Annotated in this window: 50 protein-coding genes and 1 tRNA gene (2 of these 51 running past the window's edge); 30 read left to right on the forward strand and 21 right to left on the reverse strand. The window is 71.8% G+C overall.

Going from position 1 to position 56893, the window contains the following annotated elements; all coding sequences use genetic code 11:
* Positions 1–487, forward strand: partial view of an aldo/keto reductase gene (locus I2501_RS20945; protein WP_196195738.1) — the 3' portion only. 485 nt of this gene lie to the left of the window's left edge; 487 of the gene's 972 nt are visible here — the last part of the coding sequence; its start codon lies off the left edge, out of view; it ends in the stop codon at positions 485–487.
* Positions 488–553: 66 nt separating this feature from the next.
* Positions 554–808: a hypothetical protein gene (locus tag I2501_RS20950; protein ID WP_196195664.1), complete on the forward strand. Its 255-nt coding sequence runs from the start codon at positions 554–556 to the stop codon at positions 806–808.
* Between the two features lie 45 nt (positions 809–853).
* On the opposite strand, the gene I2501_RS20955 is transcribed toward I2501_RS20950, so the two are convergent.
* A complete protein-coding gene (locus tag I2501_RS20955) occupies positions 854–1384 on the reverse strand; it encodes a hypothetical protein (RefSeq protein WP_196195665.1) in 531 nt (176 codons plus the stop codon).
* 907 nt (positions 1385–2291) lie between these two features.
* On the opposite strand from I2501_RS20955, the gene I2501_RS20960 reads away from it, so the two are divergent.
* The gene (locus I2501_RS20960) at positions 2292–3944 is read left to right on the forward strand and encodes an alkaline phosphatase family protein (protein ID WP_328806508.1); all 1653 of its coding nucleotides are present in this window, start codon (positions 2292–2294) and stop codon (positions 3942–3944) included.
* Here I2501_RS20960 and I2501_RS40295 read toward each other — a convergent pair.
* The gene (locus I2501_RS40295) at positions 3937–5160 is read right to left on the reverse strand and encodes a PP2C family protein-serine/threonine phosphatase (protein ID WP_196195666.1); all 1224 of its coding nucleotides are present in this window, start codon (positions 5158–5160) and stop codon (positions 3937–3939) included. The two genes, I2501_RS20960 and I2501_RS40295, sit on opposite strands and share 8 nt — an antisense overlap.
* 173 nt (positions 5161–5333) lie before the next feature.
* On the opposite strand from I2501_RS40295, the gene I2501_RS20970 reads away from it, so the two are divergent.
* The 3 genes from I2501_RS20970 (at position 5334) to I2501_RS20980 (ending at position 8911) form a co-directional block, all read left to right on the forward strand.
* Complete coding sequence (locus tag I2501_RS20970) at positions 5334–6137, forward strand: SGNH/GDSL hydrolase family protein (RefSeq protein ID WP_196195667.1); 804 nt, start codon at positions 5334–5336, stop codon at positions 6135–6137.
* A 192-nt stretch (positions 6138–6329) separates the two neighbouring features.
* Positions 6330–6584 carry a heavy-metal-associated domain-containing protein gene (locus I2501_RS20975; protein WP_236046772.1) on the forward strand — a complete coding sequence of 85 codons (255 nt, stop codon included), beginning with the start codon at positions 6330–6332 and terminating at the stop codon, positions 6582–6584.
* 35 nt (positions 6585–6619) lie between these two features.
* A complete protein-coding gene (locus I2501_RS20980) occupies positions 6620–8911 on the forward strand; it encodes a heavy metal translocating P-type ATPase (RefSeq protein WP_196195669.1) in 2292 nt (763 codons plus the stop codon).
* Between the two features lie 85 nt (positions 8912–8996).
* Here I2501_RS20980 and I2501_RS20985 read toward each other — a convergent pair whose 3' ends face one another.
* The 3 genes from I2501_RS20985 to recD2 form a co-directional block, all read right to left on the reverse strand.
* Positions 8997–9716 carry an SDR family NAD(P)-dependent oxidoreductase gene (locus tag I2501_RS20985; protein WP_196195670.1) on the reverse strand — a complete coding sequence of 240 codons (720 nt, stop codon included), beginning with the start codon at positions 9714–9716 and terminating at the stop codon, positions 8997–8999.
* A gap of 601 nt (positions 9717–10317) precedes the next feature.
* On the reverse strand, positions 10318–11619 hold the full coding sequence (locus tag I2501_RS20990) for a citrate synthase (protein WP_196195671.1): 1302 nt from the start codon (positions 11617–11619) through the stop codon (positions 10318–10320).
* Positions 11620–11774: 155 nt separating this feature from the next.
* Complete coding sequence (gene recD2, locus I2501_RS20995) at positions 11775–13994, reverse strand: SF1B family DNA helicase RecD2 (RefSeq protein ID WP_196195672.1); 2220 nt, start codon at positions 13992–13994, stop codon at positions 11775–11777.
* Positions 13995–14212: 218 nt separating this feature from the next.
* Between recD2 and I2501_RS21000 the strand changes: the two genes are divergently transcribed.
* The 3 genes from I2501_RS21000 (at position 14213) to I2501_RS21010 (ending at position 16106) form a co-directional block, all read left to right on the forward strand.
* On the forward strand, positions 14213–14983 hold the full coding sequence (locus I2501_RS21000; RefSeq protein ID WP_196195673.1) for a VOC family protein: 771 nt from the start codon (positions 14213–14215) through the stop codon (positions 14981–14983).
* Between the two features lie 113 nt (positions 14984–15096).
* Positions 15097–15585 (forward strand): glutathione peroxidase, encoded by a 489-nt coding sequence (locus I2501_RS21005; RefSeq protein WP_196195674.1) that lies wholly within the window; start codon positions 15097–15099, stop codon positions 15583–15585.
* A gap of 56 nt (positions 15586–15641) precedes the next feature.
* Positions 15642–16106 (forward strand): GNAT family N-acetyltransferase, encoded by a 465-nt coding sequence (locus I2501_RS21010; RefSeq protein ID WP_196195675.1) that lies wholly within the window; start codon positions 15642–15644, stop codon positions 16104–16106.
* Positions 16107–16150: 44 nt separating this feature from the next.
* Here the strand turns inward: I2501_RS21010 and I2501_RS21015 are convergent, their stop codons facing one another.
* Positions 16151–16495 carry a DUF2218 domain-containing protein gene (locus tag I2501_RS21015; protein WP_196195676.1) on the reverse strand — a complete coding sequence of 115 codons (345 nt, stop codon included), beginning with the start codon at positions 16493–16495 and terminating at the stop codon, positions 16151–16153.
* Between the two features lie 144 nt (positions 16496–16639).
* On the opposite strand from I2501_RS21015, the gene I2501_RS21020 reads away from it, so the two are divergent.
* Positions 16640–17149 carry a MarR family winged helix-turn-helix transcriptional regulator gene (locus tag I2501_RS21020; protein WP_215909808.1) on the forward strand — a complete coding sequence of 170 codons (510 nt, stop codon included), beginning with the start codon at positions 16640–16642 and terminating at the stop codon, positions 17147–17149.
* Here the strand turns inward: I2501_RS21020 and I2501_RS21025 are convergent.
* Positions 17040–18053, reverse strand: coding sequence for an EamA family transporter (locus I2501_RS21025; RefSeq protein ID WP_408022762.1), 1014 nt, complete (start codon positions 18051–18053; stop codon positions 17040–17042). The genes I2501_RS21020 and I2501_RS21025 overlap by 110 nt on opposite strands.
* A 172-nt stretch (positions 18054–18225) precedes the next feature.
* Here I2501_RS21025 and I2501_RS21030 point away from each other — a divergent pair, with 172 nt between their 5' ends.
* The 3 genes from I2501_RS21030 (at position 18226) to I2501_RS21040 (ending at position 21663) form a co-directional block, all read left to right on the forward strand.
* Positions 18226–18987 (forward strand): trypsin-like serine peptidase, encoded by a 762-nt coding sequence (locus tag I2501_RS21030; RefSeq protein WP_196195678.1) that lies wholly within the window; start codon positions 18226–18228, stop codon positions 18985–18987.
* Between the two features lie 133 nt (positions 18988–19120).
* Positions 19121–20113 (forward strand): LysR family transcriptional regulator, encoded by a 993-nt coding sequence (locus I2501_RS21035; protein ID WP_196195679.1) that lies wholly within the window; start codon positions 19121–19123, stop codon positions 20111–20113.
* A 680-nt stretch (positions 20114–20793) separates the two neighbouring features.
* Entirely contained in the window at positions 20794–21663 is an 870-nt protein-coding gene (locus tag I2501_RS21040) for a hypothetical protein (protein WP_196195680.1), read from the forward strand.
* 103 nt (positions 21664–21766) lie between these two features.
* On the opposite strand, the gene I2501_RS21045 is transcribed toward I2501_RS21040, so the two are convergent.
* The 3 genes from I2501_RS21045 to I2501_RS21055 all read right to left on the reverse strand — a co-directional run bounded on the left by I2501_RS21045 (position 21767) and on the right by I2501_RS21055 (position 24500).
* On the reverse strand, positions 21767–22216 hold the full coding sequence (locus tag I2501_RS21045) for a DUF6278 family protein (RefSeq protein WP_196195681.1): 450 nt from the start codon (positions 22214–22216) through the stop codon (positions 21767–21769).
* 160 nt (positions 22217–22376) lie between these two features.
* Entirely contained in the window at positions 22377–23747 is a 1371-nt protein-coding gene (locus I2501_RS40665) for a restriction endonuclease (RefSeq protein ID WP_196195682.1), read from the reverse strand.
* A 132-nt stretch (positions 23748–23879) separates the two neighbouring features.
* Positions 23880–24500, reverse strand: a complete 621-nt coding sequence (locus I2501_RS21055) for a winged helix-turn-helix domain-containing protein (RefSeq protein WP_196195683.1) — start codon at positions 24498–24500, stop codon at positions 23880–23882.
* Positions 24501–24597: 97 nt separating this feature from the next.
* On the opposite strand from I2501_RS21055, the gene I2501_RS21060 reads away from it, so the two are divergent.
* Both I2501_RS21060 and I2501_RS21065 read left to right on the forward strand, forming a co-directional pair.
* On the forward strand, positions 24598–25869 hold the full coding sequence (locus tag I2501_RS21060; protein ID WP_196195684.1) for an MFS transporter: 1272 nt from the start codon (positions 24598–24600) through the stop codon (positions 25867–25869).
* A gap of 88 nt (positions 25870–25957) precedes the next feature.
* The gene (locus I2501_RS21065; protein WP_196195685.1) at positions 25958–27049 is read left to right on the forward strand and encodes a hypothetical protein; all 1092 of its coding nucleotides are present in this window, start codon (positions 25958–25960) and stop codon (positions 27047–27049) included.
* 81 nt (positions 27050–27130) lie between these two features.
* On the opposite strand, the gene I2501_RS21070 is transcribed toward I2501_RS21065, so the two are convergent.
* The 3 genes from I2501_RS21070 to I2501_RS21080 form a co-directional block, all read right to left on the reverse strand.
* On the reverse strand, positions 27131–31312 hold the full coding sequence (locus I2501_RS21070; protein ID WP_196195686.1) for an ABC transporter ATP-binding protein: 4182 nt from the start codon (positions 31310–31312) through the stop codon (positions 27131–27133).
* A gap of 102 nt (positions 31313–31414) precedes the next feature.
* Positions 31415–31849, reverse strand: coding sequence for a PPOX class F420-dependent oxidoreductase (locus I2501_RS21075; RefSeq protein WP_196195687.1), 435 nt, complete (start codon positions 31847–31849; stop codon positions 31415–31417).
* A gap of 244 nt (positions 31850–32093) precedes the next feature.
* A complete protein-coding gene (locus I2501_RS21080) occupies positions 32094–32702 on the reverse strand; it encodes an SACE_7040 family transcriptional regulator (RefSeq protein ID WP_196195688.1) in 609 nt (202 codons plus the stop codon).
* 88 nt (positions 32703–32790) lie between these two features.
* Between I2501_RS21080 and I2501_RS21085 the strand changes: the two genes are divergently transcribed.
* From I2501_RS21085 to I2501_RS21100, 4 genes are all read left to right on the forward strand, one after another.
* Positions 32791–34458, forward strand: a complete 1668-nt coding sequence (locus tag I2501_RS21085; protein WP_196195689.1) for a carboxyl transferase domain-containing protein — start codon at positions 32791–32793, stop codon at positions 34456–34458.
* A gap of 27 nt (positions 34459–34485) precedes the next feature.
* Positions 34486–36759 carry an acetyl/propionyl/methylcrotonyl-CoA carboxylase subunit alpha gene (locus tag I2501_RS21090; protein ID WP_196195690.1) on the forward strand — a complete coding sequence of 758 codons (2274 nt, stop codon included), beginning with the start codon at positions 34486–34488 and terminating at the stop codon, positions 36757–36759.
* Between the two features lie 9 nt (positions 36760–36768).
* On the forward strand, positions 36769–37740 hold the full coding sequence (locus I2501_RS21095; protein ID WP_196195691.1) for a hydroxymethylglutaryl-CoA lyase: 972 nt from the start codon (positions 36769–36771) through the stop codon (positions 37738–37740).
* 245 nt (positions 37741–37985) lie between these two features.
* A complete protein-coding gene (locus I2501_RS21100) occupies positions 37986–39164 on the forward strand; it encodes an acyl-CoA dehydrogenase family protein (RefSeq protein WP_196195692.1) in 1179 nt (392 codons plus the stop codon).
* Positions 39165–39241: 77 nt separating this feature from the next.
* Here the strand turns inward: I2501_RS21100 and I2501_RS21105 are convergent, their stop codons facing one another.
* Positions 39242–39772 (reverse strand): universal stress protein, encoded by a 531-nt coding sequence (locus I2501_RS21105; protein ID WP_196195693.1) that lies wholly within the window; start codon positions 39770–39772, stop codon positions 39242–39244.
* 344 nt (positions 39773–40116) lie between these two features.
* Between I2501_RS21105 and I2501_RS21110 the strand changes: the two genes are divergently transcribed.
* Positions 40117–40812 carry an HAD family hydrolase gene (locus I2501_RS21110; RefSeq protein ID WP_196195694.1) on the forward strand — a complete coding sequence of 232 codons (696 nt, stop codon included), beginning with the start codon at positions 40117–40119 and terminating at the stop codon, positions 40810–40812.
* A 58-nt stretch (positions 40813–40870) separates the two neighbouring features.
* On the opposite strand, the gene I2501_RS21115 is transcribed toward I2501_RS21110, so the two are convergent.
* Positions 40871–41650, reverse strand: coding sequence for a GNAT family N-acetyltransferase (locus I2501_RS21115; RefSeq protein ID WP_196195695.1), 780 nt, complete (start codon positions 41648–41650; stop codon positions 40871–40873).
* Between the two features lie 491 nt (positions 41651–42141).
* Here I2501_RS21115 and I2501_RS21120 point away from each other — a divergent pair, with 491 nt between their 5' ends.
* The 3 genes from I2501_RS21120 to I2501_RS21130 all read left to right on the forward strand — a co-directional run bounded on the left by I2501_RS21120 (position 42142) and on the right by I2501_RS21130 (position 44571).
* Positions 42142–43515: a GlxA family transcriptional regulator gene (locus I2501_RS21120; protein WP_196195696.1), complete on the forward strand. Its 1374-nt coding sequence runs from the start codon at positions 42142–42144 to the stop codon at positions 43513–43515.
* 294 nt (positions 43516–43809) lie between these two features.
* Complete coding sequence (gene orn, locus I2501_RS21125; protein ID WP_196195697.1) at positions 43810–44412, forward strand: oligoribonuclease; 603 nt, start codon at positions 43810–43812, stop codon at positions 44410–44412.
* A gap of 83 nt (positions 44413–44495) precedes the next feature.
* A tRNA-His gene (locus I2501_RS21130) sits at positions 44496–44571 on the forward strand.
* A 119-nt stretch (positions 44572–44690) separates the two neighbouring features.
* On the opposite strand, the gene I2501_RS21135 is transcribed toward I2501_RS21130, so the two are convergent.
* Positions 44691–45665, reverse strand: a complete 975-nt coding sequence (locus tag I2501_RS21135; RefSeq protein ID WP_408022763.1) for a slipin family protein — start codon at positions 45663–45665, stop codon at positions 44691–44693.
* Positions 45666–45853: 188 nt separating this feature from the next.
* Between I2501_RS21135 and I2501_RS21140 the strand changes: the two genes are divergently transcribed.
* A complete protein-coding gene (locus I2501_RS21140; protein ID WP_196195698.1) occupies positions 45854–46042 on the forward strand; it encodes a hypothetical protein in 189 nt (62 codons plus the stop codon).
* Between the two features lie 58 nt (positions 46043–46100).
* On the opposite strand, the gene I2501_RS21145 is transcribed toward I2501_RS21140, so the two are convergent.
* Both I2501_RS21145 and I2501_RS21150 read right to left on the reverse strand, forming a co-directional pair.
* A complete protein-coding gene (locus I2501_RS21145) occupies positions 46101–46925 on the reverse strand; it encodes a spermidine synthase (RefSeq protein ID WP_196195742.1) in 825 nt (274 codons plus the stop codon).
* A gap of 196 nt (positions 46926–47121) precedes the next feature.
* Entirely contained in the window at positions 47122–47535 is a 414-nt protein-coding gene (locus I2501_RS21150) for a hypothetical protein (protein WP_196195743.1), read from the reverse strand.
* Positions 47536–48023: 488 nt separating this feature from the next.
* On the opposite strand from I2501_RS21150, the gene I2501_RS21155 reads away from it, so the two are divergent.
* The gene (locus tag I2501_RS21155) at positions 48024–49337 is read left to right on the forward strand and encodes a tetratricopeptide repeat protein (RefSeq protein WP_196195699.1); all 1314 of its coding nucleotides are present in this window, start codon (positions 48024–48026) and stop codon (positions 49335–49337) included.
* Between the two features lie 55 nt (positions 49338–49392).
* Here I2501_RS21155 and I2501_RS21160 read toward each other — a convergent pair whose 3' ends face one another.
* On the reverse strand, positions 49393–50532 hold the full coding sequence (locus tag I2501_RS21160) for an ROK family transcriptional regulator (protein ID WP_196195700.1): 1140 nt from the start codon (positions 50530–50532) through the stop codon (positions 49393–49395).
* Positions 50533–50589: 57 nt separating this feature from the next.
* Here I2501_RS21160 and I2501_RS21165 point away from each other — a divergent pair, with 57 nt between their 5' ends.
* Both I2501_RS21165 and I2501_RS21170 read left to right on the forward strand, forming a co-directional pair.
* Entirely contained in the window at positions 50590–51675 is a 1086-nt protein-coding gene (locus tag I2501_RS21165; RefSeq protein WP_196195701.1) for a Gfo/Idh/MocA family oxidoreductase, read from the forward strand.
* On the forward strand, positions 51672–52130 hold the full coding sequence (locus I2501_RS21170) for a heme-degrading domain-containing protein (protein ID WP_196195702.1): 459 nt from the start codon (positions 51672–51674) through the stop codon (positions 52128–52130). Before I2501_RS21165 ends, I2501_RS21170 begins: the two co-directional genes overlap by 4 nt.
* A gap of 42 nt (positions 52131–52172) precedes the next feature.
* Here the strand turns inward: I2501_RS21170 and I2501_RS21175 are convergent, their stop codons facing one another.
* Positions 52173–52811, reverse strand: a complete 639-nt coding sequence (locus I2501_RS21175; protein ID WP_196195703.1) for a histidine phosphatase family protein — start codon at positions 52809–52811, stop codon at positions 52173–52175.
* Between the two features lie 101 nt (positions 52812–52912).
* On the reverse strand, positions 52913–53644 hold the full coding sequence (locus I2501_RS21180; protein ID WP_196195704.1) for a TetR/AcrR family transcriptional regulator: 732 nt from the start codon (positions 53642–53644) through the stop codon (positions 52913–52915).
* Positions 53645–53889: 245 nt separating this feature from the next.
* Here I2501_RS21180 and I2501_RS21185 point away from each other — a divergent pair, with 245 nt between their 5' ends.
* The 3 genes from I2501_RS21185 to I2501_RS21195 all read left to right on the forward strand — a co-directional run.
* Positions 53890–54546 (forward strand): phosphatase PAP2 family protein, encoded by a 657-nt coding sequence (locus I2501_RS21185; protein ID WP_196195705.1) that lies wholly within the window; start codon positions 53890–53892, stop codon positions 54544–54546.
* 105 nt (positions 54547–54651) lie between these two features.
* Positions 54652–55842, forward strand: a complete 1191-nt coding sequence (locus I2501_RS21190; RefSeq protein ID WP_236046776.1) for a hypothetical protein — start codon at positions 54652–54654, stop codon at positions 55840–55842.
* Positions 55839–56893 carry the 5' portion of a hypothetical protein gene (locus tag I2501_RS21195; protein WP_196195706.1) on the forward strand. It continues 559 nt past the right edge of the window, so the window shows 1055 of its 1614 coding nt (coding positions 1–1055); its start codon is at positions 55839–55841; its stop codon lies beyond the right edge, outside the window. The genes I2501_RS21190 and I2501_RS21195 overlap by 4 nt, the downstream gene beginning before the upstream one ends.

Below are 56893 nucleotides of genomic sequence, written 5' to 3' on the forward strand. Positions count from 1 at the left end.
CGAGGTCGACGTCGAGGAGATCAAGCGCGCCCAGGCGGTGCACCCGGTGGCCTCGGTCCAGTCCGAGCTCTCGCTCTGGACCCGCGACCCGCTGGACGCGGTGCTGCCGTACTGCACGAGCCAGGGCATCGCCTTCCTTCCGTTCTCGCCGCTCGGGCGCGGGTTCCTCGCGGGCCGCTTCGCCAGCACGCAGGACCTCCCGGCCGACGACTGGCGCGCGACGCTGCCGCGCTTCCAGGCCGAGGCGCTGGCCGCCAACCAGGCGCTGGTGGACGCGGTCCGCGCCGTCGCCGCGCGCCACGGCGCCACTCCGGCGCAGATCGCCCTCGCCTGGGTGCTCGCCCAGGGCCGGTACGTGGTGCCGATCCCCGGCACCAAGACGCCCAAGTACCTTGCCGACAACGCGGGTGCGGCGGCCGTGACCCTCACCGAGGCCGACCTCTCCGAACTCGACGCCCTGCCGGCGCCGGAGGGCACCCGGTACTGACCAGCTCTCCGGCCGATCCGGCGGATCCGGCCGGAACCGTTCCACCAAGGGCCGCGTCACACGGGCATGACGACAGACACCAACTGGAGTGACTGGCCCGCACAGGCTGCGGCTCCGGCGCTGTCCGCAGCCCTCCGACCCGGACAGCCCCAAGGGGCCCCACTGGCCGAACTGTCCGCCCCTGCTGGGCAGTCCGGCCGACGCAACCGGCTCGCCGTCGTCGTGCTGGCGTCCCTCGTCGTGCTCGCCACCGTCGCCGTCGGCCTGGTCGTCCTGCTGGGAGCCACGGCGAGCGCGGCGGGCGGCTGCGGCGGCGGGTGACGTACCGGCCGCAGCCGGATGAAACGGCGACCGGACGACGCGGCGTCAGCGCAGCAGGTAGGGCAGGCGCTCCCGCAGGAACGCGCGCGGGAACTCGTCCCGTAGCCGCCACAGCCCGGCGTCGACGACGAAGTGGGCCATCACCGCACCGAGGTAGGCCCCGTAGAGCGCACGCTCGGCGGGGCCTCCGCCGTGCAGGTGGGAGGCGAGGTTGAGCACCACCCCGAGCAGCAGGGCGATGTTGAGCAGCAGCGCCAGCGCCGTCCACCGGGGTATTCGCCCGGCGGCACCGCCGCCCGCGACCAGGGACATCATCACCAGGTACTGGAAGCCGTGGGCGACGGTCAGCCCGGCCACCGCCGCATAGGGCGAGTCGAAGAGGAAGACCGGCAGGAAGAAGAGCAGCGCCGTGACCTGCAACACCGCAGCCTGCCACGGCCGTTCGGCGACAGGGCGACGCAGCAACTGCACCGCCCCGTAGCCGACGGCCGCCGCGAACAGGCCCGCCGCGACCGGGAAGAGCGCGTCGAGCCGAGGCAACGGACCGGCGATCTGCAGCAGTTCCGGACGGCACAACGCCCGGCGATCCCGGCCAGCCCGGCGACGGTGATCGCGGCCCGCTCGCCGCGCCGCAGCGAACCCGCGCCGTAGGCGACGGACGCGAGCGCGGCCAGACCCAGGTCCTGCTTCTGGAAATGGAAGAACTGCCAGGCGAAGAAGGCGAGCAGGAGCAGCGCGAACGGCCCCTGCGGCACCAGCGCAGCCAGCACCGCCGCGCCCACGACCAACCCCGCCGGCGCGATCACGTACCGCACCCGCCGGGCGAGCATGAACCGCCGCACCGCGGGAACCGTCCAGAACCAGGCGCTGCTGGCCACATGGACCGACGACCCGAGAAAGAGCAGCCCGCCCAGCGTCGCCCCCTCGGGCGCACCCGAGGCGGGAGCGGCGACCACCGCACCCACCAGCGAACCGACCGTCAGCAGCAGAACGCCCCACAGCCACGCGTCGCGTGGCGCGGCGTCAGCGGAGGGTTGGACGACTGCTGCCATGGCGCGAGCATAGGTCCCCGCACCGACAAGCGACGCAGCGGGAACACCTGGTGGACGCGCGGGGAACCAATACCAGTACCAAGGGTGTCCTTTCTTACCGCCTCACCCTCGAACGCCCGGAAAGAGTGCAATCCATACGGGGCTCTCACGATGCGCGCCACTCCCCCTCGTATCATCATTCAGCGGGATTCTTCTCAGCCGGTCCGGCGACGCCTCATGGCGTCCGCCAAGGACCGGGACAGGCGAGACACAGGCGGGGCACCGGTGGGGGACAGAATTGCTCACTCTGCTTCGCCCGGCGTTCAGCCCCGGGTCGGACTGAGGACACCCCGACCTACTACTCATGTCGCGGGCGCTGTGCCGATCGGCCACGACCCGAGCACGCCCCAGCAACTCGCAGCAGCCTTCAGCGCGCGACGAGGAGACCTTCAGTGACCCGACGCACACTCCGCCTTGCAGCCGTCCTCGGTTCCGGCGGCATGCTCGGCGGGGCGTTCTTCGCCCAGGCCGTGGCGTCCCCGATCCACCCGACCCCCGCGCCGCCCCAGCAGCACGTGCTGCTGATATCCGTCGACGGTATGCACCAGTCGGACCTGGCCTGGTGGACCGCCCGCTACCCGCACTCCGCGCTGGCGCGGCTGGTCGACGGCGGCACCGAGTACTCCCACGCGCAGACCACCGTCCCTTCGGACAGCTTCCCCGGCATGGTGGCCCAGTTCACCGGCGGTGGGCCGGGCACGACCGGCGTCTACTACGACGACACCTGGAACGCGGACCTGCTGCCCGCCGGGACCACCGACTGCAAGGGCGTCAAGCCCGGCGCCGAGGTCGACTTCACCGAGGACCTGGACAAGAACAAGGCCGGCATCGACGCGGGCCAGGGCCTCAAGGGCCTGCCGGGCTCGATCCTGAAGATGACCGGCACCCCGCAGACGCTGATCAACCCGCGCACCCTGCCGGTCGATCCCAAGACCTGCAAGCCGGTCTACCCGCACTCCTACCTGCAGACCAACACCGTCTTCGAGGTCGCCCAGGGCGCGGGCCTGCGCACCGCCTGGTCGGACAAGCACGCGGCCTACGAGATCCTCGACGGCCCGACCGGCACCGGCATCGACGACCTGTTCACGCCGGAGATCAACTCGAATGCCAACGGCTACCCGGCGGGCAACGACTGGACCACGGACAACAAGGCCACCGAGCAGTACGACACCTACAAGGTCCAGGCCGTCCTCAACGAGATCGACGGGTACAACCACCAGCACACCACCTGGGAGGGCACGCCAGCCGTCTTCGGCATGAACTTCCAGGCCGTCTCGACCGCGCAGAAGCTGCCCTCCTCGGACGGCCTCAAGGGCGGCTACTCGTCCACCGACGAGCCGGGCCCGCTGCTGCAGAAGAACCTGGCCTTCGTGGACGCCGAGTTGGGCCGGATGACCGCCGAACTGCGCAAGCGCCACCTGGACAAGACGACCACCGTCATCCTGTCCGCCAAGCACGGCCAGTCCCCGACCGACCCCACCCAGCTCACCCGGATCGACGACAGCACGCTGCTCTCCGGTCTCGACGCGGCCTGGAAGAAGGCCCATCCGGGCGTCCGCAACCTGGTCGCCCACTCGGTGGACGACGACGGCATGCTGCTCTGGCTGACCGACCGCTCCAAGGTCGCCACCGACTTCGCCCAGAAGTACCTGCTGGCCCAGAGCGGCACCGGGACCGACATCAACGACAAGCCCAAGGCCTTCACCGCCGGCGGCCTGTCCAAGGTCTACGCCGGCGCGGCCGCCGCCAAGTACTTCGGCGTCAAGCCGGGCGACGCCCGCGTCCCGGACCTCTTCGGGATCTCGCAGTACGGCGTCGTCTACACCGGCGGTACCGGCAAGGTGGCCGAGCACGGCGGCGCCCACGCGGACGACCTGGACGTGCCGCTGGTGATCAGCGGCGCCGACGTGCCGACTGAGGTCGTCGACACCGCCGCGGTGCAGACCAAGCAGATCGCGCCGACCATCCTGTCGCTGCTCGGCCTGGACCCGAACTCGCTGGTGGCGGTGGAGAAGGAGCACACCCGGGTGCTGCCGGTCAGCTGAGCCCGCCCGGTCGCGGCGCTGCTCCGGCCTGGTTGTACGGGCCCGGCTGCTCCTGCTCGTCCCAGGCGAGCAGGAGCAGCGCCGCGTCGTCCTTGGGCGAGCCGCCGGCATAGTGCTGGAGGTCGGCGTAGAGCCGGTCGAGACCGGCCGTCAGGTCGCCGTTCACCTCCTCACCCCGCCCGCCTTCGCCGGAGCGCAGCAGGCCAGGGCCGCGCTCTGCCAGCGGGTAGAACTCGCCGCTCGCGTCGCGCGCCTCGACCACGCCGTCGGTGCAGAAGAGCAGCAGGTCGCCCGACCGGAACGGAACCGTCCAGGAGCGCGGCTCACCCTGCGCCAACTGGGCGAGCCCGAGCGGAACCCACGGGTCCGGCGGTTCGAGCAGGACCGACTCCCCGTCGGCCAGGACGCGCAGCGGCGGGACGTGTCCGCAGTGGATCAGCTCGACCGCGTCGGGCGGCAGGAACTGGGCCAGCAACGCGGTGGTGAACTCACCACTGACGGCGTGCCGGGCGACGCTGGTCTCCAGGCGACGAGCCACTCCGGCGAGGTCCGGCTCGTCGAAGACCGCCTCCCGGAACGCCCCCAGCACCAGCGAGGCCATCCGGACCGCGGGCAGCCCCTTCCCCCGCACGTCACCGATCAGTGCCCGCACGCCGAACGGGGTGTCCAGCACGGCGTAGAGGTCGCCGCCGATCTGGGCCAGGTCGGCGGCCGAGACGTAGCGTGCCGCGACCCGCACCGGTCCGACCTGCGGATCCGGCGGCGGCAGCAGGGCCAACTGCGCGGCCTCGGCCACGGTCCGGACCGCGACCAGGTCCCGGGTGCGGACGACGCGGAAGTACGAGATCAGCACCGCGGCCAGGGTCAGCGCCGCGTAGGCGATCAGCGTCCCCCCGAAGAGTCGGTGCGACTCACCGCCGTCGAGCCCGTCGTAGTGGGTCAGCAGCACCATCAGCAGCAGGCCGACACAGCTGCTGAGGACCACCTCCAGCGGATAGAGCATCAGCGCCGCCAGCGGCGGGACCACCGACATCAGCGCGGCCAGGTAGGTGTCCCGGCCGGAGAGCAGGTCCGCCGCGCAGACGGCGACGATCGCGCCGACCACCGGAAGCAGCCGCTGCCAGAGCGGTGCCTGGAGCAGCGCCGCTCCGTCGTCCAGCGGCGAGGCCGACGGCGCGGAGGCGCCCACCTCCTCCACGGGTCGGATGCTCGTCACAGTGCTGAATCTATAGGAACCCCCTGTAAGCGACACGTCTGAGGCTTTCCACCCAAAACGCTCGCCCCTCCGGTATTCCCCTCTCGGCACGCACGGCGACGTGGTTCATCTCACTCCCGTCAAGACCTACCTACGGTGGCGTAGGTCACTTCACACAGTGAAGTATCGACGGTATGCCCACATCGCGATCACCCCAGGAGCACGGTCAGATCACCTCCTACGTCGCCCTCGGCGACAGCTTCACGGAGGGACTGAACGACCCGGGGCCCGACGGCGGCTTCGCCGGATGGGCCGACCGGCTGGCCCGCATCCTCGCCGAGCAGCGACCGCGTACCGAGTCCGGGCACTACGACCTGCGCTACGCCAACCTGGCCGTGCGCGGACGCCTGCTGGACCAGATCGCCGCCGAACAGGCGCCGCAGATCGAGTCGATGCAGCCGGACCTGGTCAGCATCTGCGCGGGTGGCAACGACATCCTGCGACCGGGGAGCGACCCGGACGACGTGGCCGAGCGCTTCGAGCGGGCCGTGCTCCAGGTCCGGCCGCACGCCGGCCGCGTGCTGATCTTCACCGGCTTCGACACCCGGGACACCCCAGTGCTCAAGCACCTGCGCGGCAAGATCGCCACCTACAACGCGCACCTGCGGGCCGTCGCCGACCGGCACGACCTGGACGTGGCGGACGTGTGGGCGCTCCGTTCGGCGCGCGACCGCCGCGCCTGGAGCGAGGACCGGCTGCACCTCTCCCCGGAGGGCCACCAGCGCGTCGCCCTGCTGGCCGCGCGGTCGCTCGGGCTTCCCGTCGAGGACCCCGAGGCCCCCTGGCCGCCCATGACCACTCACAGCGCGGCGGAGCAGCGCCGGGAGAACATCCAGTGGGCGCGCGAGTACCTGCTCCCCTGGGTCGGCCGCCGCCTGCGCGGCGAGTCCTCGGGCGACCACGTCGAGCCCAAGCGCCCGGACCTCGCCCCGCTGTAACGCCTGCGTGCCCTTGCGCCGCCGCACCGCGGCACCGGCACCGAGCCCGCTCCGACGCCTGCGCGTCGGGGCGGGCTTTCTGCTACCTGGAGCAAGGGATGGCTACTCTCGGTGCTCGTGGGATTTCGAGCTTCGGCCGCCATGCCAGGGAATACCCCAGGGGGGTATGGTGTTGTACGGATCGAGGATCGAATGGTCCCCTCGTACAGTTCCGCCGACCAGGAGGCACCCATGACCACCGCCGTCTTCACCGTTTCCGGCATGACCTGCGGCCACTGCGAGAAGGCCGTCTCCGAGGAGCTCGGCGCCCTGACCGGCGTGGTGCAGGTCGCCGCTGACGCCAAGGCCGGCACGGTCACCGTCGAGTCCGAGCAGCCGCTGGACGACGCCACCGTCCGCGCCGCCGTGGACGAGGCGGGCTACGAGCTCACCGGCCGCCAGGCCTGACCCACCCAGGGAGCCCAGCAGGAGGAGGAAGCAGCATGTCCACCGCCATCCCTGGCATAGAACCGGTCGTCCAACGCGTCGAGCTCGCCATCGGCGGCATGACGTGCGCGTCCTGCGCTGCCCGCATCGAGAAGAAGCTGAACCGGATGGAGGGCGTCACCGCCACGGTCAACTTCGCCACCGAGAAGGCCAGCGTCGCGCACGCGTCCGACGTGGCCGTGGCGGATCTGATCGCCACGGTCGAGAAGACCGGCTACACGGCCGAGGTTCCCGCCCCCGTCGTCCCCGAACCGGTCACGACGGACGACGGCGCAGCGGGCGGTACGGCGGAGGGCGGCACGCCCGGGGCGAGGGACGACGAGACGGCCCGGCTCCGGCACCGGCTGCTGGTCACCGTCGCGCTCAGCATCCCCGTGATCGTCCTCGCGATGGTCCCCGCGCTGCAGTTCCGCAACTGGCAGTGGCTGTCGCTGACCCTGGCCGCGCCGGTCGTGGTCTGGGGCGGCTGGCAGTTCCACAAGGCCGCCTGGACCAACCTGCGGCACGGCGCGGCCACCATGGACACCCTCGTCTCCGTGGGCACCCTGGCCGCCTTCGGCTGGTCCGTCTGGGCACTCTTCTTCGGCGACGCCGGCATGCCGGGTATGAAGCACGGCTTCGACTTCTCGCTCTCCTCGCAGAACGCCTCGTCCACCCTCTACCTGGAGACGGCCGCCGGTGTCACGGCGTTCATCCTGCTCGGCCGCTATCTGGAGGCGCGGGCCAAGCGCCGCGCCGGCGCGGCCCTGCGCGCGCTGCTGGAGCTGGGAGCCAAGGACGTGGCCGTGCTCCGTGACGGCCGCGAGGAGCGCATCCCGATCGGACGGCTCGTGCTCGGCGACCGCTTCGTGGTCCGTCCCGGCGAGAAGGTCGCGACCGACGGACGCGTCGTCGAGGGCAGCTCGGCGGTCGACGCCTCCCTGCTGACGGGCGAGTCCGTCCCGGTCGAGGTCGGCCCGGGCGACGAGGTCACCGGAGCGACGGTCAACTCCGGCGGCCGACTGGTCGTCGAGGCGACCCGCGTCGGCGCCGACACACAACTGGCCCGGATGGCCGTCCTGGTCGAGCAGGCGCAGAGCGGAAAGGCCGCGGCGCAGCGCCTGGCCGACCGGATCTCAGCGGTCTTCGTCCCGGCGGTGCTGATCATCGCGCTGGTGACACTGGGCGTCTGGCTGGCCGTCAGCGGCAGCGCCACGGAGGCGTTCACCGCCGCCGTGGCCGTGCTGATCATCGCCTGCCCCTGCGCGCTCGGCCTGGCCACGCCCACCGCGCTGATGGTCGGCACGGGTCGGGGCGCCCAGCTGGGCATCCTGATCAGGGGCCCCGAGGTGCTGGAGTCCACCCGCCAGGTCGACACCGTCGTCCTGGACAAGACCGGCACCGTCACCACCGGCCGGATGGCCCTGGTCGCCGTCCACCCCGCGGACGGCGTCAACGAGGCGCAGGCGCTGCGCCTGGCCGCCGCGGTCGAACATGCCTCCGAGCACCCGATCGCCGCGGCGATCGCGGCAGCGGTGCCGGAGCCGGCCGCGGTGGAGAGCTTCCGCAACGTCCCGGGCCTCGGGGTCGAGGGCGTCGTGGACGGTCACGCGGTCGTCGCCGGACGCGAACGACTGCTCACCGACTGGTCGATGACGCTGCCGCCGGAGCTGCTCACCGCCAAGGCGGACGCCGAGGCCGCAGGCCGCACGGCGGTCCTGGTCGGCTGGGACGGCGCGGCCCGCGCGGTCCTGACGGTCGCGGACACCCCGAAGCCGAGCAGCGCCGAGGCGATCACGCGCCTGCGCGGCCTGGGCCTCACCCCGGTCCTGCTCACCGGGGACAACGCGGCGGTGGCACGGTCCGTCGCGGCCGAGGTCGGCATCGACGCCGACCAGGTGATCGCGGAGGTCCTCCCCGAGGACAAGGCGAGCGTGGTCGCCGGGCTCCAGGCCGAGGGCCGCACGGTCGCCATGGTCGGCGACGGCGTCAACGACGCCGCCGCCCTCGCCCAGGCCGACCTGGGCCTGGCCATGGGCACCGGCACGGACGCCGCGATCGAGGCCGCCGACCTCACCCTGGTCCGCGGTGACCTGCGGTCGGCAGCGGACGCCATCCGCCTGTCCCGACGCACGCTCGCCACGATCAAGGGCAACCTCTTCTGGGCCTTCGGCTACAACGTCGCAGCCCTGCCGCTGGCGGCCTTCGGCCTGCTCAACCCGATGATCGCGGGCGCGGCGATGGCCTTCTCCTCGGTCTTCGTCGTCACCAACAGCCTCCGCCTCCGGCGGTTCCAGGCTCAGGCCTGAGGGGGCGGGACAGGGGACGTCGCACTGCTCTCAGGGGCGCGGGGCCGCGCCCCCGGGTGGTGCAACGTCCCCGCCGCCCGGACCGTCACCGACCGAGCAGCTCGCCGCCGTTGCAGTGCAGGATCTCGCCCGTGATGTAGCCGGCCTCCGCGCTCGCCAGGAAGAAGACCGCAGCCGAGACGTCCTCCGGCTCGCCCACGCGGCCCACCAACGTACGACCCGCGCGGCGAACGAGTTCCACCTCGTTGAGGCGGTCGCCGAAGAACTCCGTGCCCGCCACCGTGCCCGGGGCGACCACGTTCGCGGTGATCCCGGACGGGCCCAACTGCGCGGCCAGGAAGTGGTTCCAGGCGTGCAGCGCGGCCTTGGACGCGCCGTAGGAGCCGGCCCCGCGGACCGCCGCGATCGAACTGATCGTCACCACCCGTCCGCCGCCCTGCGCGAGCCGGTCCCGAACCGACTCGGTGAGCAGCACCGCGGTCAGCACGTTGCGCTCGAAGTCGCCGCGCCAGCGGGCCAGCACCGCGTGCGGGCCCGCTCCGGCCCGGGACTCCCTGCTGCCCGCGCTGTTGACCAACACGTCTATCCGGCCCGGAAGTTCACCCACCAGCGCGGCGACCGCATCGGCGTCGGCGAGGTCGCAGGAGAGCGGGCGGACCGAGGGGCCGAGACGCTCGGCCGCCTCGACGAGGACGTCCCGCCGACGGCCGACGATGGTGACCTGGTCCCCCGCCTCGGCGAACCGACGGGCCACCGAGAGCCCGATCCCCGTCCCGCCACCGGTGACGACAACGTTCCTGCCCATCCGGGCGCCCCCCTGTCTTCCTGACCTCGCACGCCCCGGGCTCCCGGAGCGCGCTGCGAGGCCGCTGCATCGTTGCCGCGTGCGTGCCGCGTTGTTGCTGCGCTGTTGCCGCGTGATTCCTGCGAGTCATCAAGTGGCCGCGGAGAGCCGACCCGGCCCCCAACAGGTCAGTCAGAACGCCGTGCGGATTCACGTGATTCCTACCACGCTGCTATTCGTCCGCTTCGCACCGGGTCGCCCCGACCCGCACCCTCGGACCGAGCGCGCCTGGCATATGACGCTTCGAAGGATCACCGTGAGAGGGGCATCACATGGCCTGACCGTAACTTCGCGAGGCCAACTTTGTGTTAGAACTCGTGAGCCGGGATTCCGGCGGATCCCGGTGCCCGGCCGCCGTCGCTGGGCGGCCGAAAGCGCACGGCGCGGGCGTGATCAGGGTGGTTGAGCGGCCTCCCCCGCGCCCCGCCGTGCGCGCACGCCCCGGCTGCCTCCACGCGTGCCCTCCACGTACCTTCTCCACGCCTTCGCAGAACGCGGGAGCGGGCCCGCACGCCCCTTCCGAGGTGTGCGGACCCGCTCCGTCCGTGCTGTGCGAACGCGGTCAGCGCGCGTCGATCGGGACGTAGTCCCGGATGACCTCACCGGTGTAGATCTGGCGCGGACGGCCGATCTTGTTGGCGGGGTCGGTGATCATCTCCTGCCAGTGGGCGATCCAGCCGGGCAGGCGGCCCAGCGCGAACAGCACGGTGAACATGCTGGTCGGGAAGCCCATGGCCCGGTAGATCAGGCCGGTGTAGAAGTCCACGTTCGGGTAGAGCTTGCGCGAGACGAAGTAGTCGTCCGTCAGCGCGTGCTGCTCCAGCTTGAGCGCGATGTCCAGCAGCTCGTCGGCCTTGCCCAGCTGGGCCAGGACGTCGTGGGCCGCGGCCTTGATGATCTGCGCACGCGGGTCGAAGCTCTTGTAGACGCGGTGCCCGAAGCCCATCAGGCGGACGCCGTCCTCGCGGTTCTTCACCTTGCGGATGAAGGCGTCCACGTCGCCGCCGTCGCGCTTGATGCCCTCGAGCATCTCCAGCACGGCCTGGTTGGCGCCGCCGTGGAGGGGGCCCCACAGCGCGTTGATGCCGGCCGAGATGGAGGCGAAGAGGTTGGCGTGCGAGGAGCCGACCAGGCGAACCGTGGAGGTGGAGCAGTTCTGCTCGTGGTCCGCGTGCAGGATCAGCAGCTTCTCCAGCGCGTTGACCACGACCGGGTTGAGCTCGTAGTCCTCGGCCGGGACGGCGAACGTCATGCGCAGGAAGTTCTCGACGTAGCCGAGGTCGTTGCGCGGGTAGACGAACGGGTGGCCCTGGGCCTTCTTGAAGGCATAGGCAGCTATGGTCGGCAGCTTGGCCAGCAGGCGCACCGCGGAGACGTAGCGCTGCTCGGGGTCGAACGGGTTGTGGCTGTCCTGGTAGAACGTGGACAGCGCGCCGACCACGGAGGACAGCATCGCCATCGGGTGGGCGTCGCGGGGGAAGCCCTGGAAGAAGCGCTTGACATCCTCGTGCAGCAGCGTGTGCTGGTTGATGTCGTGCTCGAAGACCCGCAGCTGCTCGGCGTTCGGCAGCTCGCCGTTGATCAGCAGGTAGGCGGTCTCCAGGAAGGAGCCGCGCTCGGCGATCTGCTCGATCGGGTAGCCACGGTAGCGAAGGATGCCCTGGTCGCCGTCGATGTAGGTGATCGCGGACTTGCAGGCGGCGGTGTTACCGAAGCCGTTGTCCAGCGTGGTCAGGCCGGTCTGGCCGAGCAGCTTCGAGATGTCGAAGCCCGCGTTACCAACGGTGGCGTCGACCACCGGGTAGTCGTACTCGCCGCCCTGGTAGCGGAGTACTACAGAGTTGTCGCTCACGTCTTCCCTCATCACCAGCGGAATGACCCTGTTCAAGGGTTCAAGGGGTGCCCTGACTCCCTCCTACCTTCCCCCAGGCGGGTTACACCTGTGCAGGCGGGGTGGCCCAAAAGAGCCGAAGGTCACAAAGAAAAGGGCCATTCGCTTTCAAGTTCTGACAGCGGAACCTACCCCCGAGTCAGCCTATGGTCCAATGCCGTGTGTCGGCGACCTGCGGAAACCGCCCGAACGGCCTGCCCCAGCGCACGGCGGGATCCGACCAGTACCACCAGCTTCCTGGCCCTCGTGACGGCCGTGTAGAGGAGGTTGCGCTGGAGCATCATCCAGGCGCTGGTCGTGAGGGGGATCACAACGCAGGGGTACTCACTGCCCTGTGATCGGTGGATGGTCACGGCGTAGGCGTGGGCGAGTTCATCCAGCTCGTCGAAGTCGTACACGACGTCCTCGTCCTCGTCGGTGCGGACGGTGAGCTGCTGGTCCTCCACACTGAGCGCCGTGACGACGCCCACCGTTCCGTTGAAGACGCCGTTCCGGCCCTTGTCGTAGTTGTTGCGGATCTGGGTGACCTTGTCGCCGACCCGGAAGGTCCGCCCGCCGAAGCGGCGCTCAGGCCGGTCCGGGCGGGCGGGCGTGATGGCCCCCTGGAGCAGGGTGTTCAGGTTGCCCGCGCCCGCCGGGCCACGGTGCATCGGGGCGAGCACCTGGACGTCGCGGGAAGGGTCAAGCCCGAACTTGGCCGGAATCCGGCGGGCGACCACATCAACCGTCAGGTCGGCGGTGTGCTCGGTGTCCTCCTCGACGAACAGGAAGAAGTCCGCCAGACCGGTGGTGATCGGCGGGACGCCCTCGTTGATCCGGTGCGCGTTGGTGACCACGCCGGACTGCTGCGCCTGCCGGAAGATCCGGTTGAGCCGGACGGCCGGGACCGGGCTGCCGGGCGCGAGCAGGTCCCGCAGCACCTCCCCGGCGCCGACGGACGGCAACTGGTCGACGTCGCCGACCAGCAACAGGTGAGCCCCGGGCGGGACCGCCTTGGCCAGCTTGTTGGCAAGCAGCAGGTCGAGCATGGAGGCCTCGTCGACGACGACCAGGTCGGCGTCGAGCGGGCGGTCGCGGTCGTAGGCGGCGTCTCCGCCCGGCTTCAGCTCCAGCAGCCGGTGGACCGTGGCGGCATCGCAGCCGGTCAGCTCGGCAAGCCGTTTGGCGGCGCGGCCCGTGGGCGCCGCGAGGACCACCTTGGCCTTGCGGGCCAGGGCCAGCGTGACGATCGACCGGACGGTGAAGGACTTGCCGCAGCCCGGACCACCGGTGAGCACGGCGACCTTCTCGGTGAGCGCCAGCTTGACCGACTGCTCCTGCTCGGGGGCGAGATCGGCGTCGGTCCGGGTGCGCAGCCAGGCGAGGGCCCGCTCCCAGTCCACCTCGGCGAAGGCGGCCAGCCGGTCCTCGGGGGCGCGCAGCAGCCGGCCCAGCTGGGCGGCCAGGGAGACCTCGGCCCGGTGGAACGGCACCAGGTAGACGGCGCTGACCGGCACGGCGTGCCCGGCCTCGTCCTGCTCCTCGCCCGGGACCTGCTCGCGGACCACGCCCTCCTCCGCCACCAGCTCGGCCAGGCACTCGATGACCAGGCCGGTGTCGACGGCGAGCAGCTTGACCGCGTCGGAGATCAGCTGCTCCTCGGGGAGGTAGCAGTGGCCCTGGTCGGAGGACTGCGACAGGGCGTACTGGAGGCCCGCCTTGACGCGCTGCGGACTGTCCTTGGGGATGCCGACCGCCTGCGCGATCCGGTCGGCGGTCAGGAAGCCGATGCCCCAGACGTCGGCGGCCAGGCGGTAGGGCTCGTTCTTGACCACGGAGATCGCGGAGTCGCCGTAGTTCTTGTAGATCCGGACCGCGAGGGAGGTGGAGACGCCCACCCCCTGGAGGAAGACCATCACCTCCTTGATCGCCTTCTGCTCCTCCCAGGCGGCGGCGATCAGCTTGGTGCGTTTGGGCCCGAGCTTGGGCACCTCGATCAGCCGGGTCGGCTCGGTCTCGATGACGTCGAGCGTCTCGACCCCGAAGTGGTCGACGATCCGCTCCGCCAGCCGGGGGCCGATGCCCTTGATCAGCCCCGAGCCCAGGTAGCGCCGGATGCCCTGGACGGTGGCGGGCAGGACGGTCGTGTAGTTCTCCACGGTGAACTGCTTGCCGTACTGGGGATGGCTGCCCCAGCGGCCGTGCATCCGCAGGCTCTCGCCCGGCTGGGCGCCCAGCAGCGCGCCGACGACGGTGAGCAGCTCGCCCCCGCCGCGGCCGGTGTCGACGCGCGCGACCGTCCAGCCGGTCTCCTCGCTGGCGAAGGTGATGCGTTCCAGCACCCCCTCGACGACCGCCAGTTGGTTCATGGGCAGCACCGTAGCGGCTGGGTGTGACAGCGCGGGCAGCCCGCCGTTCTGTTCGATTGTGATCGAAAACGACCGAATAAATTTCTTTGTGGCACCGCGCTCCCGACGCCCCGTTTTTGTCAGTGGTGCGCGGAAGACTGTGAAGCGGCCCACAAGCCAAGGGCTCCCACACACCAGGGTCCTCTTCCCTGGAGCCCATCTCCCCTGAGGAGCACAGCATGCTGAGCACCGACTACACCCCGGGCACACCTCGCTGGATCGACCTCGGCACCCCGGACACCGCGGCCACCGCCGCCTTCTACACCTCCCTCTTCGGCTGGACGACCGAGGACGCCGGCCCGGACGCCGGTGGCTACGGGTTCTTCAGCAACGACGGCAAGCGCGTCGGCGGCTTCGGCCCGCTGATGGAGCCCGGCGCGACCTCCGCCTGGACGATCTACTTCGGCACCGACGACGCCGAGGCCACGGTCAAGGCCGTCGAGCAGGCCGGCGGCACGGTCCGTGTCCCGGCCTCGGACGTCATGTCCTTCGGCCGGATGGCCCAGTTCTCCGACGGCCAGGGCGCCAAGTTCGCCGTCTGGCAGCCGCTGCAGACCAAGGGCTTCGACGTCGTCAACGTCCCGGTCTCGGTCTCCTGGGCGGAGCTCCACACCGCCGACGCGGCGGCCGCGAAGACCTTCTACCGCGACGTCCTCGGCTGGAGCCTGGCCGACCAGGACATGGGCGGCTTCACGTACACCGTCGCCTCCATGGGCAGCGAGGAGACCTCGTTCGGCGGCGTCATGGGCCACATGCCGGGCGAGACGGTCACCTACTGGGTGCCCTACTTCGAGGTGGCCGACCCGGATGCCACCGCCGCCAAGGTCACCGAGCTCGGCGGCCGCGTGCTGCACGGCCCGGACACGCTGCCCGGCGTCGGCCGGATGGCCGCCTGCGCGGACCCGCACGGCGCGGTCTTCTCCATCATCAAGGGCGAGACCCCGAGCTGACGCCCGTTCGGGCAGGCGGACCGGACCGCCGGGGCAGACCCGGAAGAACCTGACGCGGGACGCGGTTGAGACACTGCGTAGGAGTCTCGACCGCGTCCCACCGGAGGATCTTGATGAGCCTGTACGACATCCCGCTGCACACCCTCGGCGGGGAGCCGACCAGCCTGGCCGCCTACGAGGGCAAGGCCGTGCTGCTGGTCAACGTCGCCTCCAAGTGCGGTCTGACGCCGCAGTACTCGGGCCTGGAGCGGCTGCAGCAGCAGTACGCGGAGCGGGGCTTCACGGTGCTCGGTGTGCCGTGCAACCAGTTCGGCGGCCAGGAGCCGGGCTCCGCCGAGGAGATCCAGACCTTCTGCTCGACCACCTACGGCGTCTCCTTCCCACTGCTGGAGAAGATCGACGTCAACGGCTCCGCACGCCACCCGCTCTACACCGAGCTGACCGCGACCCCGGACGCCACGGGTGAGGCCGGCGACATCACCTGGAACTTCGAGAAGTTCCTGCTCTCGCCCAAGGGCGAGGTCGTGGGCCGCTTCCGCCCGCGCACCGAGCCGGAGGCGCCGGAGCTGGTGGCCGCCATCGAGGCGCAGCTGTCGGCCTGACATTCGTCAGCCTGACCGTCGTCGGGCCGCCCGGGTCCGCCGGTAGGGTGTCGATCATGACCGACCTCACCTTCCGGCGGACCACCCGGGACGACCTTCCGGCGATCGTGGCCATGCTCGCCGCGGACTCGCTCGGCAGCGGACGGGAGAGCCCGGACGACCTGACGCCGTATCACGCCGCTTTCGAGCGCGTCGCCGCAGACCCGAACCAGCATCTGATCGTCGCGGTCCGGGACGGCGAGGTCGTCGGGACGCTGCAGCTGTCGGTGATCCCGGGGCTGTCGCGCAAGGGCGCCACTCGGACGATCATCGAGGCGGTTCGTGTCCGCGGCGACCAGCGCGGCAGCGGCCTTGGCACGGCGCTGATGGAGCACGCCATCGCCGAGTCGCGACGCCTCGGCGCCGCACTGGTCCAGCTGACCAGCGACCACACCCGCCAGGACGCCCACCGCTTCTACGAGCGGCTCGGCTTCGTGGGCTCGCACGTCGGCTTCAAGTTGCCCCTGGAACAGGTCGACTGAGCGATCGGCCCAGGGGGGCGACTGGCCCAGGGCGGGCGACCGGCTCAGGACGCCGCCTCGTCCTCGCTCTCCTCGTTGCGCTGGACCGTGCCGGGGGTGCCGTCTCCGCGCTGCCACTGCACCAGCAGCTCGTCCTTGGTGCCGAACCGGACCAGGTGCCGTCCGACGACGTCCTCCAGCCGGTCGAGGTGCTCCGTGTCGCCCTCAACGGCCAGGAGCAGGGAATCGGGCGTGGCCGTCATGGTGGCGGTACCGAAGCCGAAAGTGAGGGAACCGAGGCCGGTCTCCTCGTCCCAGTTCGTCTCGATCTTGCGTCCGAGATGGGCGGCGAGCTGTTTGGCGTAGCGATGCGGGCGGTCGGTGGCCACACGTGCTTGGGAACGAGGCATGGAACCCTCCAGGGAGAAGCCTTCACTATTAGGCGAGCCTAACGCATAATGAGCTTAGCTCTCTATTTGTTCCCTGACCGCTCGGCCCGCAAGCGGACCCCGCACAGTCGATATCCTGGCCTCCCCCTACGCAGGAGCCCTTCCGTGACCGCCGCCACCCCGTCCGCATCCGTGCCCGAGCCGATCCCCACCGAGGTCGAGCTGGCCGACGCGATGATGCGCGCCAGCAAGCGGATGCGCCGGGCCACCTTCCACCGGCTCGCTCCGCACGGCCTGACGCCGTCACAGGGACGGGCGTTGGACACCCTCGCCTGGAGCGGCGGCCAGGGCATCCGGCTCAACCAGCTCGCCGAGCGCCTGCGGATCGCGCCCCGCTCGGCCACCACGGTGGTGGACGCGCTGGAGGCGGCCGGCCTGGTCACCCGCTCCCCCGACCCGGACGACCGCCGGGCCACCCTGCTCAAGCTGACCGAGTCCGGCGACGCCGCGGTGGCGCAGATCGCGGCCGTCCGCCGCGAGGTCGCCGAGGAGTTCTTCGGCCCGGTCAGCGCTGCGGACCGGGTGTCCCTGCTGCACCTGCTCCGAGTGGCCGAGGAGTCGTACGAGCTGGCCCATCCGCACCACCACGGCCCCCACGCCCATCCGCATCCCTGACGGCCCCCTCCCCGGCTGCCGGGCCTCCGGTCCCTGCGACCCGGCGTCCACCGAACGACGCGAGCGCGATCCCGGTGATCACCAGGACAGCGGCGACAGCCGCCAGCGGTGTGATCGCCTCGCCGCGCAGCAACCAGGCCGACGACATCCCGAACACCGGTACCAGCAACGCGAACGGCGCTACCACCGAGGCGTCGTGATGCCGCAACAGATGTCCCCAGAGGCCGTAACCGACAAGCGTCGCGCCCCAGGCGACGTAGAGCAGCGCGGCCACACCCGTCAGGCTGAAATGCCCGAGGGCCCGCAGATCCGTGTGGGCGCCCTCGGTCAGCACGGACAGCACTCCGAGCGGCAGCGGCGGCACCACACTGATCCAGACCATCCAGCGCAGCGCGTCAGGAGGCGCGGCCTTACGCGTGATGACGTTGGACAGCCCGAAGGCCGCAGCCGCGCCGACGACCAGCGCGAACGCCCCGAGCGGCCCCGCGCCCCCGCGGTCCACCTGGTCGACGGCCGCCACCGCGATTCCCACCACCGCCACCGCCAGCCCGACGAGCCGCCGCCCGGTGAACCGCTCCCGCAGCAGCACTGCGGCAAACCCGGCCGTGAAGACCGCCTGCCCCTGCAGGACCAGGGAGCTGAGCCCGGCCGGCATGCCGGCACGCATGCCCTCGAAGAGCAGGCCGAACTGCAGGCCACCGAGCACCAGTCCGCCCGCAACCACCCAACGCCACGACACCCCCGGGCGCCCGACCAGGAACACGGCGGGCACCGCGGCGGCGACGAACCGGAGTGCGCAGAAGAACAGCGGCGGACAGTGCTCCAGCCCGGCGTCGATGGCGACGAAGCTGACTCCCCAGAGGGCGGCGACAAGGACGGCGAGTCCGAAATGGCGGGCGCTCAAGCTCATGCAGCGAGCATGGCGCGAGCCGTCTCTTGAGCACCAGAAAAGAGTTCTTCAGCATTTTATTCAGCGTTACTGAACGATTCGGCGGAGCCGTCCAAATCCGACGGACCGTCACCCGGTTGACCAGCAGCGGTGGCGGTGGCGTCAGATCACCCAAACCATCAGAAACATGACGCTCCGTTCGTTCACTGTCGTCGGCGCCCTGCTGGCGTTTCTTCTGCTGGGGCCCCAAGGCGGCCAGAACGCCGTTGCCGGAGCGCCCGACTCCACGCCCTTCGGCGGCTCGTCGCGGATCGGCGCCGTTTTCGGCTCCTCCCCCGGACGCCCCGACCACCACTTCTGCAGCGGAGCCGTGGTCGACAGCCCGACCCGCGACATCGTGGTCACCGCCGCGCACTGCGTGATCGGTCCCGGATCGGGACACGCCCGCGGCGGCCTCACCTTCGTTCCTGGCTACCACGACGGCCGACGCCCGTACGGGACCTGGTCGGTGGCGACCGTCGTCGCCGGCGCCGCCTGGACGCGGTACGGAAACCCGGACGAGGACGTCGCGTTCCTGATCCTCCGTCCGATCGGTCGGCACCGGATCGCGGACCTGACCGGCTCCGAGGCGCTCTCGTTCAACCCCCACCCCGGCACCCGCGCCGTCACCGTCGGCTATCCGAGCAGGGGCGACCGCCCGGTCTACTGCGCGTCGACCCTCCTCCGCTTCGGCCCGCACCAGCTCGAGTTCGACTGCCCCGGGCTGCCCGGCGGCACCAGCGGCGGCCCGATGCTGGTCGGCACCGACTCCGGAGCTCGCGGCCGCGGCGCGGTGGCCGGCGTCATCGGCGGCTACCAGCAGGGCGGCGACACGGACGACGTGTCGTACTCCGCCTACTTCGGCCCCGCCATCGCCGCCGTCTACCGCGCTGCCCTGACCCACGGCTGAGTCTCGACCCACCTCGGCCCGAACCTCGGCCGAACCTCGGCGGGCATTCGGCGGGCATTCGGCGGGCCGACGGCATCCGGTGGGGCGACGGTGTCCGGTAGGGCGTCCGCCGTGCAGCGCCTAGGCTGCCCGCATGATGGATCTCGGACGACTGCGCGCCCTCCACGCCGTGGCCGTGCACGGCTCCGTGGGCCGCGCCGCCGCCGCGCTCGGGTACACGCCCTCGGCGATCTCCCAGCAGATCAGCAAGCTCGAACGGGAGACCAGGACCCCGCTGCTGGAGAAACGCGGCCGCGGCGTGGTCCTCACCGATGCCGCGCAGGAGCTGGCACAGACCGCGCAGGCGGTGCTCGCCCTGGTGGAGCAGGCGGAGGTCGGCCTGGAGGCGCGCCGCGGCGAGGTCACCGGGCGACTCTTCCTCGCCGCGTTCGCCACCGCCGCACGGGGCCTGCTGCCCACCGTCCTGGCCGACCTCTCCGCCGAGCACCCCGAGTTGGAGCTGCGGGTGCTGGAGAGCGACCCCTATCTGATGGCCGAGCTGGTCGCGCGTGGTGAGATCGACCTCGCGGTGGTGCAGGACTGGCCCAACACGCCGCTGGCAACGCCGGAAGGCGTCTGTCGTCGGCGCCTGGGCGAGGACCCGGTCGATGTCGTGCTGCCTGCCGACCATCCGCTCGCCGCGCGTGAGGTGCTGACGGTCGAGGAGCTGAAGGGACAGCGTTGGGTCAACACACCGCCCGGCACCATCTGCCACGACTGGCTGCTCCAGACGCTGCGCGAAGCGGGCGAGGATCCGGACACCCGGTTCCAGGCAACGGAGTTCGACACCCAGATCGCGCTGATCCGCGCGGGCCTCTGCATCGGACTGGTGCCGCGTCTCGGCCGGGCGCCGCTGCCCGCCGGCGTGGTCGCCCGGCCTATCGTGCCGGAGCCGGTCCGACGCGTCTCGGTGCTCTGGCGCGAGCATGCGACGCGTCGTCCCGCGATCGCGGCAGCGCTCGCCGCCCTGCATCGCCACTGGCCGCAGCGCTCGGCCGCCCCCGAACCGGAGTGCTCGCCCGCGTCGGCCACCGCACCCGCTGCGGCCCGGGAGGCGAAGCACCACCGCTCAGGGAGCGGCCGATGATGACGGACCGACGGGTTCGCACACCTCGATCGGGGAGCCGGTACGGCCGAGGGCGGCGGCGCCCTGCCCAGTCGCCGCCGCCCTCTCGGGCCCACCCTCGGCGCCCTGCCTTCCATCCTCACTGACGACCAGTCGGACCGCGCGTCGGAACCGCGCACGTTGCGCCGCACGGGTGGGACCAGAGAGGCTCAGACCCGAGGTGATGAACCAGCGGGACGGCAAACGCGGACAAAAGAGCAACAAAGCACCATGATGCGGGCGAAGAGGTACAGGTGACGACAGAACACCGGCCGACTGAAGGGCGGCAGGCAACACACGGACCAGTGCGGGACGAACTCGACAACGAGCGTCCCGTGCATCCCCTTATCCGGCGGGTGCGGGCTGCGTACTCTGGCCTCGGGCGAGCGCCGCGTTGGGGCATGGGGGCGTCGATGCACGTCGTTGCCGGGAATCCGGAGCCAGGGAATCCAGACGAGCCAGGTGCACCAGGAGAGCCGCCGCAGCGGGCTCAGGAGTCGGGACGAGGGCTGGGGCCAAGGCCGGAGCCGGAGCCGGAGCCGGGGTCAGAGTCAGGGCGCGAGCTGGAGCCGGAGCCGGGGTCAGAGTCAGGGCGCGAGCTGGAGCCGGAGCCGGAGCATCGGCTGACGGGACCTGCCGGGGCGTACGCGCGGGCGCGAAGGATGCCGACCCTGCTCGCCACCGCGCTCCCGCTGAGTGCTCTGGGCCGCCTCAGTGTTCTGGGGCGACTGGCGCTGATCGTCCCGGTGCTCGGCCTGCTGCTGGGGGTCGTCCTCAGTGCGTGCGCCGGCGGCCCCGCCGAACCGCCTTCCGAGGCACGCCCGGGAACGGTGGACGTGACCCTGGTCCCCGGCCCGCCTGGCGCCGCCAACAGCGGATCGCAGGCCACCCCGTCCGCGTCGACCTCCGGCGGCGCGAGCCCCACGGGGACGGCGCACCCGCCCGCCTATGCGCCGCAGACCCCGACCGACTCGGACGGCACCGCTGGTGCCTCCGGCTCGGCCACGGAGACGCTCCCGGTCGGCAGTTGCGTCGGTACGAGCGCCGATCACTACGCACCGGTCGCCTGCACTTCGTCGGCGGCCTACGCCCGCGTCATCGCCCGTCTGCCACGTGGCGACGCCAGCGGCAGCTCGGTCAGCTCGGGGACGGCGACCAGTTCGCCCTCGTCGACCGCATGCCCGGCCGACACCGACTTCGTCCTCGGCCTGACCAAGGTCGACGCGGCGCATCCGCAGGGTGTCGACGCGGGCATCGCCTGCCTCCGCCTGTTGCAGGGACCGCACCCCGGCGATCCGGGTGGCGGCGCGAGCGGCTGGCTGTTGCCCGGCGACTGCCTCTACAACGCCGGCGGGAACCAGTTGCAGGCGATCCCCTGCCTCGGCGACGTCGACGGGCACCACGCGCAGTTCCGCATCACGCTGCTGGTCTCCGCTCCGAGCGCCTGCCCGCTGGGGACCGAGCAGACAATCGCGCTGCGTAACCCTGGCCAGGGCACGCAGTACGGCTGCCTGGTGGACGTGCTCCTCTGACGCTGCGTCGGCTGCCCGCGGACGGGCGTGCGAGGCGAGGCGTATGAGGAACGGCGCGGCGCGCGAGGAATGGCGTGTCAACGACGGGGGTCGGGCCGCGCGGTCAGCGCTCGTCCGCCTCCGAGTAGACCTGCCACAGCGAGGGCGTCCCCCCCGACACCCAGCCCCGGCCGATGGAAGTGACGTCCAACTCCCGTCCGCTCGCCAGGCGGACGAAGGGGCGGCCGTCCGCGAGCAGGTCCCAGGCGGCGCCCGTGATCGAGCCGACGATCACGGAGCCGAGGTAGAGCCCGGCGTCATGGGCGAACTCGGCCACCTCCTGCGGGTCCTCCCACTCGCGCCAGACCGGTGGCAGCAGGTCCAGCGCGGAGAGCGACTCGGGAGTGTCGTCCAGCGTCAGCCCCGCGTCCTCGGCGCGTGCCCGCAGCAGCGCGCACTCGCCGAGCATCGCGGCCAAGGTCGCCGGGTCGCCGACACCGTCGGGATAGCGCGCGACCTTCGCCGCAGCCGCATCCCGACGTGGGCGCCATCGGTCCAGAAAAGGGATCCCCATGCCCCAAGAGTGACACCGCAGCACCGACCGGCAACCTCAGGCCGCGCGTCGGGAGGCCGCGGATTCACTCGTCCCGGATCCGGCCGTCCCGGATCTGGCCGTCCGGGAACTGCCCGCCCAGGGTCCGATCGTCACGGTCGTCGCCTGGGCCACGCCGGGGTCAGCCGCCCAGCTCCGCGCCCAGGTGTTCGCGAATCAGTGCACGCAGTTCGCCGCCGTCGATCAGCCGGAGGGACCGGTAGTCCGCCGCGGCCAGTACCGCCTGCGGCTCGAAGCTGCCGGTGGTCGCCCAGATCGCCGCCTCGGCCGACTCCTCCTCCATGACCTCGGCGACGTTGCGCACCGCCTCGGCGCTCACGACCGCCGGACGGCGGGCGACACAGACAACGTGCGGGTCGTCCGCGAAGGCCTGCCCGTCCCCGTAGGCGACAGCGAGCAAGCCGTCACGGCCGAGCAGCCGCGGGTCCCAGTCCGGCAGACCCATGGCCGCGAACAACTCGGCCGCCAGTCCCGCGAATTCACCCGGAGAGAGCTCCTCCGGCACCGGGGCCGTCGCGCCGCCCACCGCGAAAGGCGTGACGGGCGCGGGGCCGTAGGGGTCCGTGGTCATGCGGCACGGCAGCTCGCGCACCCGCGCCAGCGCGTCCTCGTGGGAGGCGGGCAGCAGCGTGCGTGCGTACAGGTCGGGCCGCCGGGCGTCCAGGGTGACCAACGTGGACTCTCCCGCCTCAGCGGTGACGACCCGTCCGTTCAGCACCACGCCGTCCAGATGCGATTCCGTGTCGGCGGCCAGCACCGCGTCCAGGGCACGCAGGACGACGCGCGCGACCAGCAGCAGGTAGCGTGCGACGCACTCCTCGCGCGGGCGCGGGACAGGCTCCACGCCCCCCTCGGAGTCGTCGGGTGCCACGCGGAAGGCGAGCGCCGGGGGCACCACCCCGGCGCTGGGGAGCAGCAGGTCGACCACGGCGGTTCTGGTCAGCGGTCGGTAGACCACCCGCGCGGGCACGTCGAGGCCCGGCAACCGGCCGGCCGAGGCCAATGCGCGTTCCAGGACCGACTCGACGGCGACCTGCTCGCCCAGCTCGTAGGAGCGGCGGTAGTCCACCAGGCGCTCGTTGTAGGCGCGCACGGCGTTGGCGCGCTCCTGCTCCTCGCGCTCGTACTCCAGCCGGACTCCTTCGGCCCGGTCGCGCAGATCCCGCTCCTGCTCCCGGTACTCGCGCAGCGCCCGCTGGTGGTCGAGCCGCGCGGTCATCAGCCGCTGCTGGTAACCGGCGTCTAGCAGCGCGCGCCCGGGCTGGCCCGCGGGAACCTGCCCGGGATCGGGCTCGTAGTCCGTCCAGCGCGGGGGCTCGGAGACGGCGGTCGGCGGCAGCGGCCGGGGCACGTACTCGCGGCGCAGGGCGTCGAAGTCGACGGCCGGGGACGGCTCGGCCGCCAGGTCCAACAACTCGTCCAGCCGCCGCTCGGCGTCCTCGGCCACCTCGGTGTACTGCTGCGCGAGCATCGCCCGCCGACGTCCCGTCACTTCTCGGTCCCCTCCACCGGGCCGCTCCCGCCGCGATTGGCCCAGCATCTCATCAGCAAGCCCGTCCATCTGCTGATTCACGCGCAACGAACGCGTCCGGGACGGTCCGTCGCCGTCCGGCTCCCCCGCCGGTCACTCGTCCGGGCTGTAGAGCGCGACCATCAGATGCAGCGGCACCCCCTCGGCGACGCTCGGCTCGGCGTCGACGTCCGCCACCAACTTGCGGAAACGGCGCTGGAATTCGGCAACTCGCGCCGGGGGGATCCGGATGTCGCTGAACATGACGACAGGCCGACGCTCGTCGTCCGCCGCGTCGATGTCGACCCGGCCGGAGCGCAGCGCGCCCTCGAACCCGTGCAGGAAGGACTCCGCGGCGGACCCCACCAGATTGACCGCGGCATCCAGCGCCACGGCCTCGACTTCGCCCTGCAACTCCCCTTCGTCCGCGCCGGACAGCAGGCCACGGCCGAGCTGCAGGCGGCGCTGGGCCGCGACATAGCGCTGCTCGACGATCCCGGAGACCAGCCGGGTCTCGGCGACGGCGATCAGGCCGGCCTCCTCCAGGTGTTTGAGGTGCCGGTAGAGCTTCGTCTGCGGCTCGCCAAGCTCCTTGGCCAACTCCTTGGCGGTCCAGGCACGAGGCTCGGGGCCGCTGTCCGTCATCAACCGGAGCAGGCCGATGCGCAGCGGGTCGGAGAGCGCCTTGAGTGTCTCGACGTCGTCGACGATCCGGAGGTCCTGAACTTCGTCCATGGCTCCATCTTGCCAGGCGCTCATGACTGCGTCATCATTCACGGAGAAGTGAACGTCAATTCTTTTGAGAACGTTTACGCATCGGGGAGGCCATGCCATGAGCGCTGTCGACACTTCGGCTGCGGCAGAGCAGGTTGCGGACAGCTCGGCTGCGCAGCCCCAGCTCCTGCCGCTGCGTCGCAACTGGCGCTTCCAACTGTTGTGGATCGGCTCGGCCGGGTCGCTCACCGGCCTGACAGCCGCCGAGGTCGCCTACCCCCTGGCCATCCTGGCCCTGACCGGCTCCCCCGCGTGGGCCGGCCTCTTCGGCGTGCTCCAGGCGCTGGCCACGGTGCTCTGCGGGCTGCCCGCCGGAGTCCTGCTCGACCGCTGCGACCGGCGTCGCGTGCTCATCGCCACCGAGACGGTGCGCGCCACGGCGTCCCTCTCGGTCGTGGTCGCTTCGGCACTCGGTGAACTGACGCTACCTCACCTGCTTTTGGTCGCGCTGGCACTGGGCGCCGCACAGCCCCTCGGCGGCGCGGCGCGGATGCTGATGCTCCGCGCGGTCGTCCCACCCGAGCAACTGACCGCGGCGCTGACCCAGGACGAGTTGCGCGTCGGACTCTCCGAGCTGGCCGGTCCCCCGCTGGGTGGCTTCCTCTACGGCGTCAGCCGCATGCTGCCGTTCCTCTTCACCGGTCTTTGCTACCTGCTCTCCCTGACCTGCGCCATGCTGGTCCGCCCCCAACAGCCCGCCGTGACCGACCCGTCGGCCACGCTGCGCACCGTCTTCGACGGCCTCCGCGCGCTGTGGCGGCAGCCGGCCCTGCGCACCACGATGCTGCTGGTCACCCTGCTGAACGCCTGCGGCGCTCCGCTCAGTCTGGTGGTCATCTACCGGCTGCGCGAGCAGGGGGTCGCCTCCTGGGCCATCGGTGTCGCGCTCACCGGGGCGGCGGTCGGCGGGCTGCTCGGCGCCGCTCTGGTCGGATTCCTGCACAGGCGGTTCCGTCCGGGCACCCTGCTGATCGGCATCATCGGAGCCGAGGTGCCCGTCTTCGTCGCGCTGGGCTTCTGCAGCGGGCCGTGGGCTGCCGGGGCGATGCTGGCGCTCGGCATGCTGGGCATCCCCGCCCTGAGCGTGCTGCTCGACGTCCTGATCTTCCGTCAGGTCCCGGACGCCCAGCGCGGCCGGACCATCACCGCGACGATGACGGTGGCTGGCCTGGGCATACCGTTGGGCTCCGGCGCGATCGGCCTGCTGCTGCAGACCCTGGGCGGCACCGGAGCAGTCCTCGCCATGGCCTCCGTCCTCGCCCTCGGCGCCGCCGCTGCGGCGACGCAGCGCGGCCTGCGCCAGGCGCAGTGGCCCGCGGCGCAAGGGTGATCCACGGCGCGCGGCGGGGCCCCGCTGCCTATCCGCTTGCCCGCGTGGGTAGTTCCCCACGTAAAGGTCGAGCCGGGGCGGTGGGCGGATGATCGGCGATCTGTGGGTGCTGGTGACGTGGATGGAGGACCCTCGCCGTGACGGCGTCCCTGTCACCGAGCCGCAGTTGCTCGCCCTGACCTCCCCCGCCGACACCAGCGTCGATGTCACCGCCGACGTCACAACGGATGCGGGCAGGGGTAGGTCGGGCAGCGGAAGGCCCGACATCAGCCGAGCCGCCAGCCTCTCTCCCCGCAATCGCGACGACGACGAGGACGACGAGGCGGGTGAAGCTGCCAAGGCAGACGGGCCCGACGGCAGGGGCGGGCGCGGCCGAAGAGCCGGGAGCGAGACCGGGGCGCCCCAGGTCAACGGCCTGATCCCGGTCGACCGGGTGGAATGGGACGCCTGGCGGGCTGCCGCCGAGCGCTATCTCGCCGCGCTGCAGGAGGCTTCTGCCGCACTCGCCGCAGCGGAGCGGCGGGCGGGCCGGGCAGCCTCCCGGCTGCTTCCGGGTGCGCGTCGCCGGGCCACCCTCGCCGCCGAGGCCGCCTGTAGCCTCGCCGTCACGGACTACGCGGCGAGGCTTCGGGCAGCCACCACCGCCTACTGGCCGATCCACTGCGAGATCGTCCGCCGATTGGAGTCACAAGCCGCAGCGCGCCGCTGGTTGGACATCCGCAGCCGGTTCGCCGATGACGGCGCTGAGCCGGTCTGGGGCTGGTCCCTGCGCGAGCTGGAGCCGGCCGGGAGCGCAGGGCTGGTCGAGCTGACGGTGTTCCGCTGGGACAGCCGCCCCGAAACCCCTGCCTCTGCCGCCGACTTCGTCTCCCCCGACCGGTTCGGCGCCCGGGACCTGGACCGCGAACTACTGCGCCTGCGCGCCGCCTGGACGGTGCGGCGGATCGTCTGGGACGAGGCCGCGCGCCGCCGGGTGGAACAGGACACCGACGGCATCCCCTTCGCCTTGTGGTGGCGCGCGGTGACCGCACGGGTGGACGCCGACGAGAAGGTCGTGCCACCACGCTCGGCGCAGCCCTTCACCGCGCCGCCCGCCCCCAGAGGGGCTCGTCGGATCGAGGTACTCCAGCTTCCGGAACAGATTCCGGACCAACTGCCGGAGCAGGGCGACGGGTTGTGAGCTGACTCCCGACCGCCCTGCTTCCCGCTCCCTGCTCCGTCGGCCCGCCGTCGGGTTACCCCGCTCCGTGGCCTTCCGCGCTCAGCGGACGACCGAGGCGCTCTCCTCCTCGCCGACGAAGGCACGCCAGAGGCGGGCGTAGGCGCCGTCCAGTTCGAGCAGTTCGGCATGGCTGCCGTCCTCCACGATCCGGCCGCGGTCCAGCACGATGACACGGTCCGCCCGGGCCGCCGTGCTGAGTCGGTGCGCGATCACCACTGTGGTGCGGCGCTTGCCTCCGTGCCGGGCCAGCCGGTCGGCGGCGCGGTTGACGGCCGCCTCGGTGGCCAGGTCCAGCGCGGCCGTCGCCTCGTCGAGCAGCAGCAGGTCGGGATCGACCAACTCCGCCCGGGCCAGGGCGATCAGCTGTCGCTGACCGGCCGACAGGTTCCGGCCCCGCTCGGTCACCTGGTAGAGGTAACCGCCCTGGAGGCGCGCGATCATCTCGTGCGCGCCCACCGCGCGGGCCGCCGCCTCGACCTCCGCGTCGGTCGCCTCCGGACGGCCGTAGGCGATGGCATCCCGAATGGTCCCGGCGAACAGGTAGGCCTCCTGCGGGACGACGCCCAACCGGTGCCGGTAGCCGGCCAGGTCCAGCTCCCGCACGTCCTGCCCGTCGACGCGCACGGCGCCGCCGGTGACGTCGTAGAACCGCGCCAGCAGCTTGACCAGCGTCGACTTTCCCGCTCCGGTCTCGCCGACCAGCGCGACCGTCTCCCCGGCCGGGATCCGCAGCTCCACGCCGGTGATCGCCTCGGGCTTGCGCGGTCGCGCCTGCGCCACCGACGCCGGGGCCTGTGCCTGTCCCGAACCCTGAGCGGTCGCCAGGGAACCGGTGGTCTCCGGCTCCGGCGTCGGTGCGAGGGCGTTGTAGGCGAAGTGGACGTTGTCGAAGTGGATGTCCCCGCGCAGTCGCCCCACCTCGGCCGGCCGGTCGGCCTGCGGCGTGGACGTCGGTGTGCGGAGCAGTTCACGGATGCGGGTCAGACCGACGGCCGCCTGCTGGTAGCCGTCGAAGACCTGGGAGAGCTGCTGGACCGGGGAGAAGAACAGGTCGATGTAGAGCAGGTAGGCGACCAGCGCTCCGGTCGTCAGCGTGCCCGCAGTGACCCGGTGTGCGCCGACGATCAGCACCAGCGCCGCGGCGACGCTCGAGAGCATCTGGACGAAGGGGAAGTAGATCGATATGTAGAGCTGCGCCCGGACCCGGGTGCGGCGGTACGCGTCGCTGCGCTCGGCGAACCGGTCCCGGTTGTGCCCCTCGCGCAGGTAGGCCTGGACGATGCGCATCCCGGCCACGTTCTCCTGCAGGTCGGCGTTGACGGTGCTGACCCGCTCGCGGCTGAGCTGGTAGATCTTGGACGACTTGGCCCGGAACAGCAGGGTCGCGGCTATGAGCACCGGCAGCACCGCGAAGACGTACAGCGCCAACCCCGCGTCGAGCACCAGCAGGACCACGAAGATGCCGAGGAAGGTCATCACGCTGACCACCGCGGTGACCACGCCGGTCTGCAGGAACGAGCTGAGGGCGTCCACGTCGGTGGTCATCCGGGTCATGATCCGGCCGCCGAGCTCGCGCTCGTAGTAGTCGAGGCCGAGCCGCTGCAGATGCGCGAAGATCTTGACCCGCAGGCTGTAGAGCACCCGTTCACCGGTGCGCCCGCTGACCTGGGTCTCGGCCATCTGCACCAGCCAGTCGCCGAGAACGATCAGCAGTGCGACCACCGAGGCGCCCATGACCGCGCCGGTCGCCGCCTTCGAGACGCCGTCGTCGATGCCGTGCCGGATCAGGATCGGCAGGGCCAGCGAGGCCAGCGCGTCCAGCCCGACCAGGAGCAGCGCGAGCAGCAGCGGCCCCTTGAACGGTGCCAGCATGACGCGCAGGTTGAAGCCCGGATCCGGGCGTCGGGCCTGGTCCAGCGGGATCGCCGGGCTGTCGTCCGCAGGCGGCAGCGCCGCGACCTTGGCGAGCAGCTCCGGCGTGGCCGGCAGGCTGCCCATCGCGGCCTGCATCCCGCCACCACCACGACCACCGCCGCCACCCGGGCGCGGGCCCGCGGTCCCCGCCGCGTTCTGCCCCGCGGTGACGGGCGCGTCGGGGTCCTGCACCGGATAGCGCTCGCGGTCCCAGAGCTCCGGCGTGACACCGCCGACGGCTGCCGGGGCCTCTGTGGCCTCGCCGAACCCGAGCTCACCAAGGTTGCCAAGCTCACCGAGTTCGCCGAGGTTGCCGAAGTCGTCCAGCTCCGCGGCGAGTTCGGAGTCGCTCATCAGCTCCGCCACCGGATCCGCCTGGCGCACATCGCCGGCCATGGCGTCCGGGTCGGTCAGCAGCGCCCGGTAGAGCGGGCAGCGCTCCTCCAACTCCTCGTGCGTACCGACGTCGACCAGCGTGCCGTGGTCCAGCACGCCGATACGGTCGGCAAGTTGCAGGGTCGAGCGCCGGTGGGCGATCAGCAGCGTGGTGCGCCCGGCCATCACGGCCCGCAGCGCCTCGTGGATCTCGGCCTCGACGCGGGCGTCGACGGCGGAGGTGGCGTCGTCCAGCAGCAGGATGTGCGGATCCGCGAGGATCGCACGGGCCAACGCGACTCGCTGTCGCTGGCCGCCGGAGAGCGTCAGGCCCTGCTCGCCGACGACGGTGTCGTAGCCACCGGGCAGCTCCTGGATGAAGCCGTCCGCCTGGGCCGCTCGCGCTGCGGCGAGCACCTCCTCCTCGGAGGCGTCGGGGCGGCCGTAGGCGATGTTGGTGCGTACGGACTCGGAGAAGAGGAAGCTGTCCTCGGGCACGATGCCGATCGCCGCCCGCAGGGATCGCAGGGTCAGATCCCGCACGTCGTGGCCGTAGACCCGGACCGTGCCTGCGGTCGCGTCGTAGAAGCGCGGGACCAGCATGCCGACGGTGGACTTGCCGGAGCCCGAGGCGCCGACCAGGGCGACGGTCTCCCCCGCGGTGAGGCTCAGGTTGAGGCCGCTGAGCACCGGCGGGCTGGACGGGCCGTAGGCGAAGTCGACGTTCTCGAAGGAGACGGCAGGCACGGCGGCACGCTTGCGGTCGACCAGCTCCCGACCGCCCTCGTCCTGGCCGCGCAGAGCCTCCACGTCGGAATCCCCTGCGGAGTCCGCGACGTCGTCCGCCTGAACGCCCTCGCGGGCGTCCTCGTAGTCGGACAGCTGCAGGTCGATCGCGGAGGGGCGCTCCTTGATCACCGGCCGTTCGTCGATCAGCTGGAGGACTCGCTCCACACTGGCGCGTGCCTGCTGCCCCACCGTCAGCAGGGTGGTGAGCATCCGGACCGGGCCGGTCATCTGGGCGAGGTAGGTGGAGAAGGCGACGAAGGTGCCCAGCGACACCTGGCCGCGGACGGCCAACCAGCCGCCGAGGGCGAGGACGCCGACCTGCCCCAGGGACGGGATCGCCTGCATGGCCGGGCTGTACCGGGCGCTGAGGCGGATGCCGCGCAGGCGCTTGGCGTAGAGCCGACGGCTCGTTGCCTCCAGCCGGCCGAGCTCCTGCTCCTCCTGGCCGAAGCCCTTGACCACCCGCACGCCGGAGACCGCCCCGTCGACCACACCGGCCACCCGACCGGCTTCCTGCTGCGCCGACCAGGTCGCCGGGAACAGCCGCTTCCGGCTGAGCACCGCGAACCACCAGAGGGCCGGGGCCATCGCGACGGCGATCAGGGTCAGCACGGGTGACAGGAAGAACATCACCACGAGGGAGAGCAGGAACATCAGGATGTTGCCGGTCATCATCGGCAGCATCGAGAGCAGACCGACAATCATCTGCAGGTCGGAGGTGGCTCGGCCGACCACCTGGCCGGTGTCGAGACTGTCCTGCTTCGCGCCGTCGAGACGGGTCAGCGAGTCGAAGAGGTCCTGCCGCATGTCGTGCTGGACGTCCATGGCCAGCTTGCCGCCCCAGTAGCGGCGGGCGAGCGTGAGCAGGAAGACCAGCACGGCGGCCACCACCAGGGCGGTCGCCCACGGTGCCAGCGGTCGGCTGTGCGTGGTGATGACGTCGTCGATGATCAGTCGTGGAATCAGCGGCACCAGAGCGGTGATCGCCATGCCGAGCAGGGACGCACCGAACGACAGCAACACATTGCTGCGGTAGCGCCAGGCATAACCGCTCAGCCGACGCACCCACCTGGAGCTGCCTTCTGGGCCGCTCTGGGTGGAGGGGGCAACGGCTTCCCCCGGAGACTTATGAGCCTGAGACATATTTAGCGATACTAATCTTCTCGTCGGTCAGCTGTCCATGCCACTTTCGGCACTTACATCGGTACCCGCCGTGCACGGTGACGCACGCGCGGGACGCCGAGGTCACCAGCCCGCGGCGCCGTAGTAGCGATCCACATCGATGCGCACCACCACCCGCCGCTCGGCCACCATCGCGGCCCGATAGTCGTCCCAGTCGGGATGCTCGCCGGCGATCCGCCGGTAGACGTCGACCAACTCCTCGACGGTCGCATCGTCCGGCGCGGCGGACACCTCGCTCACCTCCGCCGTGCCTTCGGCCACGGCATAGGCGCGGAAGTCCGCGCCGGTGACGTAGACGCTCACCCGCGGGTCGCGGCGCAGGTTGGCCACCTTGGCGCTGCCCGCCCTGGTGGAGAACCGCAGCAGCCCCTGGCTGCCCTGGTCCGGGTCGAAGGCGTAGACGACGTTGGAGAGCTGCGGTCTGCCGTCTCGTTTGAGGGCGACGATCGCACCCCTGCGGGAACTCGCGACCAGGTCTCGGAGATCCTGCTCGGCCATGGTGCGTCCTCCGTTCGCCGATTCCGATCGGCACAGCCGAACGGCACTCCGAGCGGTCGGTCGGCCGCCCGTCGGGCAATCTGCTCAGCACCAGATTCGCCCCGGCTGTTCCCTCGGCGCACCGGGCGTTGGTCGCGCAACCGGTCACCCGTGGGTCGTAGGACTGAGGGCCGAGTCCCCCGGACAGTCGGCTGGGAGGGGGCGGCGGACAGCGGGCGGAAGTAACCAAGCAGAGGCGCGGCGCTCAGCCCTCGGTCGCCGCAGCAGCTGCCAGCGCTCCGAGCGCCAGGCGGTGCAGCAGGACCGCCATGGCCTCACGCCCGTCGGGATGGCCGAGCCCCGGCGCCGCGCTGTGCGGGGTCGAGTTGAGCAGCCCGAAGACCGCGTGCACCGCCGGGCGAGCCTCCTCCCCCAGCCCGGGGAAGACCTGGCCGGCGACCCCGACCCAGAGCTCCACATACTGGCGCTGCAGGCTGCGCACCCGGCGCCGGTCGGGCTCAGGAAGGTTCAGCAACTCCCGGTCGTGCAGCGTGATCAGCGCACTCTCGTCCAGTGCGAAGTCGATATGGCCCTGGAGCAGCGACTCCAATGCCTCCCGGGCGCCACCAGCCGCGTCGACCCGGCTGCGGCCCTGGTCCAGCAGCCGCTCGCTGATGCCGATCAGCAGGTCGGCAAGCATGGCGTCCTTGCCGGGGAAGTGCCGGTAGAGGCCGGGGCCGCTGATCCCCACCGCACGGCCGATCTCGTCGACGCCCACCCCGAGGAAGCCACGCTCGGCGAAGAGCCGGGCGGCCTCGCGGCGGATCTGGGCGCGACGGGGGTTCTCGACCGGGGGACTCGTCGGCTTTGCCATCTGGCCATCGTAGACAGAGCAGTTAGGGAGCGTTAACCTGAGGCCCATAAGTTAACGAGCGTTCACAGGAGCAAAGGAGCTCGTGGCGATGGCAGCTGCGCCAGTCCCCACCGGTTTTCCGCCGGGTCCGCAGGCCCTTGCTGCGGCGCCGCGGCTGGAGAGCACGGCCGACCCGAACTCGTCCGGCTACCGCGCCAACGAGGAAGCACACCGGGCGCTGGTCGACGAACTGCGCGGCAAGCTGGCCGCGGCCGCGCTCGGCGGCGGTGCACGGGCCCGCGAGCGGCACACCGCGCGCGGAAAGCTGCTGCCGCGCGACCGGGTGGACACCCTGCTGGATGCGGGCTCGCCGTTCCTCGAGATCTCCCCCCTGGCGGCGGACGGCCTCTACAACGGGGACGCACCGGCGGCCGGCGTGATCGCGGGCATCGGCCGGGTGGCCGGCCGCGAGGTCGTGGTCGTCGCCAACGACGCGACGGTCAAGGGCGGCACCTACTACCCGCTCACCGTCAAGAAGCACCTGCGGGCCCAGGAGATCGCCCTGGACAACCGCCTGCCCTGCATCTACCTGGTCGACTCCGGCGGCGCGTTCCTGCCGATGCAGGACGAGGTCTTCCCGGACCGCGACCACTTCGGACGGATCTTCTACAACCAGGCCCGCCTCTCCGCAGCCGGCATCCCGCAGCTGGCAGCCGTTATGGGCTCCTGCACCGCGGGTGGGGCCTACGTCCCGGCCATGAGCGACCAGGCCGTGATCGTCCGCAACCAGGGGACGATCTTCCTGGGCGGGCCGCCGCTGGTGAAGGCCGCCACCGGTGAGGTGGTCACCGCCGAGGAGCTCGGCGGCGGCGAGCTGCACTCCCGCACCTCCGGGGTCACCGACCACCTGGCCGAGAACGACACCCACGCCCTGGCCATCCTGCGCACCGCGGTGGCCGGCCTCGGCCCGCGTACGCCGATGCCGTGGAACGTGGAGCCGGTCGAGGAGCCGAGCGTCGACCCGGCCGGGCTCTACGGAGCGGTGCCGGTGGACCCGCGTACCCCCTACGACGTGCGCGAGGTGATCGCCCGGGTCGTGGACGGCAGCCGGTTCGCCGAGTTCAAGGCCGAGTACGGTCCGACCCTGGTCACCGGTTTCGCCCGGATCCACGGACACCCGGTGGGGATCGTCGCCAACAACGGCATCCTCTTCGCGGAGTCCGCCCTCAAGGGCGCGCACTTCATCGAGCTCTGCGACCAGCGCGGCATTCCGCTGCTCTTCCTGCAGAACATCTCCGGTTTCATGGTCGGGCAGAAGTACGAGGCAGGCGGCATCGCCAAGCACGGCGCCAAGATGGTGACCGCCGTGGCGACCACCCGGGTGCCCAAGCTGACCGTGGTGGTCGGCGGCTCGTACGGCGCGGGCAACTACTCGATGTGCGGGCGGGCCTACTCCCCTCGGTTCCTGTGGATGTGGCCGGGTTCCAAGATCTCGGTCATGGGCGGCGAGCAAGCCGCCTCGGTACTGGCGACCGTGCGTCGTGACCAGTTCGACGCCCGTGGCGAGGAGTGGTCGGCCGAGGCGGAGGAGGAGTTCCGCCGCCCGGTGCGCGAGCAGTACGAGCGCCAGGGGAACGCCTACTACGCCACGGCCCGCCTCTGGGACGACGGCGTGATCGACCCGATGGACACCCGCACCGTGCTCGGCCTGGCGCTGAGCGCGTGCGCGAACGCCCCCCTGCCCGAGCCGCGCCCGTACGGCGTCTTCCGCATGTGACATGACGAGAGGTCACCTCCTGTGCCTATGTTCGAAAGTGTTCTGGTGGCCAACCGCGGCGAGATCGCGGTCCGGGTCATCCGCACGCTGCGACGGCTCGGCGTGCGCTCCGTCGCCGTGCACAGCGCCGCCGACGCCGGGGCGCCACACGTCCTGGCGGCCGACAGCGCGGTTCTGATCGACAGTTACCTCGACGGCGCCGAACTGGTCGGCGCCGCCCGCCGCGCCGGCGCCGAGGCCGTCCACCCCGGCTACGGGTTCCTGGCCGAGAACGCCGGGTTCGCCCGTGCCTGCGCCGAGGCGGGGCTGGTCTTCATCGGCCCGCCCGCCGAGGCGATCGAGCTGATGGGCGACAAGATCCACGCCAAGGAGGCGGTCAAGGCCGCTGGCGTTCCGGTCGTCCCCGGCAGCGACGGCGACAAGCTGGACGACGAGGCCCTCATCGCCGCCGCGACCGCCATCGGGATGCCGGTGCTGCTCAAGCCCTCCGCCGGTGGCGGTGGCAAGGGCATGCGCCTGGTCCACGACGCCGACCGGCTGTCCGAGGAGATCGCCGCCGCGAGGCGCGAGGCCCGCGTCTCGTTCGGCGACGACACCCTGTTGGTGGAGCGGTGGATCGACCGCCCCCGTCATATCGAGATCCAGATCCTGGCCGACGCGCACGGCAACGTCGTCCACCTGGGCGAGCGCGAGTGCAGCCTCCAGCGGCGCCACCAGAAGCTGATCGAGGAAGCCCCTTCCGTGCTCCTCGACGAGGCGACGCGCGCCCAGATGGGTGCGGCGGCCGTGCGTGCGGCTCAGTCCTGCGGCTACACGGGCGCAGGGACCGTCGAGTTCATCGTCCCCAGCAGCGATCCCTCCTCCCACTACTTCATGGAGATGAACACCCGGCTCCAGGTGGAGCACCCGGTGACCGAACTCGTCACCGGCCTGGACCTGGTGGAGTGGCAGCTCCGCGTTGCCGCGGGCGAAGTGCTCCCCTTCGCCCAGGCCGACGTCACCCTCACCGGACACGCGATCGAGGCGCGCATCTGCGCCGAGGACCCCAGCCGCGGGTTCCTCCCCTCCGGGGGGAAGGTCCTGTTGCTTCAGGAGCCCGAGGGGGAAGGGGTCCGGGTGGATTCCGGACTGGCCCCCGGCCTTGTCGTCGGCAGCAGCTACGACCCGATGGTGTCCAAGGTCATCTCCTACGGCCCCGACCGGGCAACCGCGCTGCGCAGGCTGCGCGCCGCTCTGGCGGACACGGTCGTCCTCGGGGTCGTCACCAACGCCGGCTACCTGCGCCGACTGCTCTCTCATCCCGACGTCGTCGCGGGGCGCCTCGACACAGGACTGGTCGAGCGCCACCCGGAGCTGACGCTAGCCCCGGCTCTGGAGACCGGGCAAGCCGATCCCACCCAGCCTGTGGATAACCTGCCGCTCCTCGCAGCCGCGCTGGTCAGGCAGGTGCTGCTGGACCCGGTCCGCCTTGCCGGCGGTGCGGAGCGGGCGGGAACGGCCGGGTCCGGCTGGGCCGATCCCTTCGCGCGGCCGAGCGGTTGGCGCATCGGCGGCGTCCCCGCCTGGACCCGCCACCAGCTGCGCCTCCCCGGAGGCGACCCGGTCCTCGTCGAGGTGCGTCCCGACCGAGGCGGCTCCGCCGACGCCTTCGAGGCCCGCATCGGCGGCACGGCCGACGTGGCCGTCGTCGACGGCAGTGCGGGCGGCAGTGGCGCGGGCATGAGCAACGCGAGCGGCGGTGGCACGAGCGGCCGTGGCACCGGTGCCGTCCTCCGCGTCGCGGTACGGACCGATCTGGCCGACGGCCAGGGGGCGAACGGCGGTACCGGCCTGGTCGGTCGGGTCGCGGTGACTCTCGACGGGATCACCCGTCCCTTCACCGCGGCGGTCGAGGAGTCCTCCGACGGCAGCGGCTCGGTCTGGCTGGGCCGGGACGGCGACAGCTGGCTCTGCCAGGTCCACGATCCGCTGGCGGACCTCGCGTTCGGCGGCGCGGGGGCGCACGGAGGCTCGCTGACCGCCCCCATGCCCGGCACGGTCACCCTCGTCAAGGCCTCCGTCGGCGACCGGGTGACCAGGGGTCAGGCGGTGCTGGTGCTGGAGGCGATGAAGATGGAGCACGTCATCACCGCGCCCCACGACGGCGTCGTGGAACAGCTCAAGGTCGTGCCGGGCGCCACGGTCGCCATGGACGACCTGCTCGCCGTCATCGCCCCGGCAGAGACGTCCGACGGCGCAGCGCCCGCAGGCGAGTCCGACGGCGCGGCAACGAACGCCGCATCCACGACCGAGGAATCCTGAGGAGTGGTGATGACCGATCACGAACCCACGGTGCTCGAACTGGGGCTCCCCGACCCGGTGCGCGCGGACGGACTGCCCGCGCGGGTGCGGATCCACGAGGTCGGCCCGCGTGACGGGCTTCAGAACGAGTCCACGGCCCTCCCGGTCGACGTCAAGGCGGAGTTCATCGCCCGGCTCGCGGCGGCGGGTCTGCGCACCGTCGAGGCCACCAGCTTCGTCCACCCCAAGTGGGTGCCCCAACTCGCCGACGCGGAGGAGTTGTTCCCCCGTGTCTCCGGTCTGCCCGCCGAGTATCCGGGGCTGCGTCTGCCGGTGCTGGTGCCGAACGAGCGCGGACTCGACCGGGCGCTGACCCTGGGCGCCAAGGACATCGCGGTCTTCGCCAGCGCCACCGAGACCTTCGCCCAGCGGAACCTCAACCGCAGTGTGGCGCAGTCACTGGAGATGTTCGCCCCGGTGGTGGAGCGCGCCACGGCCGCCGGGGTGGCCGTCCGCGGATACCTGTCCATGTGCTTCGGCGACCCGTGGGAGGGCCCCGTCGCACCGGACCAGGTGGTCGCCGTCGGACGGGAGCTGCTGGCCTTCGGCTGCACGGAGTTGAGCCTCGGCGACACCATCGGCACCGGCACGCCGGGCCAGGTCGAGGCGCTGCTCGCAGCGTTCTCGGCGGCGGGCGTCGGCCCGGAGCGGCTGGCCGTGCACTTCCACGACACCTACGGCCAGGCACTGGCCAACACGCTCACCGCACTGCGTTGCGGCGTCAGCGTGGTGGACTCCTCGGCCGGTGGCCTGGGCGGCTGCCCGTACGCCAAGAGCGCCACGGGCAACCTGGCGACCGAGGACCTGGTCTGGATGCTGAACGGGCTCGGGATCGAGACCGGCGTGGACCTGGCGGCGCTCGCCTCCACCAGCGCCTGGTTGGCCGGGCACATGGGCCGTCCCAGCCCGTCCCGCGCGGTCCGAGCCCTGACCGGGGCTTGACCGGCGGGCCGCTCCGCTCGGCCACCAGCCCTTCGCTCAGCGCGACTTCCGTCCCTTCCCTCCTCCCTCACCCCGCGCTTCTGCCACCACCGCACCACCCGCTTCCGTGAGCCGTCGGCTCTCGGCGCCCCACAAGGCCGTCGAGGCCGCGGCCATGGGGCCGGGCAGGGCGGGCGTCGATCCGGCGCTCCGACCTACCGGCTCCCGCCTCCGCGCACGCCTCCCACCCTCAGGAGACCGTCATCATGCTGGACCACCGCCTCGACCCCGAGCACGAGGAACTGCGGCGCACCGTCCGCGAGTTCGCACAGGACGTGGTCGCCCCAAAGATCGGCGAACACTACGAGCACAACGAGTTCCCGTACGAGATCGTCCGGGAGATGGGCCGGATGGGCCTGTTCGGGCTGCCCTTCCCCGAGGAGTACGGGGGCATGGGCGGCGACTACTTCGCCCTCTGCCTGGCCCTTGAGGAACTGGCCCGGGTCGACTCCTCCGTGGCGATCACCCTGGAGGCAGCCGTCTCCCTGGGCGCCATGCCGATCTACCGATTCGGCACCGAGGAGCAGAAGCGCGAGTGGCTGCCGAAGCTCTGCTCCGGCGAGATGCTGGGCGCCTTCGGCCTGACCGAGCCGGAGGGCGGCTCGGACGCCGGGGCGACCCGCACCACGGCCGTCTACGACAAGGCCACCGACGAGTGGGTGATCAACGGCACCAAGTGCTTCATCACCAACGCGGGCACCGACATCACCGGTCTGGTGACCGTGGCTGCGCTCACTCGTTCGAGCGAAGATGCGGCGGAGACCTCGCCCAGCCGGTCGATCTCCACCATCATCGTGCCGACGGGGACTCCGGGGTTCACCGTCTCGAAGAAGTACTCGAAGGTGGGCTGGAACGCTTCCGACACCCGGGAGCTGTCCTTCACCGACGTCCGGGTGCCCGCCGCCAACCTGGTGGGTGAGCAGGGACGCGGTTACGCGCAGTTCCTGCGGATCCTCGACGAGGGCCGGATCGCCATCGCCGCGCTGGCCACCGGGCTGTCCCAGGGCTGCGTCGACGAGTCGCTGCGCTACGCGGGCGAGCGGAAGGCCTTCGGCCACGCCATCGGGGCCAACCAGGCCATCCAGTTCAAGATCGCCGACATGGAGACCCGGGCGCTCACCTCGCGCCTCGCCTGGTACCACGCGGCCAGCAAGATGCTGGCGGGTGAGCCGTTCAAGAAGGAGGCGGCCATCGCCAAGCTGTACTCCTCGGAGGCGGCCGTCACCAACGCCCGTGAGGCCACCCAGGTCCATGGCGGCTACGGATTCATGAACGAGTTCCCGGTGGCGCGCTTCTGGCGCGACAGCAAGATCCTGGAGATCGGCGAGGGCACCTCGGAGGTCCAGCGGATGCTCATCGCCCGCGAACTGGGCATGACGTACTGACCCGGCTCCGGGCCGGTTGACCGGCCTGCCGAACGCAGGTGGTGGGTGGCCGCGCGGCTGCCCACCACCCGGACGCGTCAGGGAATGACCACCACCGGGCGGTTGGCCCGTCGGGCCAGCCGGGCGGCCACCGAGCCGAAGAGGCGTCCCAGCAGCCCGTGTGTACCGCCGACGACGATGGCGTCCGCGGCGTACTCCCGCGCGACCTCTTCGAGTTCGTGGCAGATGTCCCCGCCGCGCTCGACGAGCACCCACGGCACGTCGCTCAGGAAGTCCGCGCAGGCGAGCTCGAGGCCGAGCACCTCGGTGCGGTGGTCCGGCACGTCCACGAAGACGGGCGGCTCGCAACCGGCCCAGACGGTCGCAGGCAGCCGGTTGGCCACGTGCACCAGCACCAGGCCCGATCCCGAGCGTCTCGCCATCCCCACGGCGTACGCCAGCGCACGCTCACTGGACACCGAACCGTCGAAGCCCACCACGACCCCGTGGAGGAACGCCGGGTCGCACGGGCGTACCTGTTGTGACTGGACTTCAAAACTTGGCATCGGCAGCTGGGGTCCCGTCGTCTGTTTGCGTTCGCGGGGCTCTGGATGCTCGTAACCGGCCATGGCTGTGGACGTTTCGCGAGGTGGGATACGAGGGCGTGGTGCGGGATGAACTCGAAGAACGTGATGCAGAGGGATGTGCGAGGTCGGCTGGAAAGGCGGCCGGTTTTCCTCTTCCTCCCAGGGTACGGCGACATTCTGTCCACGCCCAGATGCGGAGCGCACAGGCGGCGCAGTTCCCGCTAAAGGGGGATGCGTGCGCCCGGGGCGTGGATGGAGCATGCCTGAGCTCCGGCGCATACGCAACGGTGCAGGCACGCACAGGCCTTCGTCGGGTCGCACTGGTTTTCGGACAAAGCCCCCGATCGGCGGGGCGCATATGCCAGAAGGCTGGAACGATGCGGTTCATGCCGCCTCTGCTGCTCTTCGATCTGGACAACACCCTCGTGGATCGGAATCAGGCCTTCCACGGGTGGGCACGTCGCTTCCTCGATTCCTGGGCACTTCCGGGCGAGGATCTCTACTGGCTCTCCACACTGGACTGCGGCGGCTATTTCCCGCGTGAAGCCCTGATGCGGGCGACCGCCGCCCGTTACGGCCTCAGGGTCTCGCTGGAATTGCTCCTGCGTGACTACGCAGAAACGATGACCGAGCTCATCCAGTTGCCGGAGACCCACCGGGACGCCCTGCACCGGGCCCGCTCCGCCGGATGGACGCTCGGGATCGTGAGCAACGGCGCGACGAAGCAACAGCTGGCCAAGATCGAGAGAACCGGCCTGGCCGGGCTGGTCGACGGCTGGGTGATCTCGGAGGAGGCCGCCTGCGAGAAGCCCGACCCGCGGATCTTCCACCTGGCAGCCGAGCGCTGCGGCCTGCGCCCGCAGCACGACGACGCCTCGTCCTGGACCTCGTCCACCTGGATGGTGGGTGACCACGCACCGGCCGACATCGCGGGCGCACAGGTCGCGGGGCTGCGCAGTGTCTGGCTGCACCACGGCCGCCCCTGGCCCGAGCTCGGCTACCGCCCGACGCTGACCGCCAAGGGGCTCCCGGAGGCCGTCACCGGCGTGCTGAGCGCTCCCCGCTACGCTCCGGCCGCCTGAGCGCCGCCACACGCCACCTCCGCGGCGTCGCCCATCGCTCAGCAGCGCAGCGGATCGTTCAGCGGCGCAGCGCGGCCGGGGTCGACGGGTAGCGCCACCAGCGCGCGACCGCGCGCTCCGTGAAGCCCAGGTGGCGATAGAGGGGTTCACCGAGCAGAGTGGCCGTCAAAGTCGCCGGACGGTCCGGATGGGCCGCCAGGGCGGTACGCAGCACAGCTCCTGCGGCCCCGCGCGAGCGGAGCTCGGGAAGCGTGGTCATCCAGTAGACGCCGACGGCCGCTCCGTCGTCCACGGTGACGCAGGCGGCCGCCGGCTCCCCGCCGACCCGGGCCAGCCAACTGCGACGCCCCGGTATCCGTGCGTACTCCACGGGGAAGTGGCTGCCGCGCCGCCACGGCAGCAGATGGGGAATGGGGAACCCCTCGACCACGACCCGTTCGACGGCCGCGAGATCGGCCTCGTCGACCGCCTCTGTTGCCTCCACCGCCTCCGTTGTCTCCACCGTCACCGATGGTGACGGTGCGCCAGGCATGACGGGTGCCGGGTCGCGGACCATCACGGGCATGGTCAGCGCGGACTCGCAGCCGTACGGGCCGAGGTCGAGCGCGAGATAGGGGTCTTCGAGGGTCAACTGCCGGGTGTCCCAGCTGCGGAACACACCCAGCAGCTCACCGGTGAGCGCCTCGGGGTCCTGGGGGCGGGCGGTCACCAGCACCCGATGGGCGTCGTCCGCACGGATCGCCGTCCAGCCGGGCCGGACCTCCGTCTCCCAGCCGCGCACCTCCGCCATGGTCAGCCAGTGGGCGACGGCGTTCGCAACAGCGAGATCAAGACCCATGCGTACCACCCTAGGGCCCCGGAGGCGGCGTACCCAGGTGCGCCGTATGCGCCCCCACACGCTCCCAAGCGCCGCTTTTCGGTCAACTTGCGGACACGCGTGCCTCATTGGCCGTACCCGCAGCCCAGGCGGGTGGACCGCGCCGCTCTGGCGTCGTCAACTGCGCTGCGCCCGCCCCACAACCGCGTGTCCCCTGGTACGCCCCCTTCCCTGACGGGTCGATGGGTGTCAGTCTTCGAGATCGAATGCTTCACGCCAAATTGCCATGTCGATATAGCGTCTGATGGTGAACTGGTCGCACCGGACTCGCTGGAACCAGTAGATTCGATCTTGAGGAGAGCAAGCGAGCAGGGGGACTCGACAGGCGCCGACACACGCACATCTGGTGCTCATCGCACCGCGAGAACGGGACGGACCGGGACGACCATGACAGCGAGGGGGGCCGGAGCGCCTTGAGCAGGGTCAGCAGGAATACCGCCACCGGGGATGAGGTGGCTGTCGCCGCCCCGGTCGGCGCCGCGGGTTCCGCGGGCCCGGCCGCCCTTCCGCGCAAGCTGTCGGGACGTCGCCGTCCGGAGATCGTCGCCGTGCTGCTCTTCAGCGGCGGGCCGATCTTCGAGAGCTCGATTCCGCTCTCGGTCTTCGGCGTGGACCGGCAGGACACCAGCCTTCCCCACTACCGGCTCCTGGTCTGCGCGGGCGAGCCCGGGCCGCTGGCGACGACCGGCGGTCTGACCATGACCGCCCCGCACGGCATCGAGGGCCTAGCCCGGGCCGGGACGGTCGTCGTCCCCGCCTGGCGGGCCGCGGCGCAGACGCCTCCCCCCGAAGCCCTCGCCGCGCTGCGCAAGGCGCACGCCGAGGGCGCGCGCATCATCGGGCTCTGCACCGGTGCCTTCGTCCTCGCCGCCGCCGGTCTGCTGGACGGCCGCCCGGCGACCACGCACTGGATGTACGCGCCGACCCTCGCGAAGCGCTACCCGCAGATCCAGGTCGATCCCCGCGAGCTCTACATCGACGAGGGCGACGTCCTCACCAGCGCCGGCACCGCAGCCGGGATAGACCTGTGCCTCCACGTGGTGCGCACCGACCACGGCGCGGACGCGGCGGCAGCGCTGGCACGTCGTCTGGTCGTCCCGGTGCGGCGTACCGGAAGTCAGGCCCCGTACGTCGACCGGTCTTTACCCGAGGAGATCGGGAACGACCCGCTCGCCGAGGTCGTCACCTGGGCGCTGGAGAACCTCTCCAAGCAGTTCGACGTCGAGGTCCTCGCCGCCCGTGCCTACATGAGCCGGCGGACCTTCGACCGCCGCTTCCGGTCGCTGACCGGGAGCGCCCCGCTGCAGTGGCTCATCTCGCAGCGCGTCCTGCAGGCCCAACGGCTGCTGGAGACCACCGAACTGTCCGTGGACGAGGTCGCCAGACGCTGCGGATTCCGCTCGCCGGTGGCCCTGCGCGGCCACTTCCGGCGCCAACTCGGCGTCTCTCCCGCCGTCTACCGCAGCACGTTCCGCGCGCGGCGACCGGAGACGCCCACCGGAAGCACCTCCGGGGGGACGGGACTGGCCGTGGTCGGCGCCACGCCGTCGACGTCGGCGTCGCACCATGCGGGCCTGGGCTCCGGTCCGCTGGGCGGTCTGCCGAGCTCCGACGGGGTCGGCTCCGGCGGCCCGACCGTGCCTCCGCAGGGCGGACCGGGCGGACTCAACTCACGTTCGAACGGTCGGGCCCGGCAGGGAGCCCGGACGGCACCGGATGACCACTCCTCCCCCGCGGAGGACGGTCGCCCGGGTCCGTCCCAGGGCCTGAGCCATCCGGACAGTGCGAACGCCGCGCTGCGGCGCCGCGCCGCCGAACGCCCCTGAGCCGGATGGGTCGGATCGAGGTGTGGCTGTGGCCACGGCCCTTGCCGTGACCGCAGCCGACCACAGCCGACCACAGCCGACCGCAGCCGCATCGGCGTTCCGACGGGGCTGCCGTGGCTGCGGCGCCTCGCGCCGCCTCGCCTCCCGGGTGGAATTCGACCGCCGTGTCGACTTGCGCCTTTCCGTCGGGATGATCGACCATGACGGGTCAGCTGGTCGCCCACCCGGGTAGGGGCGCGGCTCCCGGTTGACGCCGAGCAGCGCACGCGTACGAGCCCCGGGACGGTGAGCCGGATGAACGACCGCATGGTCTGGATCGACTGCGAGATGACGGGTCTCGACCTGGAGAGGGACGCCCTGGTGGAGGTCGCCGCGCTGGTGACCGACTCCGAGCTCAACATCCTCGGTGAGGGCGTCGACATCGTGGTGCGTCCGCCGGCGGAGGCGCTGGAGAACATGCCGGAGATCGTGCGGGAGATGCACACCTCCTCCGGGCTGCTCGACGAGCTCGCCGACGGGATCACGCTGGCCGAGGCCGAGGCCCAGGTGCTCGCCTACGTCCGCGAGCACGTGCCCGAGGCGGGCAAGGCTCCGCTCTGCGGCAACTCCGTGGCGACCGACCGCGGCTTCCTCTCCCGGGACATGCCCGCGCTGGAGTCGCACCTGCACTACCGCATCGTCGACGTCTCCTCGATCAAGGAGCTGGCCCGGCGCTGGTACCCGCGGGCCTACTACAACAGCCCCAAGAAGCAGGGGAACCACCGGGCGTTGGCCGACATCCGGGAGAGCATCGCGGAGTTGAAGTACTACCGGGAGGCCGTCTTCGTGCCCGCGCCGGGCCCGGACACCGACGCGGCCCGCGCCATCGCCGCCCGCTACGAGCTGCCCCCGGCCTGACCTGCCGGAAACCTGGTCGTGAGCACCCCACGCGATCCTGTAGAGTTATCTCCGTCAGCGCGCGAGAGCGCAGCGGACAGATGGTGGGTGTAGCTCAGCTGGTAGAGCACTGGGTTGTGATCCCAGGTGTCGCGGGTTCGAGCCCCGTCACTCACCCCATCAAATCAGGGCCCGGCCGTTTTCAACGGTGGGGCCCTGATGCGTTTCTGAGACCGGGTCAGGCCCTGGGCCCGGCACGGGCGCCAGAGCACTGGCCCCAGGATCTCCAACGGCGAGGCCTAGGCGGCGCCCTCCGGCTTCTCCTCGTCGCTCTCGTCGCTCTCGTCCCCGAGGGCCGGATGCGGCTCCTGCAGGCTGGACAGCTCCTCGATCTCGGGGAGGGTCAGACCGCCCGCCTCCAGCTCCGCGTCCGCCTCGGCCTCCAGCTCCGCCACCTCGGGCACGCTCGCCACGGCCGGCGGCGGAGCCGGTTTGGCGGGTGCGGCCGGGGCTTCGGGCTTGGGCGTCATGCCGTCGAGGAAGCGCAGCAGCTCGACCGGGAACGGGAGGACCAGCGTCGAGTTCTTCTCGGCCGCGACCTCGACCACGGTCTGCAGCAGTCGCAGCTGCAGCGCGGCCGGGGTGTCACTCATGATCGTCGCAGCCTCGGACAGCTTGCGGGAGGCCTGGAACTCACCGTCGGCGGTGATGATGCGGGCTCGGCGCTCGCGCTCCGCCTCGGCCTGCCGGGACATGGACCGCTTCATGGACTCCGGCAGAGCGACGTCCTTGATCTCCACCCGGTCGATGTGGATGCCCCAGCCGACCGCGGGGCTGTCCAGCATCAGTTCGAGGCCCTGGTTCAGCGGCTCGCGGTTGGTGAGCAGGTCGTCCAGCTCGCTCTTGCCGATGATCGACCGCAGGGAGGTCTGGGCGACCTGGGACATCGCGAAGCTGTAGTTCTGCACGTTCACCGTGGCCAGGACCGGGTCCTCGACCCGGAAGTAGACGACAGCGTCGACGCGGACCGTCACGTTGTCCCGGGTGATGCCCTCCTGCGCGGGCACCGGCATGGTGATGATCTGGACGTTCACCTTGCGCAGGCGGTCGGCGACCGGAAGCAACAGGGTCAGCCCTGGTTCCTTGATCCCCTGACGCACCCGACCGAAGCGGAACACGACACCGCGCTCGAACTGCTGAACGACACGGACTCCCGTTGCCAGCCAGACCGCTCCGGCTCCGAGAACCCCCAGGACGACATCCACAACCAGCATCGTCATCACCCCGACTCTGCCCGAGGACGCGAAATCGGCCCCGTCATTCTCCACGCTACTGCGCCACCGGCTCGCCAGGAACGGTCGTGCAGGTGTGGCGGATCATCCGTGCATGATCATGACCCGCTCGGGTGCGCTACCACGACCGGAGTAGTAACGCTGTGTAGGACCCGCTCGTTGTACAGAACGTGCACCTGTTCGCCACAGTGTTCACCGCCGCCGCCATCGCCGCGCCCACGCCGGTGCCCGCGTCGGTCCCGAACCCGGACGCACCCCGCCATGTCGACACCATGGCCTGGCTGCTGCCCGTCCTGCTGGGGCTGCTGCTCACCGCCGTCGCCTGCTACAAGCACCGGGGCCTCCCCAGCGGCCACTGACCCCGCGCGCGACGCACCCACGTGCCCACTCGCCCCGTGTTCACGCGCACGGCGGGCGTCAGCCGCGGAAGACCGCGTCCGGCGGCTGCGGGGAGGCCTCGGCGTCGGCGTCGCGCATCGGCAGAGCGCCGGCCTGGAAGTCGAGGAGATCGGGGCCCTGCTCGATCCTGGCCATGACCGGGTCTCCGGCCATCGCGCGCCCGAGTTCCACCAGCGGGAGCGGCGTTAGCGCGGCCAGCAGGATCAGGTTGCCGAACCGCTTGCCGCGCAGCACCGCCGGGTCGGCGACCAACGCCACCTCGGGGAAGACCGCCCGTAGCGTCGCCACCTGGCGGCGGGCGAACGGCAGTCGTCCCCCGTCGGCGATGTTGACCGCGTAGCGCCCGCCCGGGGCGAGCGCCCGGACCACGGCCTCCGCGAACTCGACGGTCGCGCAGTGGCCCGGGACGCGCGCGCCGCTGAAGACGTCCGCGATGACCAGGTCGGCCCATGCCTCGGGGGTACGGTCGAGCACCTCGCGGGCGTCGCCCCCGCGCACGCGGATCTGCCAGGCGCGTTCCAACGGCAGCTCACGGCGGACCAGTTCGGTCAGCGCCGTGTCGATCTCCGCCACCTGCTGCCGGGACCGAGGCCGGGTCGCGGCGACGTAGCGGGGCAGGGTCAGCCCGCCACCACCGAGATGCAGAGCGCTGACAGGACGTCCGGGCGGCCCGGCCAGGTCCGCGATCCGGCCGAGGCGGCGCTGGTATTCGAAGGTCAGCCGACGCGGATCGGCGAGGTCGACGTGCGACTGCGGGGCGCCGTCGAGCAGCAGGGTCCAGGCGTCGGCACGGTCCCGGTCGGGCAGCAGCTCCGCCAGCCCCGAGCCGACCTGCTCGGCCAGATGCCGGGACGCGGAGCCGCCAGGGGCTGCGGAGCTCCCGGACTTCGACCGCCCGCGCGAGCTCCCCTCGTCGCCGCCCGGACCGGTGCCCTGCTCCTGCTTCGCTCTGTGCTTCCTTGCCACCCGCCCAGTATCCGGCGTCGGCGGTCAGCGCCACACTCGGGGTTCGACCAGGTCAGGAGAGGTCAGCGGAGGTTCAGCACCCGTCGCAGACGGCGAGTGTGCGCGCGGCCTCACCGAGGGCCTCGCTCAGCTGGCCCGGGTCGGTGAGTCCGGCACGGCCGAGACCGTCGCCGGGCGGCAACAGCCAGTCGTACTCCGGGCCGGGCACGCAGATGCGCCGACAGGAGCTTCCCGGCAGCTGCCAGGCCTCGGCCGTGCCGAACGGGACCAGGAACGAGAGCGTCGAGCCCACAGCCCCGGCACCGGTCCTGGTACAGGGACCTGCGCCCGTCGCGGCCTGCCGCCCGTTCCGTGGCGGCGGTGCGGGGACGTCGTGCAGCACCCCGCCGCAGCCGCCGCGCAGTCGCAGGATGTCGACGGCCTCCAGCCCTTGACGCTCGGGGACTGTCACCAGGTCGACCAACGTGTCCAGGAGCGCGCCGACCACGGGCTCGGCCGCACCGGTCGAACCAGCGACATCGGCCGCACCGACCAGGTCGCGCCGACCGTCACCCCGGCCGTCAAGGTGGCCGTCAACTCTGTCGACGGCCTCGACCGGCCTGCGCGCACGGCACTCGGCCGCCGTCTGCCGCCCCGTATCCACCTGCACAGGTGCCTCCTTGGCCGTGCCGGGCAGCGCCCGGGCCTCCCTGATCCGGCAGGATCACGCAATCACGCCTGGTCGCACGCGGTCCTGCCGCGCCGCGAACGCCCCTGCGTCATCAGGTACAACGCGGCAGCCGATCACCGGCCACGGGCGTCGGTCCGGGCAGGCCGTGGCATTTCATAGCAGATGGAGGCGAGCGTGTCCGATTTGTCGCAGAACCCTGCGTGTTCGAGTTTTTCCGGAGAGTAGTCTCAGCGCTGCTGTTCCGTACCAGGGGGTGCCGCATGGCTCACGACTCTCTCCGTTCGCAACCCTCTCCCAACCTGCGGATGCGCGATCTCCGCGGGGATCTCTCGCCGCGCGAGTTCGCCGCTTCGGTGCGCCGCGCAGCTCGCGAGATCGGGGAGCACGTCTCCTGCGACGCGCGTTACGTCGGCAGGGTGGAGTCGGGCGAGATCCGGTGCCCCAACTACGCCTACGAGCGGGTGTTCCGACACATGTTCCCGGGCGCCGGGCTGGCCGAGCTGGGCTTCACACCCCGCGCGGAGGCCCGGCGCAGACCCGCCTCCGCGGCACCACCCGATGAGGAGAACGACGACGTGCAGCGACGCACGTTCCTGACCGGCGGCCCACTGGCTGTGGCCACCGCCCTGAGCTGGGACGTCCCGGCTCAGGCCGCGGCCGCCGGGGCGGCGGGAGACACCGCCGCCCCGGCCGCGCCGGTCGTGGGCACCAAGGTCGGCGCCCGAGAGGTCCACGAGGTCGAGTCGGCGGTCCGTCAGATCCGGCTGCTGGACGACGTCCACGGCGCGGACACCCTGTTCGAGCGGGCCGGGGACACCCTCCGCTCGGCGTACCAACTGCTCAACTGCGGCTCCTACACGGCCCAGGTCGAGCAGCAACTCCAGACCTGGGCGGGCGAGCTGGCGATCTCGGTCGGCTGGTTGGCGCACGACTCCGGCCGGTTGGGCGAGGCTCGCTCGCTCTACGCGGAGGCCCTCGCCACCGCGCGAATGGCAGGCGACGCGGCCTTGGAGGCGCACGCCTTCTGCAACACCGCCTTTCTGGCGCGCGACGCCGGACGCCCTCGCGAGTCGGTCCGGGCCGCACAGGCCGCACGCACGGCAGCGGCCGGGCTCGGCTCCCCACGCCTGCTGGCGCTGCTCGCGCTGCGCGAGGCGGGCGGCTGGGCACTGCTGCGCGATCGTGGAGCCTGCGTCCGCGCCCTCGGCGAGGCGCGAAGCCACTTCGAGGCGGGCACCTCGGAGGCGGATCCCGAGTGGATGACCTTCTTCAACGAGGGCGAGTTGGCCGGGCTGACCGCCCAATGCTGGGCCGCGATGGGCGAGTTCGACTCGGCAGCGCGATGGGCCGAGCAGGCCATAACGCTGCAACCCACCCACTTCGTCCGCAACCGGGCCTTGTACACCGCCGAGTTGGCCCATGACGAGCTCGGACGCGGCTCGGTGGTCGAGGCGGCTCGCACCGGCTCAGACGCGATCGGCCTGCTCACCTCGGTGCGCTCGACGCGTATCAGGGGCATGGTCTCCGCGACCGCGGAGCGGATGCGGAGCCGCGGGCTCAGCCGCGTGCCCGAGGTCGCGGACTTCCTGGAGCGGTACCAGTTGGCGTTGGCGAGCTGAGCCGCGAGCAACGGGTTGAGCTTCGCAGGCGAGGCTCCCGCCCAGCCGACGGGCCTCAGCCGAACACGCGGGCCAGCACCAGCCCGGCTGCGCCCAGGGCGACGGCGTCCCGCCCGGCCGGGGCGGCGGTGAGGGAGACGCGCTGCCAGGACGGGTCGGGGAGCCGCGCGTCGAGGACCTCCCGCACCGCTGCGAGGTAGGTCTCGGGGGCGTCGGCCACCTCGCGACCGCCGAGCACGACCTCGTCCAGGTCCAGCAGCCGGACCAGGTTGGCCACGCCTTCGCCGAGAAGCCGTGCCGCCTGATCCGGGGTGGCTGCCGCCTGCCAGAGCGCCTCCAGGCAGCCCTGGTTGCCGCAACGGCAGCGCGGGCCCGCCGGGTCGAGGACCTGGTGCCCGAACTCTCCGGCATTGGTGCGTGCTCCGCGCTGGACCGCGCCGCCGAGGACGAGACCGGCGCCGAGGCCGTGGTCGAGATGGATGAAGGCCCGGTTCGGGGAGCCGAGGACGCTGAGCACTCCGGCAGTGCTGTCCTTCTCGATCTCCGCGGCCAGCCCAAGCCGATCGGCGACGGCGTCACGCAGGGGGAACCGGTTCCAGGCGGGAGCTCCGGTGACCTCGTGCAGCACACCGGCCTGCTGGTCCAGCGGCCCCGGCGAGGCGACGCCCACGCCGAGGACCTGCTCGCGCGCGACGGACGCCAGCTGCCGGCCCACCTCCTCGGCCAGCAGGTCGAGCACCGGGCCCGGCCCCCACCCCGCCAGGTCGATGGGCAGGTGACGGGAGTCCACCACCCGTCCGGCGAGGTCGGCACGGAGCACCGTGAGCGCGTCGCGCCCCAACTGGACGCCGAGCGCCCAACGCGCGTCGGGGACGAGGGTCAGCAGGGTGCGAGGCTTGCCGCCGGTCGACGCCCCGCGCCCGGACTCCGCGACGAGGCCGTCCTCCAGCAGCCGCTGGACGATCTTGCTGATCGCCTGAGCCGTCAGACCGGACCCTCGGGCCAGTTCGACGCGGCTGACTCCGCCCGCCCCGGCGGCACGGACCAGGGTCAGCACGGCCGCCGCGTTGTGGTCGCGCAGCGCCGTGAGGTTTGCCCCCGGCCGGGCGGCCGACGTGTCGGCGGCAACGGTCGAGGCGGCCTGGGCGGCAGAGTCGGCTGAGGCTGCGGAGTGAGAGGAGGAGAGGGAGGCCACGGATTGATTATGCGGCTTGCTTGCCACTTAGTCCACGCTGTTGTTTAACTAGGAGACATGGCTGCGAACCGCACAGAGACGAACCACACGGAGACCGACGCCGCCCCGCTGCGCGTAGGCCTGATCGGCTACGGCGTCGCGGGCGCGGTGTTCCACGCACCGCTGATCGCGAACACTCCGGGACTGCACCTGGAGGCCGTCGTCACCTCGAACCCCGAGCGCAGGGATCAGGCCGCCGCCCGGTACCCGGAGGCCAGAATCCTGGCCGACGCCGCCGAACTCTGGCCGCTGGGGCTGGACCTGGTCGTGGTGGCCTCCCCCAACCGGACCCACGTTCCGCTCGCGACCGCCGCGCTGGACGCGGGCGTTCCGGTCGTCGTCGACAAGCCCCTGGCCGCCACCGCCGCCGAGGGCCGCGCCCTGGCCGAGCTCGCGGAGGCGCGCGGCCTGCTGCTGAGCGTCTTTCAGAACCGGCGCTGGGACGGCGACTTCCGTACGGTGAGCGAGCTGGTCCGCTCGGGCCGACTCGGCACGGTGCACCACTTCGAGTCGCGGTTCGAGCGCTGGCGTCCCAACCTCAAGGGCGGCTGGCGCGAGCTGGGCGACCCGGCCGAGGCCGGCGGCGTCCTCTACGACCTGGGCAGCCACCTGGTCGACCAGGCGCTCACCCTCTTCGGGCCCGCGGTCCGCGTCTACGCGGAGCTCGACATCCGCCGACGCGGCGCACAGGCCGACGACGACTCCTTCGTGGCGCTGACCCATGCCGACGGCACCCGCTCCCACCTGTGGATGAGCGCGGTCGCCGCCGATCTCGGCCCGCGCTTCCGGGTGTTGGGCAGCGAGGCCTCCTACGTCGGCTACGGGCTGGACGGCCAGGAGGACGCTCTGCGCGCGGGACGCACTCCCGCCGACGAGGGCTGGGGCGAGACCCCGCCGGAGCGCTACGGACGCCTCGGCACGGTCGACGACTCGGTCGCGCATCCGACCCTCCCCGGCGCGTACCAGGAGTACTACGCCCGACTCGCGGAGGCGCTCCACGGGCGCGCGCCCGCGCCGGTCGCCGCGCGCGACGCGATCAACGCGCTCACCGTGCTGGAGGCCGCGCGCCTCTCCGCCGCCGAGGGCCGGACGGTGGCACTGTGACCACGACCGCCGAACTCGTCGAGCAGGAACAGCGGTTGCAGTTCGCCCGCTTCACCAACGAGGACGCCTGGCGGCTGGGCTCGCTGCTCACCGAGCTGGCCAGGGAGCGCGGCCTGCCGGTCACCGTGGACATCCGCCGCGGCGAGCAGCAGTTGTTCCACTACGCCCTCCCCGGCACCTGCGCGGACAACGACGCGTGGATCGAGCGGAAGATCCGCGTGGTGCGACGCTACGAGGCCAGCTCCTACCTGGTCGGGCAGCGCTTCCGCGAGAAGGGCGGCAGCTTCGAGGAGAAGTCGCGGCTCGACCCCGACCGCTATGCGGCCCACGGCGGAGCGTTCCCTGTGGTCGTCACCGACGTGGGTCTGGTCGGGACGGTGGCCGTGTCCGGACTGCCACAGCTGGACGACCACAAACTGGTGGTCGAGGCGCTGGAGCGGTTCCTGGAGGGCTGATCACTTGCCCGCGGTCCCGGGGGCCCGCTCCAGCAGGCCGGACTAGGCCAGGTGTGCCGCGTCGTTCCAGCGCTCGACGGCGCGGGCGCCGTACTCCCAGGTCAGCACCGACAGCGTGGCCGGGCCGAGCTTGAAGCGCTGCGCCTGCTCCGGAGGCAGACCCAGCCAGCGCGCGGTCAGGATGCGCAGCAGGTGCCCGTGGGCGAAGACCACGACGTCGTGGTCGGCGCTGTGCATCACCGTGGTCTCCGGGTCCGGCACGCCGGCACGAGCGTCGATGTCGGCGAGGAACGCGTCCACACGGGCGCTGACCTCGCCGATCTTCTCGCCCCCGGGAACGCCGTCGCGCCAGATCAGCCACCCCGGCTGTGCCCCGGCCCGGATCTCGGGGCCGGTCAGGCCCTCGTAGCTGCCGTAGTCCCACTCCATCAGCCGGTCGTCGAGGGCCAGACGGCCGCCGAAGCCGGCCAGTTCGGCGGTCTCCCTGGCGCGGGAGAGCGGGCTGCTCACAATCTCGGCGTCCGGGAGGCCGTGCCACGGCGCGGCGGCGAACCGCTCGCTCAGCCGGCGACCCATGGTGCGACCCTCGTCCGTGAGGGGGATGTCCGTCCGCCCGGTATGGCGACCGGTCGCCGACCAGTCGGTCTCACCGTGCCGGACCAGCAGCAGCCGCGCGGGCATGAACGTTCCTCCAGGGGCGTGCGGGAGCGCGCGCAGGCGCGCGGGACGACTCCCATGATCCCGGATCCGGCCCGCAATCGCCGATCAGGTCCGCATCCCGATCAGCCCTGCGACGCGGGTGCCTCGGCCGCCTGCCGGGCACGCTCGCGGATGCCGCAGAGGATCAGGTCCAGTCCGTAGGCGTACTGGCCCGCGCCGTCGCCCGCACAGACCAGCATCTCGGGCGCCAGGTCGGCGAGGTTCGGGAAGCGGTCCTGCGGAAGCGCCGCAAGGCGGTTGCGGAAGTGCTCGACCGCCTCCGGGCGGGCGCAGACGCGGATCTCGCGGAGCGCGGAGCCGATGGTGAAGCGTGAGAGCGTGCCGTAGGCGCGCGTCACGTCCTCGCGCCCCAGTCCCGCCTCGCGCAACAGCATGAGCATCCGCTCCATGGCCGACGTGGCCGCGTCGAGGAAGTCGTCGTTGCCGGCCGACTCGGCGAGCAGTCGCAGCACGGCGGGACGGCCGGTGAAGAGGTCGTGCACCGCGATGCAGGCGGCCCGCAGCTGCTGGTCCCAACTGCCCTCGGTGCTGGGCGGGGCGTAGGCGTCGAGCACCCGGTCCCGAGCCGCGCGGAACAGCTCGTCCTTGCCGCGGAAGTAGGTGTACAGCGCCATCGTGCCGACGCCCAGGTCCTCGGCGAGGGCACGCATCGAGAAGGCGTCCAGGCCCTTGTCGTCCAGCAGGCGGAGGGCCCGCTCGATGATCAGCTCAGCGCTCAACGATCCCCGTGGCGCGCGCGACCGCCGCGTCGGTCGGGGCCGGGCGACGGTGCCGGCGGACTGCTCGGAGGGCATGCCAGGAGCGTACACAGCTGAGGTAACGGCCGGTAAAAGGCACCACAACGGGTGTGTTCGACCGGGTTCGCGGGCCACGCACGCCGCAGACGGGCCAGTGAGGGCCGGGATTCGGCCGGGATTCGGCCAGGGTCGGGACGCAGCCCGGCCGCCGCCGGGACGGTTGCGACAGGGACTGCCGTACGACGTACGGTACGGCGTACGGTTAGCTCTGCAGAATCGTCCCGCAGCGCCCGGAGCCCGCCATGTCATCGACCGCCGCCACGCCCGGGCACAGGGACGTCGCCCGGAACGACGCACCCGGCGTTCGGGTGCGGGAGCTGTTGCTCGTCGCGGTGATCTACGTCGCCTACATCGCCTACGACAGCAGCCGGCTCCTGGTCCGGAGCGGAACCGGCAGCGCCCAGCGGGGCGCGACCGGTCTGCTCGACCTCGGCATACCCGCCGACTTCGCCTACGCGACGCTGCACTACCTGGCCACTCCGGCCGTGCTGATCTGGCTCTGGCGCCGGCACCACCGCGCCTACCGGCGCGCGCGGACCTGGCTCGGGACCACCACCGTGCTCGCACTGGTCGGCAGCGCCTGCTTCCGCTGCCTCCCCGTGACGCCGCCCCGCCTGCCGCTGGCTGTGTCTGGCCTCCATGTGGCCTGGGCGCTCTGGTGCGGCGTGATGCTGGTCCGCTTCGCCCAGGACCGGACGGTCAGGACGCTGGGGCTGCTCTATCCCGTGATCATCGCCCTGGTGGTGACGGGGGCCGGCGACCACTCCCTGTCGGACGTCCTGGCAGGTGGGACCGTCGTCGTCGTCGGCGGTCTCCTGGCGGGCCCGGTGCAACGAGCGAACGCGCGGGTCCTCGGCCGGCGGCGCCCGACGTACCTGTCCCCCCTTTCTCCTCGATGACCACGTCCTTCGATGACCGCGTCCCTCGATGGCCTTGTCTCCGATGAGGCACCTGCCGAAGGACATCCCGAATTGTCAGTGGAAGGTGCCACACTGGCGGGCACCATGAACCACTCGACGCACATGCGGGTCGACCCGCCGCTCACCCCGCTCGAATCGCGGCTGGCCGCGCTCCGCGGACGTGCTGCCGCGCGGAGCATGGACGCGCGGACGCTGGCCGCGCTCGCCGCCAACCCGGGGTGCGGGCGACGGGCCGTGCTGGACGCCGCCGGGGTCGACAAGGGCGCGCTGGCCGAACGGCTGGGCACCCCAGGGGCGATGGGCCAGTCGCCGTTCGCGATAACGCGCGGGTTGGTCTTCGAACGTCGCCTGCGCGCCGACGGCTGTGCTGAGTTGGTGGCACTGCTGCGCCGGACGCTGTTGCCCGAGGGCGACGAACAGGCTCCGGTCGAGGTGCCGGACCTGCTGGTCAAGGAGGGTGCCGCGGTCCGGGCCGCGCGTACCCGGTCGGTGCTGGCCGAGGCAGCGTCCCGGCCCGGGGTGTGGACCGTGCTGGACCACCCGCTGCTGCGGATGGAGGTCGCCGGGTCCACGGTCTCGCTGGAGCCCGACGCCGTCGTCGTCCGTCCCGACGGGCGCTGGACGGTGCTGGAGATCAAGTCCTTCCCGATCCTGGACGGCTCCGCCGATCCGGCCAAGGTCGGCGCGGCGGCCCGCCAGGCCGCCGTCTACGTGCTGGCACTGCGGGCGACCGCGGCCGCGCTGGAGGGCACCACGCTGCCCGCCTCCCCCTACGCCGAACCGGAGGGCATGGCCGCGGCTCCGAGCACGACCGGGCTGCTGGTCTGCCCGCGCGACTTCAGCAACGCCCCCACCGCCGCGTCGGTGGACCTGCGCAAGCAGATCGCCGTGACCAGGCGTCAGCTCGCCCGGCTGACGCGGGTGGAGCAGCTGCTGGACGTGCTGCCGTCCGGCGCGAGCCTGGAGGACACGCCGCACTCCGTCGACGCGCTCCCCCATGCGTACTCGCCCGACTGCCTGGCCGCCTGCGAGTTGGCGTTCCACTGCCGCACCCAGGCGCGCGCCGCAGGGGCGGTGGAGACGCTCGGTCGGGGGATCCGCGCCGAACTCGGCGGCATCACCACGGTCGAGGAGGCCCTCGCCGCCACCACGCCCGGCGGCGAACTGGCACGAGCGGCCGAGCTCCGACGCGAGGCGCTGGCCATGGGTGCGGGCATGGATGTGACCCCAGCGGCAGCGACGACGTCCGCGCGCGACCTAGCGGTCGTGCCGTGAGCCTGCTGACCACCCTGGCCCGGCTGGAGGCGGTGCGGTCCGGCCGCGCCCAACCACTGGCCACGGTCCGCCATCGGCATCTGGCCGAACGGCCTTTCGTCCTGGTGCCGTTGACCGCCGCCGGCGAGACTGGCGCGCCGCTCGCGGCCCTGCTCGGATGCGACCGCGAGCGGCCGGTGCTGCTCACCGTGCCGCAGCCGCTCGACCGCGACCTGCGGTTCGCCTTCCTGGCCCGACTGGCCGACGAACTGCTGCCGTATCTGGAGGGTTTCGGCGAGTCCGTCGAGCTGATCGAGCGCACCGGCAAGGATCCGGAGTCGGGAGAGCGCACCACTGAGATCCGCGAACTCTGTGCGGAAGCGCCGCAGTTGATCGTTCCCAACCAGGGTGGCATCGAGTGGCTCGGCGTGCTCGGCCGGTCGATGCGGTTCCGGCGCACGGCCGAGGACGCCGACCCGGGTCCGTTCCCGGCTCCGCCCAGGGTGCCGCTGCTGGGCCGCTGGCTCACCCATCTCGCCGAGCGCGCGCAGGTGCCGGGGTCGTCGCTGCTGCTGCCGCTCACAGGCGTGCTGGCGCGCCACTGGGCGACGGGGCAAAGTTCGCTGGAGGACGCACATCTGGGCGCGCTGCTCGGCTGGATCGCTCCGCCCGACGGCGAACGCGGCGAGTCGGCGGCACTGCGGGCCGAGAACGGACGGGACGCGCAGGGCCAACTCGTCTGCCCTCCGGCCGGTCCGGCCACCGACCCCGATTTCGACCGTGCCGTGCTCGGCCCGGCGATCACCCGCTACGACGCCGCCCGCGATGCCGCGCGCGTCGCCCGGGACGGGGCTGCCGCCCAAGGCGTGGACGACGCGGACGAGGCGAAGGACTTCAACGACCTGAGCGGCGAAAGCGCCGACCGGGCCCTGGCCGCGCACGTGGTCGCGGCCCGGGCGGCAGAGATCGACGCGCTGCTGGAGGCCGTGCTGCTCCCGGTCTGGCAGCAGGTGTGGCAGGGCATCGACCTGCTGCGCACGCTGCCGCCGGGCGCGCATGTGGCCGAACGCTG

Origin of the sequence: Streptacidiphilus fuscans (genome assembly GCF_015690355.1) — a bacterium.
Lineage (GTDB): Bacteria > Actinomycetota > Actinomycetes > Streptomycetales > Streptomycetaceae > Streptacidiphilus > Streptacidiphilus fuscans.

Coding starts and splice junctions, on each gene's coding strand:
- I2501_RS20950 (WP_196195664.1), top strand. CDS start 554: ATGACGACAGACACCAACTGGAGTGACTGGCCCGCACAGGCTGCGGCT.
- I2501_RS20970 (WP_196195667.1), top strand. CDS start 5,334: ATGCCCACATCGCGATCACCCCAGGAGCACGGTCAGATCACCTCCTAC.
- I2501_RS20975 (WP_236046772.1), top strand. CDS start 6,330: ATGGTCCCCTCGTACAGTTCCGCCGACCAGGAGGCACCCATGACCACC.
- I2501_RS20980 (WP_196195669.1), top strand. CDS start 6,620: ATGTCCACCGCCATCCCTGGCATAGAACCGGTCGTCCAACGCGTCGAG.
- I2501_RS20985 (WP_196195670.1), bottom strand. CDS start 9,716: ATGGGCAGGAACGTTGTCGTCACCGGTGGCGGGACGGGGATCGGGCTC.
- I2501_RS20990 (WP_196195671.1), bottom strand. CDS start 11,619: ATGAGGGAAGACGTGAGCGACAACTCTGTAGTACTCCGCTACCAGGGC.
- recD2 (WP_196195672.1), bottom strand. CDS start 13,994: ATGAACCAACTGGCGGTCGTCGAGGGGGTGCTGGAACGCATCACCTTC.
- I2501_RS21000 (WP_196195673.1), top strand. CDS start 14,213: ATGCTGAGCACCGACTACACCCCGGGCACACCTCGCTGGATCGACCTC.
- I2501_RS21005 (WP_196195674.1), top strand. CDS start 15,097: ATGAGCCTGTACGACATCCCGCTGCACACCCTCGGCGGGGAGCCGACC.
- I2501_RS21010 (WP_196195675.1), top strand. CDS start 15,642: ATGACCGACCTCACCTTCCGGCGGACCACCCGGGACGACCTTCCGGCG.
- I2501_RS21015 (WP_196195676.1), bottom strand. CDS start 16,495: ATGCCTCGTTCCCAAGCACGTGTGGCCACCGACCGCCCGCATCGCTAC.
- I2501_RS21030 (WP_196195678.1), top strand. CDS start 18,226: ATGACGCTCCGTTCGTTCACTGTCGTCGGCGCCCTGCTGGCGTTTCTT.
- I2501_RS21035 (WP_196195679.1), top strand. CDS start 19,121: ATGATGGATCTCGGACGACTGCGCGCCCTCCACGCCGTGGCCGTGCAC.
- I2501_RS21040 (WP_196195680.1), top strand. CDS start 20,794: ATGCCGACCCTGCTCGCCACCGCGCTCCCGCTGAGTGCTCTGGGCCGC.
- I2501_RS21045 (WP_196195681.1), bottom strand. CDS start 22,216: ATGGGGATCCCTTTTCTGGACCGATGGCGCCCACGTCGGGATGCGGCT.
- I2501_RS21055 (WP_196195683.1), bottom strand. CDS start 24,500: ATGGACGAAGTTCAGGACCTCCGGATCGTCGACGACGTCGAGACACTC.
- I2501_RS21060 (WP_196195684.1), top strand. CDS start 24,598: ATGAGCGCTGTCGACACTTCGGCTGCGGCAGAGCAGGTTGCGGACAGC.
- I2501_RS21065 (WP_196195685.1), top strand. CDS start 25,958: ATGATCGGCGATCTGTGGGTGCTGGTGACGTGGATGGAGGACCCTCGC.
- I2501_RS21070 (WP_196195686.1), bottom strand. CDS start 31,312: ATGTCTCAGGCTCATAAGTCTCCGGGGGAAGCCGTTGCCCCCTCCACC.
- I2501_RS21075 (WP_196195687.1), bottom strand. CDS start 31,849: ATGGCCGAGCAGGATCTCCGAGACCTGGTCGCGAGTTCCCGCAGGGGT.
- I2501_RS21080 (WP_196195688.1), bottom strand. CDS start 32,702: ATGGCAAAGCCGACGAGTCCCCCGGTCGAGAACCCCCGTCGCGCCCAG.
- I2501_RS21085 (WP_196195689.1), top strand. CDS start 32,791: ATGGCAGCTGCGCCAGTCCCCACCGGTTTTCCGCCGGGTCCGCAGGCC.
- I2501_RS21090 (WP_196195690.1), top strand. CDS start 34,486: ATGTTCGAAAGTGTTCTGGTGGCCAACCGCGGCGAGATCGCGGTCCGG.
- I2501_RS21095 (WP_196195691.1), top strand. CDS start 36,769: ATGACCGATCACGAACCCACGGTGCTCGAACTGGGGCTCCCCGACCCG.
- I2501_RS21100 (WP_196195692.1), top strand. CDS start 37,986: ATGCTGGACCACCGCCTCGACCCCGAGCACGAGGAACTGCGGCGCACC.
- I2501_RS21105 (WP_196195693.1), bottom strand. CDS start 39,772: ATGGCCGGTTACGAGCATCCAGAGCCCCGCGAACGCAAACAGACGACG.
- I2501_RS21110 (WP_196195694.1), top strand. CDS start 40,117: ATGCCGCCTCTGCTGCTCTTCGATCTGGACAACACCCTCGTGGATCGG.
- I2501_RS21115 (WP_196195695.1), bottom strand. CDS start 41,650: ATGGGTCTTGATCTCGCTGTTGCGAACGCCGTCGCCCACTGGCTGACC.
- orn (WP_196195697.1), top strand. CDS start 43,810: ATGAACGACCGCATGGTCTGGATCGACTGCGAGATGACGGGTCTCGAC.
- I2501_RS21135 (WP_408022763.1), bottom strand. CDS start 45,665: ATGCTGGTTGTGGATGTCGTCCTGGGGGTTCTCGGAGCCGGAGCGGTC.
- I2501_RS21155 (WP_196195699.1), top strand. CDS start 48,024: ATGCGCGATCTCCGCGGGGATCTCTCGCCGCGCGAGTTCGCCGCTTCG.
- I2501_RS21165 (WP_196195701.1), top strand. CDS start 50,590: ATGGCTGCGAACCGCACAGAGACGAACCACACGGAGACCGACGCCGCC.
- I2501_RS21175 (WP_196195703.1), bottom strand. CDS start 52,811: ATGCCCGCGCGGCTGCTGCTGGTCCGGCACGGTGAGACCGACTGGTCG.
- I2501_RS21180 (WP_196195704.1), bottom strand. CDS start 53,644: ATGCCCTCCGAGCAGTCCGCCGGCACCGTCGCCCGGCCCCGACCGACG.
- I2501_RS21185 (WP_196195705.1), top strand. CDS start 53,890: ATGTCATCGACCGCCGCCACGCCCGGGCACAGGGACGTCGCCCGGAAC.
- I2501_RS21190 (WP_236046776.1), top strand. CDS start 54,652: ATGAACCACTCGACGCACATGCGGGTCGACCCGCCGCTCACCCCGCTC.